Annotated in this window: 55 protein-coding genes, 1 pseudogene and 1 other annotated feature (1 of these 57 only partly in view); of the genes and pseudogenes, 29 read left to right on the top strand and 27 right to left on the bottom strand. The window is 58.6% G+C overall.

The window, feature by feature from the left end:
- The first annotated feature begins 200 nt into the window (after positions 1-200).
- A complete protein-coding gene (locus ACSJLU_RS08190) occupies positions 201-1,889 on the top strand; it encodes an aspartate:alanine antiporter (protein WP_043137785.1) in 1,689 nt (562 codons plus the stop codon).
- Between the two features lie 756 nt (positions 1,890-2,645).
- Positions 2,646-3,005 carry a hypothetical protein gene (locus ACSJLU_RS08185; RefSeq protein WP_079449456.1) on the top strand — a complete coding sequence of 120 codons (360 nt, stop codon included), beginning with the start codon at positions 2,646-2,648 and terminating at the stop codon, positions 3,003-3,005.
- A 57-nt stretch (positions 3,006-3,062) separates the two neighbouring features.
- Here ACSJLU_RS08185 and ACSJLU_RS08180 read toward each other — a convergent pair whose 3' ends face one another.
- The 3 genes from ACSJLU_RS08180 to eco all read right to left on the bottom strand — a co-directional run bounded on the left by ACSJLU_RS08180 (position 3,063) and on the right by eco (position 5,770).
- On the bottom strand, positions 3,063-3,671 hold the full coding sequence (locus tag ACSJLU_RS08180) for a HEPN domain-containing protein (RefSeq protein ID WP_139375461.1): 609 nt from the start codon (positions 3,669-3,671) through the stop codon (positions 3,063-3,065).
- Positions 3,664-4,698, bottom strand: a complete 1,035-nt coding sequence (locus ACSJLU_RS08175; RefSeq protein WP_079449457.1) for a ParA family protein — start codon at positions 4,696-4,698, stop codon at positions 3,664-3,666. Before ACSJLU_RS08175 ends, ACSJLU_RS08180 begins: the two co-directional genes overlap by 8 nt.
- A gap of 559 nt (positions 4,699-5,257) precedes the next feature.
- Positions 5,258-5,770, bottom strand: coding sequence for a serine protease inhibitor ecotin (eco, locus tag ACSJLU_RS08170; protein WP_148875687.1), 513 nt, complete (start codon positions 5,768-5,770; stop codon positions 5,258-5,260).
- Positions 5,771-6,061: 291 nt separating this feature from the next.
- Here eco and ACSJLU_RS08165 point away from each other — a divergent pair, with 291 nt between their 5' ends.
- Positions 6,062-6,796 carry a phosphatase PAP2 family protein gene (locus ACSJLU_RS08165; protein WP_141997675.1) on the top strand — a complete coding sequence of 245 codons (735 nt, stop codon included), beginning with the start codon at positions 6,062-6,064 and terminating at the stop codon, positions 6,794-6,796.
- Between the two features lie 5 nt (positions 6,797-6,801).
- Positions 6,802-7,407 carry an undecaprenyl-diphosphate phosphatase gene (gene ybjG / locus ACSJLU_RS08160; protein ID WP_025302225.1) on the top strand — a complete coding sequence of 202 codons (606 nt, stop codon included), beginning with the start codon at positions 6,802-6,804 and terminating at the stop codon, positions 7,405-7,407.
- A gap of 36 nt (positions 7,408-7,443) precedes the next feature.
- On the opposite strand, the gene ACSJLU_RS08155 is transcribed toward ybjG, so the two are convergent.
- The gene (locus tag ACSJLU_RS08155; protein WP_089180724.1) at positions 7,444-8,277 is read right to left on the bottom strand and encodes a hypothetical protein; all 834 of its coding nucleotides are present in this window, start codon (positions 8,275-8,277) and stop codon (positions 7,444-7,446) included.
- A 213-nt stretch (positions 8,278-8,490) separates the two neighbouring features.
- On the opposite strand from ACSJLU_RS08155, the gene deoC reads away from it, so the two are divergent.
- The 4 genes from deoC to ACSJLU_RS08135 all read left to right on the top strand — a co-directional run bounded on the left by deoC (position 8,491) and on the right by ACSJLU_RS08135 (position 13,826).
- Positions 8,491-9,171 carry a deoxyribose-phosphate aldolase gene (deoC, locus tag ACSJLU_RS08150; protein ID WP_380825588.1) on the top strand — a complete coding sequence of 227 codons (681 nt, stop codon included), beginning with the start codon at positions 8,491-8,493 and terminating at the stop codon, positions 9,169-9,171.
- Positions 9,172-9,323: 152 nt separating this feature from the next.
- Positions 9,324-10,088 (top strand): DNA-binding transcriptional repressor DeoR, encoded by a 765-nt coding sequence (deoR, locus tag ACSJLU_RS08145; RefSeq protein WP_380825591.1) that lies wholly within the window; start codon positions 9,324-9,326, stop codon positions 10,086-10,088.
- Positions 10,089-11,066: 978 nt separating this feature from the next.
- On the top strand, positions 11,067-12,365 hold the full coding sequence (locus ACSJLU_RS08140) for an HAAAP family serine/threonine permease (protein ID WP_004938697.1): 1,299 nt from the start codon (positions 11,067-11,069) through the stop codon (positions 12,363-12,365).
- Between the two features lie 93 nt (positions 12,366-12,458).
- Complete coding sequence (locus ACSJLU_RS08135; protein ID WP_025302221.1) at positions 12,459-13,826, top strand: L-serine ammonia-lyase; 1,368 nt, start codon at positions 12,459-12,461, stop codon at positions 13,824-13,826.
- Between the two features lie 54 nt (positions 13,827-13,880).
- Here ACSJLU_RS08135 and ACSJLU_RS08130 read toward each other — a convergent pair whose 3' ends face one another.
- From ACSJLU_RS08130 to ACSJLU_RS08090, 9 genes are all read right to left on the bottom strand, one after another.
- Complete coding sequence (locus ACSJLU_RS08130) at positions 13,881-14,546, bottom strand: response regulator transcription factor (protein WP_049295312.1); 666 nt, start codon at positions 14,544-14,546, stop codon at positions 13,881-13,883.
- Positions 14,543-15,931 (bottom strand): FKBP-type peptidyl-prolyl cis-trans isomerase N-terminal domain-containing protein, encoded by a 1,389-nt coding sequence (locus tag ACSJLU_RS08125; RefSeq protein ID WP_164100085.1) that lies wholly within the window; start codon positions 15,929-15,931, stop codon positions 14,543-14,545. The genes ACSJLU_RS08130 and ACSJLU_RS08125 overlap by 4 nt, the downstream gene beginning before the upstream one ends.
- Positions 15,928-16,350: a hypothetical protein gene (locus ACSJLU_RS08120; protein ID WP_025302218.1), complete on the bottom strand. Its 423-nt coding sequence runs from the start codon at positions 16,348-16,350 to the stop codon at positions 15,928-15,930. Before ACSJLU_RS08120 ends, ACSJLU_RS08125 begins: the two co-directional genes overlap by 4 nt.
- Before the next feature lie 24 nt (positions 16,351-16,374).
- Positions 16,375-16,929: a fimbrial protein gene (locus ACSJLU_RS08115; RefSeq protein WP_049205924.1), complete on the bottom strand. Its 555-nt coding sequence runs from the start codon at positions 16,927-16,929 to the stop codon at positions 16,375-16,377.
- Between the two features lie 50 nt (positions 16,930-16,979).
- A complete protein-coding gene (locus ACSJLU_RS08110) occupies positions 16,980-17,618 on the bottom strand; it encodes a fimbrial protein (RefSeq protein ID WP_038629099.1) in 639 nt (212 codons plus the stop codon).
- 71 nt (positions 17,619-17,689) lie between these two features.
- Positions 17,690-18,454 (bottom strand): fimbria/pilus periplasmic chaperone, encoded by a 765-nt coding sequence (locus ACSJLU_RS08105; RefSeq protein WP_380825595.1) that lies wholly within the window; start codon positions 18,452-18,454, stop codon positions 17,690-17,692.
- A gap of 81 nt (positions 18,455-18,535) precedes the next feature.
- Positions 18,536-21,070, bottom strand: a complete 2,535-nt coding sequence (locus ACSJLU_RS08100; protein ID WP_075201352.1) for an outer membrane usher protein — start codon at positions 21,068-21,070, stop codon at positions 18,536-18,538.
- A 47-nt stretch (positions 21,071-21,117) separates the two neighbouring features.
- Entirely contained in the window at positions 21,118-21,654 is a 537-nt protein-coding gene (locus ACSJLU_RS08095; RefSeq protein WP_033642500.1) for a fimbrial protein, read from the bottom strand.
- 78 nt (positions 21,655-21,732) lie between these two features.
- The gene (locus ACSJLU_RS08090) at positions 21,733-22,254 is read right to left on the bottom strand and encodes a fimbrial protein (protein WP_025302212.1); all 522 of its coding nucleotides are present in this window, start codon (positions 22,252-22,254) and stop codon (positions 21,733-21,735) included.
- A gap of 664 nt (positions 22,255-22,918) precedes the next feature.
- Here ACSJLU_RS08090 and ACSJLU_RS08085 point away from each other — a divergent pair.
- The 3 genes from ACSJLU_RS08085 (at position 22,919) to ACSJLU_RS08075 (ending at position 24,813) form a co-directional block, all read left to right on the top strand.
- Entirely contained in the window at positions 22,919-23,251 is a 333-nt protein-coding gene (locus tag ACSJLU_RS08085) for a hypothetical protein (protein ID WP_025302211.1), read from the top strand.
- A 232-nt stretch (positions 23,252-23,483) separates the two neighbouring features.
- A complete protein-coding gene (locus ACSJLU_RS08080) occupies positions 23,484-24,302 on the top strand; it encodes a fimbrial protein (protein WP_380825644.1) in 819 nt (272 codons plus the stop codon).
- A 19-nt stretch (positions 24,303-24,321) separates the two neighbouring features.
- Complete coding sequence (locus ACSJLU_RS08075; RefSeq protein WP_225735588.1) at positions 24,322-24,813, top strand: fimbrial protein; 492 nt, start codon at positions 24,322-24,324, stop codon at positions 24,811-24,813.
- A 97-nt stretch (positions 24,814-24,910) separates the two neighbouring features.
- On the opposite strand, the gene ACSJLU_RS08070 is transcribed toward ACSJLU_RS08075, so the two are convergent.
- Positions 24,911-26,116 carry a serine hydrolase gene (locus tag ACSJLU_RS08070; protein WP_043137823.1) on the bottom strand — a complete coding sequence of 402 codons (1,206 nt, stop codon included), beginning with the start codon at positions 26,114-26,116 and terminating at the stop codon, positions 24,911-24,913.
- A gap of 466 nt (positions 26,117-26,582) precedes the next feature.
- Here ACSJLU_RS08070 and ACSJLU_RS08065 point away from each other — a divergent pair, with 466 nt between their 5' ends.
- Together ACSJLU_RS08065 and ACSJLU_RS08060 are read left to right on the top strand one after the other, a co-directional pair.
- Positions 26,583-27,950: a cystathionine beta-synthase gene (locus tag ACSJLU_RS08065; RefSeq protein WP_346421756.1), complete on the top strand. Its 1,368-nt coding sequence runs from the start codon at positions 26,583-26,585 to the stop codon at positions 27,948-27,950.
- 12 nt (positions 27,951-27,962) lie between these two features.
- Positions 27,963-29,108 (top strand): trans-sulfuration enzyme family protein, encoded by a 1,146-nt coding sequence (locus ACSJLU_RS08060; protein ID WP_025302206.1) that lies wholly within the window; start codon positions 27,963-27,965, stop codon positions 29,106-29,108.
- A gap of 58 nt (positions 29,109-29,166) precedes the next feature.
- Here ACSJLU_RS08060 and ACSJLU_RS08055 read toward each other — a convergent pair whose 3' ends face one another.
- Complete coding sequence (locus ACSJLU_RS08055; protein ID WP_164100086.1) at positions 29,167-30,189, bottom strand: isopenicillin N synthase family dioxygenase; 1,023 nt, start codon at positions 30,187-30,189, stop codon at positions 29,167-29,169.
- A complete protein-coding gene (locus ACSJLU_RS08050; protein ID WP_072008235.1) occupies positions 30,134-30,370 on the bottom strand; it encodes a hypothetical protein in 237 nt (78 codons plus the stop codon). The genes ACSJLU_RS08055 and ACSJLU_RS08050 overlap by 56 nt, the downstream gene beginning before the upstream one ends.
- A gap of 107 nt (positions 30,371-30,477) precedes the next feature.
- Here ACSJLU_RS08050 and ACSJLU_RS08045 point away from each other — a divergent pair, with 107 nt between their 5' ends.
- Positions 30,478-31,134 (top strand): HAD family hydrolase, encoded by a 657-nt coding sequence (locus ACSJLU_RS08045; protein ID WP_025302204.1) that lies wholly within the window; start codon positions 30,478-30,480, stop codon positions 31,132-31,134.
- A gap of 89 nt (positions 31,135-31,223) precedes the next feature.
- Positions 31,224-31,844, top strand: a complete 621-nt coding sequence (locus ACSJLU_RS08040; protein WP_043137833.1) for a glutathione S-transferase family protein — start codon at positions 31,224-31,226, stop codon at positions 31,842-31,844.
- 13 nt (positions 31,845-31,857) lie between these two features.
- Here the strand turns inward: ACSJLU_RS08040 and ACSJLU_RS08035 are convergent, their stop codons facing one another.
- Positions 31,858-32,958, bottom strand: coding sequence for a PQQ-dependent sugar dehydrogenase (locus ACSJLU_RS08035; RefSeq protein ID WP_089195701.1), 1,101 nt, complete (start codon positions 32,956-32,958; stop codon positions 31,858-31,860).
- Positions 32,959-33,088: 130 nt separating this feature from the next.
- Between ACSJLU_RS08035 and ACSJLU_RS08030 the strand changes: the two genes are divergently transcribed.
- Positions 33,089-33,508, top strand: coding sequence for a GNAT family N-acetyltransferase (locus tag ACSJLU_RS08030; RefSeq protein WP_025302201.1), 420 nt, complete (start codon positions 33,089-33,091; stop codon positions 33,506-33,508).
- Between the two features lie 11 nt (positions 33,509-33,519).
- Entirely contained in the window at positions 33,520-34,503 is a 984-nt protein-coding gene (locus ACSJLU_RS08025) for a magnesium and cobalt transport protein CorA (RefSeq protein WP_025302200.1), read from the top strand.
- 74 nt (positions 34,504-34,577) lie between these two features.
- On the opposite strand, the gene ACSJLU_RS08020 is transcribed toward ACSJLU_RS08025, so the two are convergent.
- The 4 genes from ACSJLU_RS08020 to speB form a co-directional block, all read right to left on the bottom strand.
- Complete coding sequence (locus tag ACSJLU_RS08020) at positions 34,578-35,390, bottom strand: nitrilase-related carbon-nitrogen hydrolase (RefSeq protein ID WP_149570447.1); 813 nt, start codon at positions 35,388-35,390, stop codon at positions 34,578-34,580.
- Positions 35,387-36,814, bottom strand: coding sequence for a purine-cytosine permease family protein (locus tag ACSJLU_RS08015; protein ID WP_099817577.1), 1,428 nt, complete (start codon positions 36,812-36,814; stop codon positions 35,387-35,389). The genes ACSJLU_RS08020 and ACSJLU_RS08015 overlap by 4 nt, the downstream gene beginning before the upstream one ends.
- A 16-nt stretch (positions 36,815-36,830) precedes the next feature.
- Entirely contained in the window at positions 36,831-38,216 is a 1,386-nt protein-coding gene (locus tag ACSJLU_RS08010; protein ID WP_025302197.1) for a sodium:solute symporter, read from the bottom strand.
- 77 nt (positions 38,217-38,293) lie between these two features.
- Positions 38,294-39,226, bottom strand: a complete 933-nt coding sequence (gene speB, locus ACSJLU_RS08005; protein ID WP_049207921.1) for an agmatinase — start codon at positions 39,224-39,226, stop codon at positions 38,294-38,296.
- A 249-nt stretch (positions 39,227-39,475) separates the two neighbouring features.
- On the opposite strand from speB, the gene ACSJLU_RS08000 reads away from it, so the two are divergent.
- Positions 39,476-40,381: a LysR family transcriptional regulator gene (locus ACSJLU_RS08000; RefSeq protein WP_025302195.1), complete on the top strand. Its 906-nt coding sequence runs from the start codon at positions 39,476-39,478 to the stop codon at positions 40,379-40,381.
- On the opposite strand, the gene ACSJLU_RS07995 is transcribed toward ACSJLU_RS08000, so the two are convergent.
- On the bottom strand, positions 40,372-41,562 hold the full coding sequence (locus ACSJLU_RS07995) for an MFS transporter (RefSeq protein ID WP_025302194.1): 1,191 nt from the start codon (positions 41,560-41,562) through the stop codon (positions 40,372-40,374). The genes ACSJLU_RS08000 and ACSJLU_RS07995 overlap by 10 nt on opposite strands.
- Positions 41,563-41,699: 137 nt before the next feature.
- On the opposite strand from ACSJLU_RS07995, the gene ACSJLU_RS07990 reads away from it, so the two are divergent.
- Positions 41,700-42,584: a LysR family transcriptional regulator gene (locus tag ACSJLU_RS07990; RefSeq protein ID WP_043137856.1), complete on the top strand. Its 885-nt coding sequence runs from the start codon at positions 41,700-41,702 to the stop codon at positions 42,582-42,584.
- A 15-nt stretch (positions 42,585-42,599) separates the two neighbouring features.
- Here the strand turns inward: ACSJLU_RS07990 and ACSJLU_RS07985 are convergent, their stop codons facing one another.
- Positions 42,600-43,424 (bottom strand): SDR family oxidoreductase, encoded by an 825-nt coding sequence (locus ACSJLU_RS07985; RefSeq protein WP_043137858.1) that lies wholly within the window; start codon positions 43,422-43,424, stop codon positions 42,600-42,602.
- A 229-nt stretch (positions 43,425-43,653) separates the two neighbouring features.
- On the opposite strand from ACSJLU_RS07985, the gene hisL reads away from it, so the two are divergent.
- From hisL to hisIE, 9 genes are all read left to right on the top strand, one after another.
- Positions 43,654-43,701, top strand: a complete 48-nt coding sequence (gene hisL, locus ACSJLU_RS07980) for a his operon leader peptide (protein ID WP_100396937.1) — start codon at positions 43,654-43,656, stop codon at positions 43,699-43,701.
- Positions 43,677-43,803: a sequence feature (His leader region), on the top strand. Its footprint overlaps the gene before it by 25 nt.
- Positions 43,804-43,874: 71 nt before the next feature.
- Positions 43,875-44,774 (top strand): ATP phosphoribosyltransferase, encoded by a 900-nt coding sequence (gene hisG, locus ACSJLU_RS07975; RefSeq protein ID WP_380825611.1) that lies wholly within the window; start codon positions 43,875-43,877, stop codon positions 44,772-44,774.
- 4 nt (positions 44,775-44,778) lie between these two features.
- On the top strand, positions 44,779-46,086 hold the full coding sequence (gene hisD / locus ACSJLU_RS07970; protein ID WP_164068637.1) for a histidinol dehydrogenase: 1,308 nt from the start codon (positions 44,779-44,781) through the stop codon (positions 46,084-46,086).
- Entirely contained in the window at positions 46,083-47,171 is a 1,089-nt protein-coding gene (hisC, locus tag ACSJLU_RS07965; RefSeq protein WP_380825615.1) for a histidinol-phosphate transaminase, read from the top strand. Before hisD ends, hisC begins: the two co-directional genes overlap by 4 nt.
- Positions 47,168-48,235: a bifunctional histidinol-phosphatase/imidazoleglycerol-phosphate dehydratase HisB gene (hisB, locus tag ACSJLU_RS07960; RefSeq protein WP_015377254.1), complete on the top strand. Its 1,068-nt coding sequence runs from the start codon at positions 47,168-47,170 to the stop codon at positions 48,233-48,235. Before hisC ends, hisB begins: the two co-directional genes overlap by 4 nt.
- The gene (hisH, locus tag ACSJLU_RS07955; RefSeq protein ID WP_049205880.1) at positions 48,235-48,825 is read left to right on the top strand and encodes an imidazole glycerol phosphate synthase subunit HisH; all 591 of its coding nucleotides are present in this window, start codon (positions 48,235-48,237) and stop codon (positions 48,823-48,825) included. Before hisB ends, hisH begins: the two co-directional genes overlap by 1 nt.
- 5 nt (positions 48,826-48,830) lie before the next feature.
- Positions 48,831-49,568 carry a 1-(5-phosphoribosyl)-5-[(5-phosphoribosylamino)methylideneamino]imidazole-4-carboxamide isomerase gene (gene hisA, locus ACSJLU_RS07950; protein ID WP_380825618.1) on the top strand — a complete coding sequence of 246 codons (738 nt, stop codon included), beginning with the start codon at positions 48,831-48,833 and terminating at the stop codon, positions 49,566-49,568.
- Positions 49,550-50,326: an imidazole glycerol phosphate synthase subunit HisF gene (gene hisF / locus ACSJLU_RS07945; protein WP_025302187.1), complete on the top strand. Its 777-nt coding sequence runs from the start codon at positions 49,550-49,552 to the stop codon at positions 50,324-50,326. Before hisA ends, hisF begins: the two co-directional genes overlap by 19 nt.
- A complete protein-coding gene (gene hisIE / locus ACSJLU_RS07940) occupies positions 50,320-50,934 on the top strand; it encodes a bifunctional phosphoribosyl-AMP cyclohydrolase/phosphoribosyl-ATP diphosphatase HisIE (RefSeq protein ID WP_072627992.1) in 615 nt (204 codons plus the stop codon). The genes hisF and hisIE overlap by 7 nt, the downstream gene beginning before the upstream one ends.
- Before the next feature lie 31 nt (positions 50,935-50,965).
- Here the strand turns inward: hisIE and ACSJLU_RS07935 are convergent, their stop codons facing one another.
- From ACSJLU_RS07935 to ACSJLU_RS07925, 3 genes are all read right to left on the bottom strand, one after another.
- Positions 50,966-52,339 carry a phosphomannomutase/phosphoglucomutase gene (locus tag ACSJLU_RS07935; protein WP_049207911.1) on the bottom strand — a complete coding sequence of 458 codons (1,374 nt, stop codon included), beginning with the start codon at positions 52,337-52,339 and terminating at the stop codon, positions 50,966-50,968.
- Between the two features lie 160 nt (positions 52,340-52,499).
- Positions 52,500-53,576, bottom strand: a complete 1,077-nt coding sequence (locus tag ACSJLU_RS07930; RefSeq protein WP_141997657.1) for a mannose-1-phosphate guanylyltransferase/mannose-6-phosphate isomerase — start codon at positions 53,574-53,576, stop codon at positions 52,500-52,502.
- A 413-nt stretch (positions 53,577-53,989) separates the two neighbouring features.
- Entirely contained in the window at positions 53,990-54,295 is a 306-nt protein-coding gene (locus tag ACSJLU_RS07925; protein WP_197835339.1) for a hypothetical protein, read from the bottom strand.
- On the opposite strand from ACSJLU_RS07925, the pseudogene ACSJLU_RS07920 reads away from it, so the two are divergent.
- Positions 54,210-55,392: pseudogene (locus tag ACSJLU_RS07920) on the top strand (ISL3 family transposase). The gene ACSJLU_RS07925 and the pseudogene ACSJLU_RS07920 sit on opposite strands and share 86 nt — an antisense overlap.
- 46 nt (positions 55,393-55,438) lie before the next feature.
- Here ACSJLU_RS07920 and gndA read toward each other — a convergent pair.
- Positions 55,439-55,646, bottom strand: the end of a protein-coding gene (gene gndA / locus ACSJLU_RS07915) for an NADP-dependent phosphogluconate dehydrogenase (RefSeq protein WP_025302186.1). 1,199 nt of this gene lie beyond the right edge of the window; the window shows 208 of its 1,407 coding nt (coding positions 1,200-1,407); its start codon lies off the right edge, out of view; the stop codon is at positions 55,439-55,441.

The following is a 55,646-nucleotide window of genomic DNA, read 5'->3' as shown; positions in this document are numbered from 1 at the left end:
GAGTTAAATGCGCACGGCGGCGCAGGAAATCAGCTTTCTGTGCTGGCTGTCATCGGTCATAGCGTCTAGAATGAACGCCGCCGAACGATGGTTCGCTTCGCTTTCTGCTGGTGGTGATTTATGACGTCGTTTTAAGGCTGAATTTATCTCTTATAGTTATCTATATCAAGCACTTACTGGTAAACAATAAGTTATCCTCCGTGAACATAAACGTCGCTAGTTTGTTAAACGGTAACTACATTCTGTTACTGTTCGTGGTACTCGCACTGGGGCTGTGCCTCGGTAAACTCCGTCTGGGCTCCGTCCAACTCGGTAATTCCATTGGCGTTTTGGTGGTTTCCCTGCTGCTCGGCCAGCAACACTTCGCCATTAACACCGAGGCGCTGAATCTCGGCTTCATGCTGTTTATTTTCTGCGTCGGCGTAGAAGCCGGGCCCAACTTTTTCTCGATTTTCTTCCGCGACGGCAAAAACTACCTGATGCTGGCGTTGGTGATGGTCGGCTCGGCGATGGTGCTCGCCGTCGGTCTCGGCAAGCTGTTCCACTGGGACATCGGCCTGACCGCCGGCATGCTGGCCGGCTCGATGACCTCCACGCCGGTGCTGGTGGGCGCCGGCGACACGCTACGCAACACCATCGTCAACGGCCCGGCGCTGCTGGCGGCGCAGGATCATCTGAGCCTGGGCTACGCCCTCACCTACCTGATCGGTCTGGTCAGCCTGATCTTCGGCGCGCGCTACCTGCCGAAGCTGCAACACCAGGACCTGTCCACCTCTGCCCAGCAGATCGCCCGCGAACGCGGCCTGGACACCGACAGCCAGCGCAAGGTCTACCTACCGGTGATCCGCGCCTACCGCGTCGGCCCCGAGCTGGTGGCCTGGGCCGACGGCAAGAACCTGCGTGAACTGGGCATCTACCGCCAGACCGGCTGTTACATCGAACGCATCCGCCGCAACGGCATTCTGGCCAACCCGGACGGTGACGCGGTGCTGCAGGTGGGCGACGAGATTTCGCTGGTCGGCTACCCGGACGCCCACGCGCGGCTGGACCCGAGCTTCCGCAACGGCAAGGAAGTGTTCGATCGCGATCTGCTCGACATGCGCATCGTCACCGAAGAGATCGTGGTGAAGAACAGCAACGCGGTGAACAAACGCCTGAGCCAGCTAAAGCTGACCGACCACGGCTGCTTCCTCAACCGCGTGATCCGCAGCCAGATCGAAATGCCGATCGACGACAGCATCGTGCTCAACAAAGGCGACGTGTTGCAGGTGAGCGGCGACGCGCGCCGGGTGAAGAGCGTGGCGGAGAAAATTGGCTTTATCTCGATTCACAGCCAGGTGACCGATCTGCTGGCGTTCTGCGCCTTCTTCATCATCGGCCTTTTGATCGGCCAGATCACCATACAGTTCAGCAACTTCTCGTTCGGCATCGGCAACGCCGCCGGCCTGCTGATGTCCGGCATCATGCTCGGCTTCCTGCGCGCCAACCACCCGACCTTCGGCTACATTCCGCAGGGCGCGCTGAACATGGTGAAAGAATTCGGCCTGATGGTGTTTATGGCGGGCGTAGGCCTGAGCGCCGGCGCCGGCATCGGCCACAGCCTGGGTGCGGTCGGCGGCCAGATGCTGATCGCCGGGCTGATCGTCAGTCTGGTGCCGGTGGTTATCTGCTTCCTGTTCGGCGCCTATGTGCTGCGCATGAACCGCGCCCTGCTGTTCGGCGCCATCATGGGCGCCCGCACCTGCGCGCCGGCGATGGAGATCATCAGCGATACCGCGCGCAGCAACATCCCGGCGCTGGGTTACGCCGGCACCTACGCCATCGCTAACGTGCTGTTAACGCTGGCGGGTTCACTCATCGTGGTGCTATGGCCGGGCATACTCGGCTGATCGATTAGCGGGAGAGATGGATCGGCGATAAAAATATTTTGATTTTTTTGTCGCCGGCCAGAACTTTCGTTGGGGGCCGCAGTCTGAATTAGTGCCACTGCTTTTCTTTGATGTCCCCATTTTGTGGAGCCCGATAATCCCGCCTTTTAGGTTCAAGATTATCGGGTTTTTTGTTGCCTTTAAAAAATATCATTACTAAACAAGTAGCTACAAGTTGGGCTGTTATCCTATGGCGATAAAGTGGCGACACAACTTCAACAACCTGCTTTATGATCAATCTGTTGCCTCCCCCCTTACCTCTCTAGTAACATGTACTCGTCCTTAACAAAAATGCAAAAGGAGGATTTCTTGACCCAATTTTTGCACACTGCTTTAGATTTTTAGTTCGGCCTAAAATTATACGGTAGTTGGCTTTTAGCTGTAAAAAGCGGTAATGGACAGATGCATGAGTGAGGAAAATTGAACCGGGCGCTAGATCAGTGACGATACTTTAGTCCTACTGACGAATGAAGGCTGCCGACTTTGTGTTCCCGCTAACCCCAAGTAGAGAGAGTCATCTACCACTGATATTCTATGACTCGCACCGAACTTTTGCATCACCCCAAATTATTTGTATGAGACATTCCGAACTTGTAGTAATTTCGGACGGGGGTTCCCCCCCAGCTCCACCAAATAAAACAAGGGGTTACGTGAAAACGAAGCCCCTTTTTCTTACAAGTGGCGGCAAAATGGCGACAGCCATTCAATGAGGAAACAATGATATCAATTGACTTGATTAGATACTTTCTAGGAGTTGGAGGGGCCGCGGCTCTCGGTATGCTGACTTTAGCCTACAAAGATCCGGCCTTCTACCTGAGTTATATAGAGAAAGTGATTACAATAATCGTTGGTATAATTTTTTTCTCCGCATGTGGAGCTTATGCAGCGGCATCATTACTTAATGACTATATAAGTTCAACTCCGAATTTAACTGAAGAACTATTAAAAAACATCAGTGCCCGTTTTGAAAATGGAAAAAACATCGCTTTAATTATAGGTGTAGTAGCTATGTTCTACTTCCTTTTTAATATATTTTGTATGGATGTTGCATATAGGAAAAAACCAGGGCATGAATAACCCCCCCCATATAGGATGGAGGGTTATTAAATAAAATAACATTCGCGAATAAATTTATTATTTAACTAAATCATAAATAGCTTCGCCGCATCTTTCTAAGAACCCAGTCACTTCATTTGAAGTGACGGCATCAATAGAGTTTTTAGTATGTGTTACTGGGTGAACATCAGCTTCATGCACAATTGAATTTCTTCTATCGGCAATCAATCGTAATTGAGTTTTCACATCTCTATCACTCATATTCATTTTATCGGCAACTTTAACCCATTTATGGCTCTCTTTCCATATATATGCTAAGCCATCAGAAATCTTGCCAGGATCTTGATAAGACACTATTCTTAATTTAGAAAGCATTGCCTCCTTAAAATGAAACTCTGCTGGGGGTAATGTCGCTGCTGTCATTTTATTTACAGTATTAATTGTTAATGCCTCCCCCAAATATTTATCAGTAGGTTGTCGTCTCCCCATATAAATATCAACCAACCCAATCAATATTAAATCATGCAATAACTTATCAAAAGCGCTAACACTATAAACGACTTGAGCTCTAAGTAAATCCTCATAAGAGACAGGCCCTTTGACAGCCTCATCCAAATAATTATATAAAACTGCTAAGGCTTTTGATTCTTCCAAGTTTTTCTTGAAGTTCAAAAAAGCATTATACATTTCTCAACAGCCCTTCTAATTCCTGAGTAATTTCACTGAAAGTTTTTTGGAATAGGTCCCGTTTAGTAGACATTTGTTCTAGCACCGGCCCCGTTTCCTGAATATCCTCATCTCTCAGAGCAAAGACAGGAACCTCCGCATTAAACGATTTTGGAAGTAGACCTTGGAAATCCGGAATTTCAGATAAACAATAGCCACTTTCAATTAAATGTTGCGGGTATTCATCAGCAGCAAGTGTCATACCAACCATATCGAACGCGGGTATTAAATCCTCACTTACCTTTCTTTTTATTTCATCAATATTGTCTCTGTAAGGCCTCGCAGCACGTCCCTTTCTGATATTGAATCTCTGAATTAAAGTACCTAAGAACTTAGGCTCAGAATTACTTAATGGATATGCGCTGTCAGAAAAAATATTTAAATTTTCTCTTTTCCACTTCATCCATCTTGGTAGGGTCTCTCTTAAAGTTTCCAAAGCCATAATGGAGAATGGATCTGGATTCGTCGGGACGATAAATGCATCTGAATTTAAAAACAGGTTCTGGTTAATTGCACTTAAACTTGGGTTCAAATCAATTATGGTATAATCTATATTATACTTTTCTTCAGTAAGTTTAATTAGATTATGAAATGCACCTGGTAAGTTTTGTAGTGTAGATATTGCATTCCCTGCTGTCTGAGCAAAAGTTAATGGTGCGTCATTTGCAGATAGGTCAGCATGTCCAGCTAGCAAGAATAAATTCGGTGCTCTTGGTGGAGACATACAAGTAACCGGTTCTATCAACTTAGGTTTTGCTTTGAATGCTGATTCAACACCATCTTTGATATTTTGTAGTTTAGTACCCTCATTTAAATAATATTCTTCAAAAGCATCTCCGAGTATTAAACTCGATAGATTGCATTGAGGATCACCATCTACCAACAAGACTCGTTTATTTCCTGCTAACATCCAACCAATATTATAAACTGATGTGGTTTTACTGACACCACCTTTATGATTGAAAACGACTATTCTTTTCGAGGCCATAAAAACTCCTTTTATTATATAAATTTAATAATTCTAAAATCATTACGTGTGTAGAACTGCGTTACTAACCATACCATTAGATTACTGAGCTTTCACTACTGAACATGCCCACTGCCAAAGTATGACCAAGCCACAGACTAACGCTAGTTTAGCTTTACCTCATAACTCTCATCATCTGGATTTCAGTTTTACCAAAGCAACATCATGCCCTCAAACCCCTTGCCACACCTGGCCCGCCGCGTTCTGGCGGCTTTTCCGCGCGATCCATTCCAAACGATCCGCGATCCACGTAATTCATATTTATTCCATATTTTTCAATACATTGTGATTTATACCCATAACACGGCGCGATCCGAAAACTGAAAAACACTGAAATTCTTTTCAATCTTTTCAGTTTGGGGAAGAGGTATTGGCTTGCGTATTTCGTTGCCATGTTGCGGCTAAAAGCCACGTCCGAAAGCAATCAGTCGAGTGTCAAAGATGCGGGAATGATAAGGAGACAGGAAGGATAAAGGCTCCGCCAACCGGGAATGGCCAGCGGAGCGGCGTCAGGCGGCGGTTATTTCTGCTCAGCCTGACTTACGGTATCTTCGGCTTTCCAGATGCGGTATTTCACTTCCGCGTCTTTCGGCGCATACACCACGATCGGCAGGCGGCTGTTGTAACGCTGCATCGCGGCGTCGCCCAGGTTAGCGGCGATGAATTTCTTGGTCTTGGTGTTGTCCGGGCAGGCCATCATGGTCGAGGCCGGTTCAGACAGCTTCTCCAGCACCAGGTAGTCGTAACCCCAGCCGGACAGGGTTTTGGTCTCCAACGTGCCACCAATCATATGGCGGTTGCAGTCCACTTCCAGCGTCTTGCCGATCAGCAGCTCTACCTTGTAGTTCTCTTCGTGCTCTTGCTTCGGCAGGTAGATCACCTGGCGATTCATACCCTTATCGGCTTTCGGGTAAGGCGCGACTTTTTCCAGCGGCTGTTTGCTCATGTCCGCGTCATCGCCAGAGGTCGCCGCCATAGCGCCGGCGGAAACGGCCATCAGCAGGCCGGAAAATACAACGGATGCCTTGTTCATGTTTTATCCCTACACTTTGTCAAATAATCCGTCTATAAACTAATACACTACCGCTAAGCTCGCCACAGGTTTAATCTTCTTTACAATAGGCAATCAATAGTGACAATCGCCTAATATAAACCGTTAACTGGAGCAATTAGCCAGCGCACCCTCGGGTTAAGACGAGAAAAACCAGCGATTACCTCCGTACAAGCAAGTGTATCAGATAGGGTTTTCTTACCGGCGGACTAAGGTTTTCTTAAGACAGAATTATTACAGTAACGTCATTCAATCCTGTCACTGAGCCTGCGCGTGAATCCAGAATCGTCATTAAATCAATCCTCAACGACACCGCAAATTAAGACAACCGCCCTTTACTCCCTGTCGGCATCCTTTTACCGTTGGCAAGTTTTTGGCCTGCTGATCAGCGGTTTGGTGTTTCTATGGCTCTCCCGTAACGAACAGCTGGACTGGGCGATCAGCAATTATTGGTTCGATGCCGCCAGCGGGCATTTCCCGTGGCAAAACAATTATTGGCTGGATCTGATCAATCACCGCCTGTTGAAGCAGATAGTGATCGTAGGGGCGGTGCTGACACTGTTTTGGGGCCTCTATCGCCGCAGCGCGCGCCTGATCGTAACCATGCTGCTGATTGGTATCGGCCCGCTGGTGGTGGGCATTCTCAAAGCCACCAGCGCGCACTCCTGTCCGTGGGATCTGATTGAGTACGGCGGCAAGGCGATGTCCTTCCCGCTGTTCGGCACGGTACCGGCGCTGCCGGGCCCCGGTCGCTGTTTCCCCGGCGGGCACGCCTCGAGCGGTTTCGCGGTGATGGCGTTGTTTTTCCTGTTTTATCCGCAGCGTCCGCGCCTGGCCTGGTGGTGCTGGTGCGGCGGCATTGCGCTCGGCATGTTGATGGGCTTTGGTCAGATCATGCGTGGCGCACATTTTCTTACCCATAACCTGTGGGCGGGTTGGTGGGTTTGGTTAAGCCAGTTGGCTATTTATTGGATGATTAGCGGCTATTGGCGCCGCAAGATGAGGTAACGGTTATGGAGCAGCTAAACCATGTTCTTTTCGCCTGGATCAATGCGACCCCGGCGTCTCCCGAATGGATGATCGATTTCGCCACCTTTTTGGCGCGCGATCTTATCATTATCGTGCCGCTGCTGATCGTCGGCCTGTGGCTGTGGGGGCCGCAAAGCCAGCTGGTTTCACAGCGCGAAGTGGTGGCGAAAACCACGATCGCGCTGTTGTTCGCCATGCTTGCCGCCTCCGCTATCGGCGCGCTGCTGCCGCATGAGCGTCCGTTCGTCGCCGGCGTGGGTTATACCTTCCTGGCGCACGCGCCGGACAGCTCGTTCCCCAGCGATCACGGCACCGCCATCTTTACCTTTGCGCTGGCATTCCTGTTCTGGCACCGGGTCTGGTCCGGCGCGCTGCTGATGATTGTCGCCGCCGGCATCGCCTGGTCACGCGTTTACCTCGGCGTGCACTGGCCGCTGGATATGGTTGGCGGTTTCCTGCTCGGCCTGGTCGGCTGCCTGTTCGCGCAGCTGGTATGGAATCTGTTCGGCGATGTCCTCGCCGACAAGCTGTCGCGCCTGTATCGCTTCCTGTTTGCCTTCGCCATTCGACGCGGCTGGGTGAAAGAGTAACCGCACAACATGACAGGGGCGTTACCGCCCCTGCTTTCACACCACGCCAGTAGTCACACAGAACGTCCGCGTTTTTCCCGCTCCCAGCATCACTCCCTCACCCTCTGGCGCATTCGGGCGGCAGTTTGCCGGCTGGATAAAGGAAAGCAACTGCCTGTTGCCCTGGACAGCGATGCGCCGGAAACCATAGTTGAATTGTTCGGTGGCAAAACGCGTCACATAACGCCGGCCCTGCGGCGCCAGCATAAAGAATTCGGCCTGATCCACGTAGCGCGTCAGATCGTCGGAGCACAACAGTTCCTGCCCGATCGTATCCCCTAACAAAGCCGGCGTCGGCAGGTTCTGGCGGAATACCGCATCAGGAATGCAGTCATAGTTGAGGCCGCAAACATAGCGCAGCGGCTGCGGCCGCTCGGCCTGATTGGTGACCTTCATCTCTATGGCGAATTGCGCGCTCTGGGCCGCCAGACGCAGCGCCGGGCCGATGCGCCAACGCCCGCCCGCCCGCTCCCCCTCGCCGTGCAACGTCAGCTCATCGCCCGCCAGCTGGATCCACACGCGTTGCATCTGCAGCGGCTCACCGTCCTGATGCGGCCAGGCGGGATAGAACGCAGCGTCGTCAGCGCGCTTTCTGCCGGCGCCCCGCACGCTGCGGCGGCCCGACTTCAGCGAGTAACCGTCAAACTCAGCGTCCCAGATCGCGAGGCCCTGATACGGTAAAACCGTCAGCGCGCCACGGCAGTTCGCCAGCGTTAACATCGGCCCACGTTCTGCGCAGCGATGCGCGCTCACCGCAAAATCCGCATTGCGGAACAGTTCCTGCCGATGCGCCCCGAAAGCTTCAGGAGCCAGATCGATGTTGATCTTCATCTTTTTTCCCTCGACGTTTCGCCCGCGCAGGCCGCGAGCCACAAAATGTTATTTAAATAACAAATGAAACGCCTTTAAGCTATACCTATAACAGCATTATAGCGACGATCGGATCGACATTTTTTAAACAGCACTAGGTTTATCGGCATCGGAATGTTATTATTTTCACATTCCTCACTCCGTTTACTGTCTTAACCTCACTAAGGAACCGCGATGACCACCGAAAACATCGATTACGCCAGCTATGTCGACCACACCCTGCTGGCCATGGACGCCACCGAAATGCAGATCGCCAAACTGTGCGAAGAAGCACAGCAGCACAACTTCTATGCGGTATGCGTCAACTCCGGCTACGTGCCACTGGCGGCCCAGCTGCTGCAAGAAAGCACCGTGAAAGTCTGCTCGGTGATCGGTTTCCCGCTGGGTGCCGGCCTGACCGTCGCCAAGGCCTTTGAAGCCAAAGCGGCGATCGCCGCCGGGGCGCAAGAGATCGATATGGTGATCAACGTCGGCTGGTTGAAAAGCGGCCTGCTGGACGAAGTGAAAGCCGATATCGCCGCCGTGCGCGAGGTTTGCGCGGCGATCCCGTTGAAGGTAATATTGGAAACCTGCCTGCTCAGCGATGCGCAGATCGTCCAGGTTTGTGAAATGTGTCGCGAACTCGATGTCGCCTTCGTGAAAACCTCCACCGGCTTCAGCACCGGCGGCGCTCGGGAAGAGCACGTCAAACTGATGCGTGAGACTGTGGGCAGCGAAATGGGCGTGAAAGCTTCCGGCGCCGTGCGCGATCGCACCACCGCCGAGAAGATGATTAAAGCCGGCGCCACGCGCATCGGCACCAGCTCCGGCGTCGCCATCGTATCCGGCGCCCAGCCGGCGGCGGGCAGCTACTGATCGTCGGCTTGCCCTGACGGGCATGGCCATACACTCCGATGCGGGACAATACGGGCGGCTGATGCGGCCCGATATTGCCCCGCATTGTTGTGTTTAGCGCCGGAAATGCCGGCACGCCCCTTTACCTCTACTACCTGTGGGAAGACGGATCTATGGAAACGCGGCGCGAAGAACGTATCAACCGGTTAGTTCAGGCGTTAAAACGCGCTGACAAGATCCACCTGAAAGAAGCCGCCGCGCTGCTGGGGGTCTCGGAGATGACCATTCGCCGCGATCTGAGCGCCGAACCGGCGGCCGTGGTGTTGCTCGGCGGCTACGTGGTGACCGATCCGCGCAGCAACGGCGTGACCAACTACTTCGTTTCCGATCAAAAAGCCAAACAGGTCACGGAGAAACGGCGCATCGGCCTGCTGGCAGCGCCGCTGATCAATGAAAACGACACGGTGTTTTTTGACTGTGGCACCACCACCCCGGCGATCATCGACGCCATCGCCGACGAACTGACCTTCACCGCCGTGTGCCATTCGCTGAACACCTTCCTGGCGCTGCAGGACAAACCGAACTGCAAAGTGGTCCTGTGCGGCGGTGAGTTCAAGCCGAACAACTACATCTTTTCCAGCGTCAGCGGCCGTAACGAGCTCGATCATATCTGCCCGAATATCGCCTTTATCTCCGCCGCCGGCCTCAGTCTGCAGCACGGCGCCACCTGCTTCAACTTCGACGAACTGGAGATGAAGCATCGCGCGATGGCGATGGCGCAGCAAAAGATCCTGGTGGCAGACCACAGCAAATTCGGCAAAACCAAACCGGCCTGCATCGGCCCCCTGACACAATTCGATCGGGTGATCACCGACCGCCAACCGGCCGCCGACTTCCTGGCGTTCTTCAACGACAACGCCATCGCTACCCGCTATTAATCCGCCTTCGGCGCCGTCATAACCGACGGCGCACCGCTTCGATATCCCTCTTTACCCGCCCAAAAATGAACAAATAATGCGCAATCAATTCGCGTTTTTCGCTTATCCGCACGCAACATCAGGTTAATAAAATGCAACAGCTCACCCGAGTGATTATTTTTTCGCAGGCTAAACACGCGGTCGGCTGGGTGAATTAACGGCTATTTATGGCTTTTATATGATAAATCGCGCCAAAGGCCAGGATGTTTAAATAAACGGCGGTTTACGCGATTGCAGCAAATCTCACCAATACCTGTTAGCTATCTGTTATTTATATGATGAATGGTTACGCATTTTTATCCGCTAACCACGTAAGTAATTTCCCTTCGTTACTAGCGGTGAATTTTAAATAAAAATCATTAAAAACAAAAAGATAAATTCAATTTACCTTAAAACATAATGTGATCCACATCACTAAAACTGCTTAATCCGGGTTTTTCGCTAGATCCAAAACCACGCATAAAATATATTGCTCGGCTTGCTGCTGAGCACAGCGCTTTATCCGGCTAATTATTGTACAAGCCGCATAATCGTAGAAAATTTTATGAGAGCGTTCTCAGCACAAAATCTTACACAAATGTGCAACAAATGCGCGAAAAATCGATAAAAAAGCAGATAACTGCACATATTACGCATTTGAGAGCAGGATCACGGTTGTTTCTACTGTAAATCGTTATCTTGCCGCCAACAAAAATCGACAGGCAATGACCTGTCGGCAGCGGTAACGACTTTTATCACCCGTGACGGTGGAAAGTCTTTAGTGAATTACCCGGCGCTGTGCCTTGGTAATGAACACAATAAACAACCAGGGGGACGCCAAAACATCCCCGCAAGCAACACCTGATTCTTACCGCAAGCGTTGCCTGAATAGGACGTTTGACGGTTTAACCTTAAGTTTTGCCTTTTAATTTTAAATTCGTGTTCACTTCGGAGATATTTATGGACACTACACAGACCGGCACAATTGCCTCTGCGGCCTCGGGCTCCAGCAGTACCTGGCGTAAAACGGATACCATGTGGATGTTGGGCCTGTACGGCACCGCCATCGGCGCAGGCGTCCTGTTCTTGCCCATCAACGCCGGCATCGGCGGTTTGATTCCTCTGATCATCATGGCCATCATCGCTTTCCCGATGACCTTCTTTGCCCACCGCGGCCTGTGCCGTTTCGTGCTGTCCGGCAAAAATCCCGGTGAAGACATCACCGCTGTAGTGGAAGAGCATTTCGGCATCACCGCCGGTAAACTGATTACCCTGCTGTACTTCTTCGCCATCTACCCGATTCTGTTGGTTTACAGCGTGGCGATCACCAACACCGTCGACAGCTTCATTACCCACCAGTTGGGCATGACGTCGCCGCCGCGCGCCATTCTGTCACTGATCCTGATCGTCGGCCTAATGACCATCGTGCGTTTCGGTGAGCAGGCCATCGTGAAAACCATGAGCATTCTGGTCTTCCCGTTCGTGGCGGTGCTGATGCTGCTGGCGGTATACCTGATCCCTAACTGGACCGGCGCCATCTTCGAAAACGTGTCGCTGTCCGGCAGCGGTACCGGCATGGGCCACGGCCTGATCATGACCCTGTGGCTGGCAATCCCGGTAATGGTGTTCTCCTTTAACCACTCGCCGATCATCTCCGCTTTCGCCGTCGCCAAACGCGAAGAGTACGGCGCAGACGCCGAGAAGAAATGCTCCCGCATTCTGGCTTATGCACACATCATGATGGTGCTGACCGTGATGTTCTTCGTGTTCAGCTGCGTGCTGAGCCTGACGCCGGAAAACCTGGCGGAAGCCAAGGCGCAGAACATCTCGATTCTGTCTTACCTGGCTAACCACTTTAACAACCCGATGATCGAGTACATCGCGCCGGTTATCGCCTTCGTCGCCATTACCAAATCGTTCCTGGGCCACTACCTCGGCGCTCGTGAAGGTTTCAACGGTCTGGTTGCCAAATCGATGAAGAGCCGTGGCAAAACCGTCAGCACCGCCAAGTTGAACCGCATGACCGCTATCTTCATGCTGGTGACCACCTGGATCGTCGCCACCCTGAACCCAAGCATCCTGGGCATGATCGAAACCCTGGGTGGCCCAATCATCGCCATGCTGCTGTTCCTGATGCCGATGTACGCCATTCGTAAAGTGCCTGCCATGCGCAAGTACAGCGGCCACATCAGCAACGTGTTCGTGGTTGTGATGGGTCTGATCGCCATCTCTGCTATCGTGTTCAGCCTGCTCGGCTAATCACGCCCGGCCGGCGCCGCTTGCGCGCCGGCCCTCCCGCACTCCCCCATTTCCCGTATTCACCGCCTGAAACCTGAAGAAGGAGGCGAGACCATGGTCAGCGTTTTCGATATTTTCAAAATTGGCATCGGCCCATCCAGTTCCCACACCGTTGGCCCGATGAAGGCCGGCAAACAGTTCGTCGACGATCTGATCGCCCACCAGCAGTTGCAGGACACCACCCGCGTGGTGGTCGACGTCTACGGTTCGCTGTCGTTGACCGGTAAAGGTCACCACACCGACATCGCCATCATCATGGGCCTGGCCGGCAACCTGCCGCACGACGTGGACATCGACAGCATCCCGGGCTTTATCCGCGACGTGGAACAGCGCGGCCGCCTGCCGCTGGCCAACGGCCACCACGAGGTGGATTTTCCGCTGCACGGCGGCATGAATTTCCACAGCGACAACCTGCCGCTGCACGAAAACGGCATGCGCATCCGTGCCTTCGCCGGTGAACGCCTGCTGCACAGCAAAACCTATTACTCGATCGGCGGCGGTTTCATCGTCGACGAAGAACACTTCGGCCAGTCCGCCGAGGGCGCCACGCCGGTGCCCTACCCGTTCAAATCGGCGCACGATCTGCAGCAGCATTGCAAAGACACCGGGCTGTCGTTGTCCGGCCTGGTGATGCAGAACGAGCTGGCGCTGCGCAGCAAAGCGGACATCGACGCGCATTTCGCCGACGTCTGGCAGGTGATGAGCGCCGGTATCGAGCGCGGCATCAACACCGAAGGCCTGCTGCCTGGCCCGATGAAAGTGCCGCGCCGCGCCGCCGCGCTGCGACGCATTCTGGTGACCGGCGACAAGAACAATATCGATCCGATGAACGTGGTCGATTGGATCAACATGTTCGCGCTGGCGGTCAACGAAGAGAACGCCGCCGGTGGCCGCGTGGTCACCGCGCCGACCAACGGCGCGTGTGGCATTATCCCTGCGGTACTGGCCTACTACGACAAGTTCATCCGCCCGGTGAACGCCAACTCCTACACACGCTACTTCCTGGCGTCCGGCGTGATTGGCGCGTTGTACAAGATGAACGCCTCGATCTCCGGCGCCGAAGTGGGTTGCCAGGGGGAAGTGGGCGTGGCCTGTTCGATGGCGGCGGCCGGGTTGACCGAGCTGCTCGGCGGCAGCCCGGCGCAGGTGTGCATCGCGGCGGAGATCGCCATGGAGCACCATTTGGGACTGACCTGCGATCCGCTCGCCGGCCAGGTTCAGGTGCCCTGCATCGAACGCAACGCCATTTCCGCCGTTAAGGCGGTCAACGCCGCACGCATGGCGATGCGCCGGACCAGCGAACCGCGGGTTTGTCTGGATAAGGTGATCGAAACCATGTACGAGACCGGCAAAGACATGAACGCCAAATACCGCGAAACCTCACAGGGCGGGCTGGCGATCAAGGTCGTGGCCTGCAACTGATCGCCACGGCGAGGTACTTAAGGCGCCAGCCGGTGTGACTTGGCCGGCGCCGTTTCAATAGCGATCCTTTCCTGCCGCAACGCCGGGCTGAATACCCGCGCGAAGCCCCACAGCCCCGGGACGAGCGCTGTGCCGCAGCCAGCCGTAAAGTTCGGCATTACGCCGGAATCCCATTTTGCGCATGACGCTCATCTTGTGATTGCTGACCGTCTTCACGCTAATGTCCAGCATCCGGGCGATTTGCGTGACTCCCATCTCCCGCGTCATGCAGCGCATGATCTCTTGTTCGCGCAGCGTCAGGCCCCGGTGTTGGCATACGCAGCTCCTGCCACAGCGCAGTCTGCCCGGCCATTTGCTGCGCCGCTCCAGCTCGGCGCTCACCTGATACAGCGCCGAAACCAACGGCATATCGTGGTAGATGACGCCAGCCTCCAGCGAGCAGCGGTTACCGACGGTGCGTTTATGCCGTCCCTCCGGCGTTCGCAACGAGAAATACAGCGTTTTACGCCCCGCGGGCTGCGCCTCAGAGAGGTGACAAAAACAGCTTTGCACGCCGGGAGGAAAATAGCAGAACACCAAATCGGCTTCGTGAACCTGCCGCGCATCCACTAACAGCGTGCGCTTGCCGTAAGTGCTGAAATGCAGCGCCAGGGCCTCTTGCCAACCGGCGCTGAAGTATCGATTCTCATCAAATAGCGCGATTTTTATCATCGTGTTCATCCCTGTTCTCCCGCCGTGTCGGCTTCCCGTTTAACCGCCTGGACGCCCTTCGCCGGCGCCTGGCTGTTGTCGATGCGCAATTCATAAACCATGGTGGCGTTGGGCGGCACCTTCGGCGGGTAGCCGGTTTCACCGTAGGCCAGCGCCGGCGGCACGACCATCGTCAACGAGCCGTGGTTGTGCAGATGACCTATCGCCTCCCGGAACAGCGGCGGGTATTCGGACAGCGGTTGCGACAGCACCTTGCCGCTCAGATCCATATCCTGGATCACCGTGCCGTCGGTCAGCTTCTCTTTCACCACGACATCGACCACCGCCGTTGGCGCCAGCGCGCCCTCCCCGGCGTAATCCACCCGATACCAGAAGCCCATCGCCGACTGCTTTACGCCCTTTTGTTGACTGAACTGCGTCAGGTAATCGTCATCGCGCCGCCGCTGCTGGTTAACGCGTTTCTCACGCGCGGCCACGGCGGCGGCATCCGCCTGCGCCGTCAGCGTATTCAGTTCATCCGGCGGCAGCTGCAAACGCCCCGCCACGCTGTCGATAACGCCCGCCAACAGGCTGTCGCGGTCCACCGGTACCCCCCAGCTTTGACGCTCCGTCATCAACCCCTGAATATCCCGCCCCAGCGCACTGCCCGCCGCATAGGACAACCGCTTGCGTTCATCCTTCAACTGCTCCGGCGTCATCTCCCATTGCAGCCGCTTACGCAACGCCAGCAGGTCTTCGCGCGCCTGCTGAGTCGCCTTCTGCTCACCGGCCCGCTTCTGCTCGCTTTCTTCCAACGCGGCGCGCAGAGCGTGCAACGCCTCCTGGTGCTCGCGTTGGCGTTGTGCAAGCGTCTGTGCCGATGCCTGCGCGGCAGACTCAAGTTCGGTGACGCGCCGTTCGGCCTGCGCCGCCGTCGTTCTGCTTTTGGCGGTTTCCTGCGTCGCCTGACGCAACAGCGCCTCGGCGCGCTGCGCGTCGGGCGAACCTCGCCAGGCAGCGCCCAGCCCGGCAATCCACTGTTGAAGCGTCGACGAGTCCGGCAACGCTGCGACGGGTGGCGCCGCTTTCTCCGCCCGCAGCGCAGTAAGTTCCTGGCGCAACATCGTCAGTTCCATTCGCTGGCGCGCCAGCTGTTGGTCACGCGTCAATAATTCCTGGCTCAGCGTAAAAGCTTTGGCCGATGAAGCAGGCTGGTGGGTGTCCGGCGGACGCTTTGCCGGCTCACGCTTTTTTTGCCCCGCCTCGCGGTCGGCGGGCGCCGCGTTTTCGCTCTTCGGCGCGGTGTTCTGCCGTTGATACTGCTCGGCAAACTGCAGCAGCGCCGGCACGCCGTCGTCCGCCTGCGCGACGCCGGTGAACAGCAGAGCCGCACAGCCCAGCAGGCGCAGCCTCATTTAACCTGCTCCCCGCGATCCGCCAGCCCGGTTAGCACCGCCTGATTCACCCCGGCGCACAGATAGTTGACCTTGTAGCGATACAGCGCATCCACCGTCTCCTGCGTGTCGCCGTTTACCCTGGCGCGCAGGTTGGCGTACTGCGAAGCGCCGCTCATCAGGCTGTCGAAGGCCTGTTTGTAGCGCTGATACTGTTTCTCGTCGATCGTGCGCAATGCACCCAGTTGCTGCTGGCACTGCTGCAGCTGCTCGGCCTCACGCTGCTTGCGCAAAGCCTCTTCTGACGGAGCTTGCACAGCCTGATTTTTGGTGTTCACGGCGGGCTTGCCCGACTTTTGGTTTTGACAGGCGGCGGCGCTCAACGCCAACAGGCACAGCAGGCCCATGCGCAGGGCGCGATTGAGGGGCTTTATCATCATTGCGTTTTTTGTCCTTGTAGACGCTTATTCGTATTCCAACGTAAAGGTGGCCACCGCGCTGAAGGTGCCGCGGCCGATGGACTTCGTTTGGATGGCCTCCGGCTCCCCCTGCACATAGGCCTGCAGCGTGAGCGTGGTGTTGCCGGCATTCAGGCGGAATTTATCGCTGGCGCGATTGAGCGGCAGCGCCTTGCCGGTGCTGTCCTCCAGCCCGATGCCGATCCCCGAGGCCAGGCTGCCGGTATCCAGCGCCAACAGGCCGGGCAGTTTGGCGTTCTCGGTGCCGGTAAACGTAATGGCCACCGTATTGCCCAGGCTGAGATCGCATTCAGTCAGGTGCAACGCGAAGGTTTGGCTGTGGGTGCGGGTGTTCAGGTACAGGTATTTGTCGACGATGGTGCCGAAATCCAGTTGGATGTCCTCATCCCCCGGTTGTATGACACACGGCTCGGCCACCAGCGTACCGTGAAAGCGCATGTTTTCCGCCGCAGCCGCCGGCTGCGCCATCATGCCGGCCAGCATGACCATGCCGGCTCCCAGCAGCGCGCTTCGGCGCCGGTTCGTCTCTGTCGCGCGCATGACGCCACTCCCTTTGGTTGTGCTTGCGCCTACCAGGCGCAAGCGGCGTATTAGTCGTAATAAAGACGGAAATCGATCGCCGCGCGGTAAGCGCCGGCGCTCAGCGTCGCCGGGGTGCGCACCGGCGTCACCGTATACGTCAGGGTGTTTTGCCCCGGCGTCAGCAAGATCGGTTTGTTGCGCGCGCCGAGGCGGACCGGCAGGCCGCGGGCATCCGCCAACTGCAACCCCAATCCGGTGACGCCAGCCACCCTGACCAGACCCGGCGCGTCGTCATCCGTCGGCGCGGAAAACGCGACGGACACCGCAGGCTGGCTGCCGCTCCAGGCCAGAACCCCAGTCCAGGCGTCGCGGTTGCTCGCCGGCGCCCGCAGACAGTCTTTCAGCGTCAGCTCGAAGGCGACCGGCGTGCCGCGATCGCCCGGACGCTGGAAGTGCGCCGTTCCGGTCTCCCCCAGCCAAACCTCCTGACGAGCGGTGGTCATTTCCAGGCTGCAGGCGCTTTCCGTTAACGCGCCGTAGACGTGGAGCGTGCCATTCGCGCCCTCCACGTCCCAGTTGTCCACCGCGCGGGCCGGCGGCATCAGCATCAGCATCGTGCCTGCCGTCAGCGGTACCATCAGCGCGGCCAACACCGTCAGGCCGATAGTGCGTCGCTGATGACGTTCATAGGCCTTTCCCAACAGCATGGGGATCTTTCGTTGCATGATTCGTTCACTCCGCTGTGTTCACTCTGTCTTCCCTGCTTGCGCGCGGATCGTCATTTGGCGACCGGTACGACCTGGCAGGCATTGCCGGCGCAGCGGAAGTTCAACTGCGGCCGACCACCGTAATCGTTGATGTACGCCAGCGACGGGCCGCTACCGAGGCTCGCGGCGGAGACGTTCAGCGGGGCGCTGGCCTTCGGCGCCACCATCAACGGTTCAAAGCCGGTGGCCCCTTTCCCGCCCTTGCCGGCGCTCGCCTCAACGATCGTCACGTAATAAGGGGTCGGGTTGTTCACCACGTACTTGTCGCCCTGCCGGGTCAGCGTCAGCTGCTCCTGCCACGGTGCGGCGTTCTTTTTCGGGGCGAGCGCCGCCGGGCGATAAAACATTTTGATGCGCGTCTGCAGCGCTATCTGCAGTGTGTTCGGCTTATTGCTGCGCGGCGGGATCTCGCGCAGGTTGAAGTAATACAGCGTCTCCCTGTCCTGCGGCAGCTGACGTGCTGCCGGCAGCGACTGGATCTTCACCTGGCTCGGTTTGCCCGGCTCCACCCGCTGCACCGGCGGCAGCACGGTAAAAGGGTTTTGGATTTTGTTGCCGCGATCGTCTTCGATCCATCCCTGCGCCAGATAAGGTAACTGTTTGTTCTGGTTACTGATGTTGAGACTGACCGTTTTCAGGTCGCCGTCGAAAATCACACGCGTGCGATCCAGCGCGATAGCCGCATGAGCGGGCAGGCTGACCGCGCCGATCGCCAACGCGGCGACGAGCGGGCTCACAAGGAAAACGGTCTTTCTGGTCATAGTCAGATTCATCATGTCTTCACGGTTCCAGTCGGCCGGAAGCGGGCGAGCCCGCCCCGGCGGTTTAGCGGCGGAGCGCACTCCGCCGGGTGTATGTCAGTTGGCGTTCTCCGCCGGCTTGTTACCGGTGAGAGGACGGCAAGGCAGCAGCAGCGTATTCATCAACATTTCGGCCGGCAGCGGCGCCGGCAGCTGGATTTCACACTGCGCCGCGCCGTTCCAGTGCACGCTCATGCGCTCGCCGGGGTTGAGGCCGGACAGGTAAACGCTGCCGCCGTCATTGATGATGCCGGTCTCCTGCTTACGGGCGTTCAGCACCGTGGCGCCGAACGGCGGCTCGCTGCCGTCCGCCAGCTTGACGATCGCCATCGCCTTCTCGCCGGCAATCACCTCGAACTTGCGGTAGCCGATGGCCCCCTCGGTCAACGTGGCCTGCACCACCGAACGCGTCGCCTCGACGTTGTCGCTCAGGCTGTTGAGATCGATGCTGGCCTTATTGCGGTAGTAGCTGTTCACATCCGCCACCACCGCCTTGCCGTAACGGTTGGTCAGCACCGTACTGCCATAGCCACGTACCGGTACACCGGCGACGCCTTCGGTATCGAGCAGCAAGCGCGTGCCGCCCGGCGTATTGACGCGGTGCAGCACCGCTCCTTCCGCCGCCATCGTCAGGCCGCCCTGCGCGCCGATGCCGACGGCGCTGTACCGGCCGGCCTGGTAGCTGGCGTTGGCATTGATCTGCGCCATATCGCCCTGATGGCTGTAATACCCGCTGGCCGTCGCCCCACTGCGCGCGGCGCCTGCGCTGATCTGATAGTTGTTGTGTTCATCAACCCGGTTGTAGTACCCGACCCGATGGGCGTTCTCTTCGCGATCGAGCGTCATGTTGTAACTGAGCGTCCCGGCGCTGCCCCAGGGCAGCGACAGCGACAGGTACATCCCGTCGTCGTTGCGCTCGTTGTAACGGTTGCGATAGGCCGACAGCGAAACGCTGACGTTCTTGAAATCGCCGATATCGAAGTAGCGCGATACCATCAGGTTGTAACGATCGTTCGGCGCCCGATCCCAGTAGGTTTGGTGGCTGTAGTTGAGATAGGTGCTGAGCCCCAGATCGCGGAACTGTTTGTTGAAGGTGATGGTGTACATCTCCTTGCTCTTGCCGCTGCGTCCCCCTTCGTAACGCGCATCGAGGTAGTCCCCCATGCTCATAAAATCTTCCTGGGAGAAGCGGTAACCGGCAAAGGTGACCTGGCTGTCGTATTCATCGAAGTTCTTCGAATAGCTCAGCCGGTACGAACCGCCGGTCAGCGTGCCATCCTGCGGCAAACGCGCACGCGACTGCGTGGCATCGAACGACAGCGCCCCCAGCGCCATCAGATCGCGCCCGATCCCCAGCGACAGCGCGTTATAATCGCCGCCGGCGATGCCCCCACCGTACAACGACCAGCCGTTGCTGATCCCCCAGGAGAACTCGCCGGTGCCAAACATCGGCCCGCGCAGATGGTGCCCCCACTCCGACGGTTTGCCCGTCGCCAGCTTGTAACGCACCGTACCCGGGCGCGTCAGATAAGGGATGTTGGCGGTGTTCATCTTGAACTCCTGCACGCTGCCGTCTTGCTCTTCGACGCGCACGTCCAGCTCGCCGGAAACGGCGTCATTGATGTCCTGAATGCGGAACGGCCCCGCCGCCACCTGCGTTTCATACAGCACACGCCCCTGCTGGCTGACCACCACCTTAGCGTTGGTTTTCGCCACGCCGGTCACTTCCGGCGCATAGCCGCGCAGGTTGGGCGGCAACATGCTGTCGTCGGATCGCAGACTGACACCGGTAAAGCGCAGACTGTCGAAAATGTCGGAGTTCAGGTAATCCTCACCCATCGTCAACCGCGAACGCAGCGCCGGGATCGCCCGGTAGGCGTAATAGCGGCTCCAGTCGAACTGTTTATCGGTAGGCTGAGAAGAACCGGTCTGATGGTTGAGGTTAGCCTGCCAGTCGGCGCGCAGACGCCAGGCGCCCAGGTTGGCGCCGCCGGTGCCGTTGCCGCTCAGGCTGTAACTGCTGCCGCCTTTCTGGTGTTTTTGCGTTTGGGCGTTAACGTTATAGTCAAACAGCAGCCCAGGAATACCGTCATCCCAGCGCGAAGGCGGGTCCCAGTTTTCCGAGCTGTATTCCAGATAGGCCTGAGGAATGTTGAGATACAACGAGGAGCTGGCAAGATCGCCGCGGGCTTCCATCCCCGCCAGACTCGAGGCGTCAAGGCAACGGCCGCCGTGCGTCCAGTTCAGCGTGCTTAACAGTTTTTCTTTCAGCCCCAGTTGGTTGACCAATTCCGGCGAAAGACAGGCTTCGCTGCCTTTAGGATCGTTCTCAGGTGCCAAAAACGTCACCGGCTGTTCCGGCAGGTCGTTCTTATTGACGTGCACCACCATGGTATAAACGCCCGGCATGATGTAGCCGCTGCGCGTAAATTGGCTCAGATCGATATTTTTACGATCGTTGATGTCTAATACGTCAGTATTGAATTGAATAACGTCGGCGGCATAGACCAACGCGATCGGATTTCCCAGAGAAAGGGCAACACAGAGCCCCAAAGCTTGAAGACGAAATAACTTCCCTGCCGGTGAAAGCATAATAAAAGTCCTTTCAATAACGAATTAACCGTCAGTACGAGAAAAAATCAAAAATAATCCAGCTTAAAACGCACTGTGGAAAAATACGCTCCCGCCTTCAACGGCTGATGATTCGGCATCAACGTCATGGAATAATTCAGCACTCTATTTCCCGGTATTATTCCTTCCATCGGTAAGGGTTTCCCTGGAATAACCGGCGTGCCGTTGCTGTCTTTTATCTTCAATGCGACGCCGCGCGCCTCGCCCTGTACGCCAAACAGAGCGCCTTCCGCATAACCATCAAACGTGACCTGAAAGAATTTCCAATCAGGTTTGTTTTCCGGCCGTTCCAAAATGCAGTTGACCAATTCAATACTGAAAGGTTTGGTCATCCCCTGGCCGTCACGAATGATCTGCCCGAGAGGAAGAGTGTCCATATCGATCGTCTGATCGCGGCTGCCGGCGGCAATGGCGCAGGCGGTGTCGATAATGGCGCCGTGCATGCTGACCTTGCCCCACCCCTGCGCGGCGGAAGTTGCATAGCCGGGCGCAAACGCCAACGACGCCAAAAGAACGGCACCCGCTCGATTCCTTGGTAAAAACATCGCGACATTCCTTTGACAGGGAGATTCACCAGGCATGCGGCGAACCCCATGCCTGGTTGATTAAGCCTTCGGACTCACTTACTGATAAGCCAGGGTGAAATCGGCTACGGCGGTGAAGTCACCCGGAACGATGGCGGCGGAAGCGCCTTCGCCCTGCAGGTAGGCGGCGAAATGCAGGGTGTTGTTACCGGTGTTCAGGGTCTGCGCGGTAGTCGCTTCACCCAATTTGATCGGCTGGCCGTTGTAAGAGATGGCTACGCCGGCGCCGCTGGCGGTGCCCGCGATGCCCAGCAGATCCTTATCGGTAGACGATGCTACGCCGCTGAAGGTGGTTTTAACGGTTTTCAGGGTGGTGATGTCGCACTGCTCCAGCTTGATTTCAAACGGACGCGGGTTGGATTTGCCGCCGTTTTTCAACGCCACGTTGGACACCTGGCCCAGATCTACGGTCTGATCGATCGACTCAGGCGCAATAGAGCATGGCGCATCAATAATAGAGCCCGTGAAAGTGACCTTACCGTGTCCCTGATCGGCTGCCTGTGCAAAAGAACTTGCGCCAAATGCAATCACTGCAGCCATCATGATTTTGTTAAGTTTCATAGAACCTATATTCCTTATAAGAAAAAATGCATATTCCAATCAAGAAAAAGAGCAACAGGAAACCTGCTCGCGCTTATATGTGCGCAGCCCTGATTCTTTAGCATCTTGCTAGTTGGTTAACTGCCAAAACCCAAAGGCACCGACAATAAAAAGTCGATAACGGTAAGTCTGCAGCGGCCCACCCATTAATGAATTCGTCCTATAAAAATAAACGAAACCACAACGAGCAGGGGCCAATACTTTCTAATCCGCCCTTCTTGTCCGGCGATGAATATTCTGGCAAATGCCTCTCAGCAAAAAAAGGCTTTTTTTGATCAAGGCGAACATTCGCAATTTATTTCCTAATTAAAGTTAATTTACTGTTATTTTTAGGCTCATAGATCGTAAAAAATACTTTTATAGAGCAATATCCTGTTTTTGCGAGATTCACAAGTAATCAGATCGCAAAGTGGCACTTTGTGAATATAATAAACCAAAATTTTAGGTTTCTGCGTGACGCCACCCCTGCCTGAACATAGGTAAAAACGGGGCGGGCAACGCCTTTTTTTTCAATCCTGATAAATAGATAGGAATTTTCTTTGTTCGCGTTTTACCTCGTTGTTGGTAGGCGGCGAATGTTTGTTTTTTCTTAGGAATACGGCAATCGGAATACAGAGGAAGTGCTATGGAAGCGTTATCTCCGAAACAAAAGGAAATACGGCAATTGCAGCACGATCTGCTGCAAACATTATTCGCGCAATCGCCCCGTCAATGTCCCGTCGCCGGGCCGCCGCCACAGCAGCAGTGGCTCTCGACGCGGCAACTGGCCAATGCCGTCAACGTCGGTGTTTACCGGGCTCGACGGCTGTTATTGGATCTTGTCGCCCGACAAGAAGTGATTGTGACGGACGGCTCCATCAACAACTCGTTGAGGTGGTATCCCACCGCGTTGCTGGACGGTGGTGATAACAACGGCATACCCAACAAAGATGCATCTCACTCTCCTTTAACGGAATAAATAGGGCCAGCTGGCCTGATTGGCAATATTTCATTGCGGAGTAACGCCGCACACCATTTATATATATCGGGATATTATCGTGAGAAAAACAGCCCTGCTATTTTTACGTTGCTGCCTGGCACTCTCTTTCTTCCTGCTGCTTGGCAACGCCAACGCATTTACCTGCCGCACGTCCGATGGCGGACTGATTCCACCCGGGGGCTCGACCACGCCGGTTGACGTCCGGGTACGCATCGGGCCACAGCTTTCTTATGGCAAAAACGAAATCGTCAACGTCAGCCAGGTCACCTGTAAAAACGACGTCGCGAGCTGGTACGACTATCTCAAAACCGATAGCCCGGCGCTGTCGATGAACGGCGCGATTTTTGGCTCGATCGGCAGCGGCACCACCATCAACGGCAGCGACTATAACTCCCCGGTGCCTGCCGGCATCAGCGTACTCAGCCTCACCGGCTTGCAGACCCAGTCTGTCGCCATCCGGGTCTATATCGTGTTGAACCGTTTCCCAACGCCGGACATCAAGGTGAACAAGGGCGACGTCATCGGCCAAATCAACTTTATTCAGACCAACGATCAGCCGGGTTGTCCGCAGTGCGGCGTTTATCGCTGGCGCCTGATCGCCGACAACGACGCCTACTTCGTCACCACCAGTTGCACCATTAACAACGGCCAGCAGATTAATGTCGATTTTGGTCAGATCCGCCAGGACTTTCTGACTCAAAGCGCCAGCGATGCCCAGATCAAACAGGACAAAGCGCTCAGCTACCAGTGCGACGATCAGAGTGCGACGCAGGATATTCTGATCCGCATGGTCAGCGATGCCAGCGGCTTCTCCAGCGATTTTATCAAGACCACCAATCCTAACGTCGGCGTGGCGATGGTGTATAACGGCGCGGTGGTGAAACCCAACAATGCCTTCAGAACACGCATCGTCAACGGCCTAGGTAACGATACCGTGACCTTTGTGCCGGTGAAGAACAATGTCCCTTACACCAGTATCGCCACCGGTCCGCTGTCGGGCTCGGCCACGCTGATCTTCAGCGCACCTTGAGACGGGAGCCAGAATGAACATGACGATAAAAACGGGCTGCGCCCTGCTGTTGGCGCTGGAATTGATTAGCTCGGCCGCTCAGGCCGCCGATCAGGGCACCAAAGTCAACATCACCGCCACCGTAGTGGCGCCTCCGCCTTGCGTGATCAACGACGGGCGCACCATCGATATCGACTTCGGCAAGGTCGGCATCAAGCGCATCGACGGCAACCGCTATATGCAACGCATCGATTACAGCATCAAATGCGAGTTTCTGGATAACAGCCGCCAGCTGAAAATGAAGATCATGGGCGGCGCGGCGGCCTTCGACGGCAGCGTGTTAACCAGCAGCGTCAATGGATTGGGCATCAAGCTGTTGGCCAACGGTAAGGCCTTCGCCATCAATACGCCGCTGGACATCGACTACGCCAATCCGCCGACGCTTGATGCGGTGCCGGTAAAAAACAGCGCCGTCACCCTGGCGGAAGGCGATTTCACCAGCGGCGCCACCATGCTGGTGGACTACTTTTAATCACCGCGCCGCAGAAACTCGCGAAAAAAAGCCGCAACGTCTCCGTTGCGGCTTGGTCGAGGATGGTGCGCCCGGGGCGCTCCTTACATCAGGCTATTCAGCCGAAGATCCCGCCGAACCACTGGCTCAGCTTCATCATCACCATATCCCAGATGCGGCTGAAGAAGTTGCCCTCTTTCACCTCTTGCATCACCACCAGCGGGTGCTGTTCGATGGTTTTGCCGTCCAGCTGGAAATCGATGGTGCCGACCACCTGGTTTTTCGCCAGCGGCGCTTCCAGCGTCGGTTGGGTCAGCTTGTAGCTGGCCTTCAGGTTTTTCATCTGCCCTTTCGGAATGGTGACCGAGGCGTCTTTCGCCACGCCAAGCGGCACTTCGCTGACGTCGCCGAACCACACTTTCTGGGTGACGAACGGTTTATCGGCCTTGATCGGCGTCGCGGTTTCATAGAAGCGGAAGCCCCAGGTCAGCAGCTTTTCGCTTTCGCTAAAGCGCACGCGATCGCTCGGCGCGCCTAAAACCACCGAGATCAGACGCATCGGTCCGTCGGTAGCGGACGCCACCAGGTTGTGGCCGGCGCCGCTGGTGTAACCGGTCTTGATACCGTCGACGTTCAGGTTGCTGCTCCACAGCAGACGGTTGCGGTTAATCTGGCGGATCTTGTTGAAGGTGAACTCTTTCTCTTTATGCAGCGCGTATTCGTCCGGCACGTCGCGGATCAGCGCCTGACTCAACAGCGCCATGTCACGCGCGGTGCTGTACTGCCCTTCCGCATCCAGGCCGTGCACCGTCAGGAAGTGGGTATTCTGCAGGCCCAGGGATTTGGCATAGTTGTTCATCAGGCCAACGAACGAATCCTGGCTGCCCGCCACGTAGTCTGCCAGCGCGATGCTGGCATCGTTACCCGACTGGATCACGATACCCTTATTCAGTTCCAGCACCGGCACCTGATCGCCAGGCTTGATGAACATCAGCGAAGAGCCGCGCAGCGCCGGGTTACCGGGCGCCCAGGCGTCTTTGCCGACGGTGACCATGTCTTCCGGCTTGATCTTGCCGGCCTTGATCGCCTGGCCGATCACGTAGCTGGACATGATCTTGGTCAGGCTGGCGGGATCGAGACGGGTGTCGGCATTGCCTTCGGTCAGCACCTTGCCGCTGTTGTAATCCATCAGAATGTAGGCCTTGGCGTCTACCTGCGGCGGCGCCGGCGGCTCGGCGGCGCGCACGGCCGGGGCAGCCAGCAACAGGATGCCTACGCTGAAGGTCAGTTTTTTCAGGGAAGTGGATAAGTTTTTTTTCATCATGACGTCGCCAGAGTGTCCATTCAAACCATTGAAATAGCGTTAACTTTCAAACATGTTCACGTTTTAAGCCAACCAGCGAGAGTGGCCCGGTGCGCGCATGCCGGCCGCAACCCCCTGCGGCGCCCATAGCGGGTAACACAACGCACCGAAAATGCCCTTGCTGTGAGTTTATGTGATTTATCTTATTTTTGCAGGGTTTAGCGTGAATTTTCAGCATTTTTACATAACTGTACGCAGGCCCCTGCTGATCGTTTAAAAAAACATCGTGACGCGCATTTTTGCACCCACCCACGGCTAAACGGCCAAGCATCTGCACCGCTAAACATCTGCGCTTCCATACGTCCAAAAAAGATTAATATATTCCATAATGGCATATAGAACCGTTATTTGTTCTTTTTAAAGCGCTTATCCTCAGCGCTATCATCCGCACAACGACTTTTATACCGAATAATCCTGGAGATGAGTCATGGCGATCCCCCATTCCGTCATCGAGATGATTGGCAATACCCCGATGCTGGAACTGACCCAGTTCGATACCGGCCCATGCCGGCTGTTCGTCAAGCTGGAGAACCAAAACCCCGGCGGTTCGATCAAAGACCGCGTCGCGCTGTCGATGATCGAACAGGCCGAGCGCGACGGCAAACTGCAGCCGGGCGGCACCATCATCGAAGCCACCGCCGGCAATACCGGCCTGGGGTTGGCGCTGGTAGCGGCGCTGAAAGGCTATAAGCTGCTGCTGGTGGTGCCGGACAAGATGAGCCGCGAAAAGATCTTCCACCTGCGCGCACTGGGCGTGGAAGTGCTGCTGACCCGTTCGGACGTCGGCAAAGGGCACCCGGCTTACTATCAGGATTACGCCAAACGCCTCGCTGGAGAGATCCCCGGCGCCTTTTATATCGATCAGTTCAACAACCCGGCCAATCCGGCGGCCCATACGACCACTACCGCGCCCGAACTGTGGCAGCAGATGGAGCATGACGTGGACGCTATCGTCGTCGGTGTCGGCTCCGGCGGCACGCTGGGCGGGCTGAGCCGCTATTTCGCCGACGTTTCGCCGCAGACGGAATTTGTGCTCGCCGACCCTGCCGGCTCTATCCTGGCGGACTATCTCGACAACGGCCACATCGGCGAAGCGGGCAGTTGGTTAGTTGAGGGCATCGGCGAAGACTTCGTCCCACCGCTCAGCGACTTTGACCAGGTCCGCCACGCGTACCGCATCGGCGACGCGGAGGCCTTTACCACCGCGCGCGATCTGCTGCGCAAGGAAGGCGTGCTGGCGGGATCGTCCACCGGCACCCTGCTGGCCGCCGCTCTGCGTTACTGCCGCGCGCAAACCGAACCCAAGCGGGTCGTGACCTTCGTTTGCGACAGCGGCAACAAATACCTGTCTAAAATGTATAACGACCACTGGATGCTGGAGCAGGGCCTGCTGAGCAAACCGCAGCACGGCGATCTGCGCGATCTGATCGCCTATCGCCACGACGAAGGCGCCGCCGTTTCCGCCGCGCCGGACGACACGCTGGCGATCGTGCACGCCCGCATGCGGCTGTACGACATCTCGCAGCTACCGGTGCTGGAAGGCGATCGGGTCGTCGGATTGATCGATGAGTGGGATCTGCTGAACGCCGTCCAGGCCGACGCCGCCCACTTCAGCCTGCCGGCCGGCAGCGCGATGACCAAGCAGGTCCAGACGCTGCAAAAGGAAGCCGGCTACGAGGAATTACAGGCCACCTTCAACCATGGCCACGTCGCGGTGGTGCTCGACGGCGAGCGCTTCCTCGGCCTGATTACCCGCACAGACGTGCTTAACGCCTGGCGCCAAAAATTACGTTAATAAGGACCCATTATGGCCAAGTTTGATACGTTGACCGTTCACGCCGGTTACACCCCGGACGCGACCGGCGCAGTGATGCCGGCGATTTACGCCACCTCCACCTACGCCCAACCGGCACCGGGCGAGCATACCGGCTACGAATACTCCCGCAGCGCCAACCCGACGCGCACCGCGCTGGAAAGCGCCATCGCCGAACTGGAAGGCGGCAGCCGCGGCTACGCCTTCGCCTCCGGTCTGGCGGCCTGCTCCACGGTGCTGGAGCTGCTCGATAAAGACAGCCACCTGATCGCGGTAGACGACCTGTACGGCGGCACCTATCGCCTGCTGGAAAAAGTGCGCAGCCGCACCGCCGGCCTGCGCGTGACTTACGTGTCGCCGGCGGATCTCGCCGGGCTGGAACAGGCGATCGAACCGGATACCAAAATGATCTGGGTCGAAACGCCGACCAACCCGCTGCTCAAGCTGGCGGATCTGAGCGCCATCGCCGCGATCGCCAAAAAGCATCAGCTCATCAGCGTGGCGGACAACACCTTCGCCTCGCCGTATCTGCAACGTCCGCTGGATCTGGGCTTTGACGTGGTGGTGCACTCCGCCACCAAATACCTCAACGGCCACTCCGACGTGGTGGCGGGCGTCGCGGCGGTGGGGGATAACCCGGCGCTGGCGGAGCAGCTCGGCTTCCTGCAAAACGCGGTCGGCGGCATTCTCGATCCGTTTAGCAGCTTCCTGACGCTGCGCGGCATTCGCACCCTGGCCCTGCGCATGCAGCGCCACAGCGACAGCGCGCTGCGCATCGCCCAGTGGCTGGAGAGCCAGCCGCAGGTGGAAAACGTCTATTACCCTGGCCTGCCGAGCCATCCGCAGCATGAGCTGGCGGCACGCCAGATGACGCGCTTCGGCGGCATGATCTCGGTACGGCTGAAAGGCGACGACGCCTATGCGCGTCGGGTCATCCAGCGTTCGCGCCTGTTCACCCTGGCGGAAAGCCTGGGCGGCGTGGAAAGCCTGATTAGCCAGCCGTTCAGCATGACGCACGCCTCCATTCCGCTGGAACAGCGCCTGGCAACCGGCATCACGCCGCAGCTGGTGCGCCTGTCGGTGGGGATTGAGGATGTGGAAGATCTGATCGCCGATCTGCAGCAGGCGCTGGCGGAATAATCGCCGAATCAATCGCCATCAGCCCGGCCGGTGTGCCGGGCTTTTTTGTGCCTGATGTTCAGACGCCGATGACGTCCCGATAAAAGCGCTGTGCCACATCGGGGTGGGAACGGATGCGGCCTTTCAGGTAGTTATACCCCACGTCGCGCAGCAGCGGGTTGAGCGGATCGCTGGCCGGGCCGCGCGCCTGCGCCGCCAGCGGCGGCGGCAGTTGATACAGCGGCACCACCGCGTCCAGCCGTGCGCCGAGGAAGAACGCGATCGACAACCTGTCGCGCCCCGCCGGCGGCGTCTCCACCCGGTGCACCGTGGCGCGCAGATAGCCGTTGGTCGCCAGCTCCAGCAGCTCGCCGATGTTCACCACGAAAGTGTCTTCACGCGGCTGCGCGTCTATCCACCGCCCTTCGCTCACCTCCACCTGCAGCCCTTTTTGCGCGTCCTGCAGCAGGAAGCTGAGAAACCCGGAGTCCTTGTGCGCGCCAACGCCCTGTGCGCTGGTGGTAGTATCCCGCCCCGGATAGCGGATCAGTTTGATGTGCTCATTGGGCTTCTCGCCGTACAAGCGATCGAACGCCTGCTCCGGCAGCGACAGCGCCAAAGCGAAAGCGCGCAGCAGCCGCAGCGACATGGCGGTCATCGCCTGTTGCCACTGCAGCAGCAGCGGTTTCAGCGTCGGTAGCGCTGCCGGCCACTGGTTTGGCCCCTGCAGGCGCGCCCAGCGTGGCGTGTCGTCAGACAACGTCAGCGCCGGGCGTTCGGCGCCGATATCGAACTGCTCGCGCCAGTCAGGCTGCCCGCGCGTGAGCTCCGCCGCCGCCCGGTTGTAACCGCGAAAGTGCGGCGAATGCACCATCTGCACCGCCAGCTTGTCGGCTTCCGGCAGGGCGAAAAATTGCCGCGCGGCGTGCTGCAGTCGCGCATTCAACGCGCCGTCTACGCCGTGCCCACGCAGATAGAAAAAACCGACGTCGCGGGCCGCCGCGCGCAAATCGTCGAGAAAGGCGCGCCGCTGGCGCGCATCACCGTCAAGCTGCGAAAGATCCAGCAGCGGCAGCGTCTTCAGCGTCGTCAGATGCGTCATCATGCGGTTCCTCTTCTTCCCCGATCACGATCGGGCTGCCATACAGACGAATAATCAACATTGTCACTCCCCAGCGGGTAGCTGCGTTTGCCCCATAGTTATCACCGCGCTCGCCGGAGCGGCCAATATTGTTGCGTTCTAAGTTATGCAAACGTTCAACAAACTGTCGCAAAACCGTCATCAATGTTTCTTATGCTCTGCGCAATTTCGCCGACGCCGCTGGCTGGCGATGGGCGCTATCCGCTATCCTGTAAACGACCTCATACCCTGCCTGCCGGAGAAATACTGATGGATTTAGCCTTATTCGACCTGGATGAAACCCTGATTGACGATGACAGCGCCAGCCTGTGGATCCGCTGGCTGGTCGGCCAGGGCTTCGCGCCGGCGGAGCTGGAACTGCAGGAGCAGCAGCTGATGCAGCTCTATTATCAGGGCAAGCTGTCGATGGAGGACTACATGCAGGCCACGCTGGCGCCGCTGACCGGCCTGAGCGTGCAAACCGTGGCCGGCTGGGTGCAACGCTACATTCGCCGCGATATCCTGCCGCGCGTCTATCCCGCCGCCCGTGAGCGCCTGCAGTGGCACCGCGAACGCGGCGACTGCATCCTGGTGATCTCCGCCACCGGCGAGCACCTGGTGGCGCCGATCGCCGAACAGCTCGGCGCCGACGATGCGCTGGCGATCGGCGTGGAAATCAGCGACGGTCGCTTCACCGGCCACACCTACGGCACCATGACCTACCAACAGGGCAAGGTGATCCGCCTGCAGCACTGGCTTGCGCAGCATCCGCACCTGAAGTTCGAGCACAGCCACGGCTACAGTGACTCCCTCAACGACAAGGCGATGCTGCAATTCGTCGACAGCGCCACGGTGATCAACCCCGACAGCGAGTTGAGCGCGCTAGCGGCGGAGCACGGCTGGGAAGTGTGCCGCTGGGAGCGTTGATCGGCAGACAAAAAATGCCCTGCGGTGTGACAAAAAGCGCATTGTGGCGTAGGTATTAAGGGTCTTTAATCCGCTAACGGAGTTATCCCATGCTGACCATTTGGGGTCGTGAGAATTCGAACAACGTCAGGAAGGTGCTGTGGTGCGCCGCCGAACTGGGGCTGAGCTATACCCACATCAACGCCGGCGGCGCGTTCGGCAAGGTCAACGAAGAGAGTTACCGCGCGCTGAACCCGAACGGCCTGGTGCCGCTGCTGCAGGACGATGACTTCGTGCTGTGGGAGTCCAACACCATCGTGCGCTACCTGGCAGCGAAATTCGGCGACGCGACGTTCTATCCGCAAGATCTGCAGGCGCGCGCCGCCGCCGAGAAATGGATGGACTGGACCACCTCAACCATCGTTCCGGCCTTCACCATCGTCTTTTGGGGCCTGATCCGCACCGCACCGGAGCTGCGCGACATGGCGAAAATAGAAGCGGCGACCGCCACGCTGGAAAAACACTTCGATATCATTGAACAGACGTTGGCGCACCAGCCTTACCTCTCCGGCGACGCGTTCGGCTTCGGCGATATCCCGCTCGGCAGCTTCGCCTATGGCTGGTTCGAGATGCCGATCGCCCGCCGCCCACGGCCGAACATGGAGCGCTGGTATCAGCAACTGCGCGCTCGCCCGGCCTATCAGCGCGGCGTGATGAGCGAGCTCACCTGATGCGTGCGGGGCGTTACGACGCCCCGACCTTCAGCAGCTTGCCGTCCCGTTCGTCCGTCAGCAAATACAGATAGCCATCCGGTCCGCTGCGCACCTCGCGGATGCGTTCGCCGCGATCGCCCAGCAGCCGCTCTTCCGCCACCACTTTGTCACCCTCCAGCGTCAGGCGAATCAGTTCCTTTTGCGCCAACGCGCCGATGAACAGCGAGTGACGCCAGGCAGGGAAGCGCTGCCCGTCATAGAACGCCATGCCGCTGAGGCCGGGCGAGACTCGCCAATAGTGCAGCGGTTGTTCGGTGCCGGGCACCCGCTCTCCTTTCGCCTCCGGGATCGGCTGGCCGGAATAGTTGATGCCGTAGGTGGCCAGCGGCCAGCCGTAGTTTTTACCCGGCAGCGGGATGTTGAGCTCATCGCCGCCGCGCGGGCCGTGCTCGTGTTCCCAGATCGCGCCGCTCCACGGGTTCAATGCCAGCCCTTGCGGATTGCGGTGGCCGTAAGACCAGACCTCCGGGCGTTTACCTGCCTGGCCGACCCAGGGATTATCTGGTGGTATCGCGCCCTCGGCGGTCAGCCGCACCAGCTTGCCCTGCAGTTTGTCGGTTTCCTGCGCCGTCGGCCGCTGGTTGTTTTCACCCAGCGCGATAAACAGGTAGCCTTGCCTGTCGAACGCCAGCTTGCCGCCGAAGTGATTGCCGACCGACAGCTTGGGCTGCTGACGGAAGATCACCTTAAAGTTCTCCAGCCGCGCGCCATCGTCGCTCAGGCGGCCATAGCCGACCGCCGTGCCGGCTTTGCCGCCCTCGCCCGGTTCGGCGAAGCTGAGGTATACCCGGCGGCTGGCGGCGAAGTCGGGGGCCGGCAACACCTCCAGCAGGCCGCCCTGCCCCTCGGCGTAGACCTGCGGCACGCCGGCGATCGGTGCCGACAGGCCTTTGCCCGGCTGCCATAGCCGCAGCCGGCCGGGCCGTTCGGTGATAAGCAGGCCTTGATCCGCCGGCAAGAAGGCCAGCGACCAGGGGTGTTCCAGGCCGTCCTGCAGTTGGCTGACCGTCGGCGCGGCGTGCAGCAGGCCGCTGCACAGCAGCAAACCGGCCAGCAGAGTCAATCGGGGCATGGTGTCCTCCTGGGGTGAAATGACCCGTTTAGTGTAGCCCACTCAGCGGATGTGGTCGTTTGCATTACATTTCAATAGGTTGCCTTTTGGCCGTAGTGTGCTTAAGTTAACGCATCACCCAGGAGGAAAAATGGACATTACCGTTACCGACGCGATTGACGAACAAACCCTCGATGCGATCAGGCAAGGGCTGCGCGCTTACAACCTGCCGCATATCGACGCCAGCCACCGCAAGCCGCTCAGCGTCTATGCGCGCGACGAAGCCGGTACGGTGATCGGCGGCCTGACCGCCGAAACCTGGGGCAACTGGCTGAGCGTCGAGTGGCTGTGGGTGGCGGATACCCAGCGCGGCAGCGGCCTCGGTGGCCGGTTGATGCGCGCCGCCGAACGCGAGGCGCAGGCGCGCGGCTGCCGCTATGCTCGCCTGGATACCTTCAGCTTCCAGGCGCGGCCGTTCTACGAAAAACTCGGCTATCAGTTGCAAATGACGCTGAAAGATTATCCGGTGGAACATGAGTGTTATTTTCTCACCAAAACCCTGACTGATTAATGGATGGACGGATGGACAGCAAAAGCATGGTGGTGAACTGTGTGGCGTACAAAGCCGGCCAACGGCTGGGCGAAGTGACCATCGACGATATCAGCGAGGTGGTCAAACAGCCGGACACCTTCGTCTGGCTGGGGCTGCGGCAGCCGGAGCCGGCGTTTATGCGCAAGGTGCAGGAGGAGTTTGGCCTGCACGATCTGGCGATCGAAGACGCGCTGTGCGCGCATCAGCGGCCGAAGCTGGAAACCTACGGCGACTCGCTGTTCATCGTGGTGAAAACCGCGCAGTGGGGCGAACACGACGAAATCGAATACGGCGAAACCCACTTCTTCGTCGGCAAAAACTTTCTGGTGACGGTGCGCCACGGCGCCTCGCCCAGCTACGCGCCGATCCGCGCCAAGGCGGAAGAGAACCACAAGCAGATGTGCCGCGGGCCGGGCTTTGCCCTCTATTCGGTGTTGGACTTCGTGGTGGATAACTACCGCAGCGTGGTGACGCGCTTCGAGAGCACCATCGAGAACATCGAAGCCAACATGTTCCAGTCGGAGTTCGATCAGGCGGCGATCGAGAACGTCTATACCCTGCGCCGCCACCTGCTGGCGCTGCGCAACGCCGCGCTGCCGATGGATGAAATCTGCAACCAGCTGATCCGCCTGCACGAAGAGGTGATCCCGAAAGAGCTGCGCGCCTACGTGCGCGACGTGCAGGATCACGCGCATCAAGTGGTCAGCAACATCGACGACATGCGCGAAATGCTGACCAACGCCATGCACGTCAACCTGGCGCTGGTGACGGTCAAACAGAACGAAGTGGTGAAACGGCTGGCGGGCTGGGGGGCGATTTTGGCCATCCCGACGGTGGTCTTCAGCCTGTACGGCATGAACTTCGCCGATATGCCGGAGCTGAAGTTCCCGTGGGCCTACCACGCCACGCTGGGAGTGACCGCCGTCGGCTGCATTTTCCTGTATCAGAAGCTGAAGAAATCGGGCTGGCTGTAGCGCCCAAACGGCGGCTTTTCCCGCCGGCAAAGACGCTCTGCGGGGCAGCCGGGTCCACCGACCGCCCCGCCGCTTCAATACAGCATCGGCCGCCGATCGCGATGCACGTGATTGTGGCGGCCAATGTGCTTGTCATCGGCTGTGCCGAGATCCATCGATGCCAGCACCATGCCTTCGCCCTCCAGGCTCTGCGTCAACGGATAACCATCGGCGTCGACGATCACCGATCCGCCGATCCACGCAACGCCGCGCTCCGTTTCGCAGCGATCGCACACCGCGATGAACAGCCGATTGACGGCGGCGTTGGCCTGCGCCTTCACCATCTCCGCCGGCCGTTCACCCTGCGGGCGCGGCGCCAGCGGCCAGTTGACCGGCGCGCACAGCAGTTGAGCGCCGGCCAACGCCGGCAGCCGCACCCACTCAGGGAATTCGAGATCGTAACAGATCATCACCGCCAATCGGCCAAAACGGGTCTCGACGACCGGCGGTGGCCGATCGCCGGCGGTAAAGATCGTGCTCTCTTCATGCCACAGGTGGGCCTTGCGATAAATCGCCCTCACCCCCTGCGCATCGATCAATGCCGCGCTGTTGGCCACCTCACCCTCGGGCAGGCGCTCGCAGAAACCGGCGACGATCGCCACATCCAGCTCACGCGCCAGTCCCCCCCACAGGCTGAGGCTAGGCCCGTCTTCGGCCTCGGCCAACGCCAGCGCCTCCGCCTTATCGCGCAGCACGTAGCCGCTGTTCACCAACTCCGGTAACACGATGACGTTGGCGCCGTGCTGCGCCGCCCGGCGGATAGCCTGGGCGGACAGCGCCCGATTGTGCTCCGCTTCCCCTACCCGCAACGCTAACTGGCAGCATGCGACGCTGATTTTTTCCTTCACTCCGGTTCTCCTTCCAATAACCCCTCGCAGCGCAACGCCACCCGCCGTTCGGCTTCAAGATCGAGCTTACGGCACATTACGACATAAACGCTCCCGGCCACCAGCAGGCCGATCAGAAAAGCGATATCCGCGCCGCCCAGTAAAACAGCAAAGGGACCGGTGTAAAAGCCCAACGTCATGAACGGCACCATCGCCAGCAGACCGACCGCGTAAGCCGTCAGACCGGAGCCGCCCCAGCGGCCGTAGATCCCCGACGGGTTGAAGATTTCACCTATCGCGTAATGCCCGCCGCGCACCACGTAAAAGTCCATCAGGTTCACCGCCGTCCAGGGCACCAGAAAATACAGCATCAGCAGTACGAAGGTATTGAAGCTGGCGAGATAGCTCGCCGGGATGGCCAACGCCACCGCAAACACCGTCATAGCGACGACGCCAATGCCGGCCATGCGTAATTTCAACGTTGGCGTCACTTTACGGAACGCGTCAATCGCGCTGAGGCTGGTCAGCATTGCGCCATAACAGTTGACCGCCATGATACCGACCAGCGAGGGCACGGCGATCAGCACGGCCAACGTGCCAAACCCAGGATAGACGGCATTACCCACCGCCTGTACGCTGCCGATCGCATCGGGGGCCGGTAAGGCTGAAGCCAGAAACGCGCCCAGCGACATCAGCCAAAGCGCCGATCCGGCCGCCCCCAGGTAAGTCCAAAAGATCACGTTGGCCGACGGCGTTTCATGCGGTAAATAACGCGAGTAGTCGGAAACGTACACTGCGTAGCTGATTTGATAGCCGGCGGCGGCCGACAGCTGAATCAAAAAGGCCGCCCACGAAAAATGCCCAGCGCCGACGACGGCGTCCATCCGCAGCGACAACACGGCGCCGACCGTCAGCACGCCGAACACTGCCATCATCACATAGGTCAGCCAGCGCTGCACCGCATGCAGCATGTCGTGGCCGACGATCGCCAACAGCACGGCCACCGCGATCAGCAACGCATACCAAGGCAGACGGTGGCCCGGCAACACCGTGTTGATCGCATCGGTCGCGAGAATAACGTTGAACACATTGAAACCGATGTAAACAAACACCACGGCGGCAAAGGGAACGATGGCGCCACGCAGGCCGAATTGGGCCCGTGACTGGATCATCTGCGGCAGCCCCATGCGCGGCCCCTGATTGGCATGACACGCCATGAAGAACGTGCCGACCCCCACGCCGACGGCAATGGCCAGCATCGAATAAAGCGCGCCTAACCCCAACGCCGGGCCGCTGAAACCGACCACCATCGTCGTCAAAACGAAATTACCGGTAAACCAAAACGGCGCCTGATGCCAAACCTTGCCATGCCGCTCGTGACGGGGCACATAGTCTATCGAGCGCACTTCAATTTTTGGGCGTGACGCCACATTGCGATTGTTCATGTCCCACCTCGTCGTTTCAACGCTCGGTTTGCGGCTGCAGCTGCGCTGCCGGGCGGCTCAACAGGCTGCCCAACACGAAGGCGACGCCGCCGCCCAGCAGACCGCCGTAGATCGGGCTGTTGGCATCGATGCCGTGCCAGATCATCAGCCCTACCACACACAGGCTGCCGGTCAGCATGCTGGCAATCGCGCCGGCGCTGGTAGCGCGCGGCCAGAAGATCGCCCCCACCAACGGGATCAACATGCCCCCCACCAACAGGTTGTAAGCCAGCGTCAGCGCCGCCAGCACGTCGCGCACCACAAACGCCAGCCCCAGCATGACCACGCCCATGAAAAGCGTGGTGAAGCGCCCGGCGGCCAGCCCGCCGGAAGGTTTGCGGCGGATGGCCGGCAATACGTCCTCCAGCGCGATAGTGGAAGACGCCAGCAGGCAGGCGCTGGCGGTAGACATCAGCGCCGCCAACGCCGCGGCGGCCACCAGCCCGCTGACGCCGACCGGCAACACCGCCTGCGCGATAGCGGCGAAGGCGCCGTCGGTGTTGCTGAGCGACGGCAGCACGATCTTGCCGGCCATGCCGATCAGTGCGCCGGTCACGCCGTACAGCACGCAATAGACGCCCGCGCCCAGCCCGGCGAAGCGCGCCACGTTGGCGCTGCGGGCGGTGAACACCCGCTGCCAGATGTCCTGGCCGATCAGAATGCCGAAGAAGTAGATCAGGAAGAACACCAGAATGGTGTCCAGCCCGATCGACGACAGCTGGTAGTAACCGGCGGGCAGCAGGCTGGTGAACGCCTCCCAGCCGCCGGCCTTGACGATGCTCATCGGCATCAGCACCAGCATCATGCCGACGGTCATGATGATGAACTGAATGATGTCGGTCAGCGTCAGCGACCACATGCCCCCCAGCGTTGAATACAGCACCACCAGCCCGCCGCCAAGCAGGATAGACGCGCTGAACGACAGGCCGAACATCACCTGCATCACGCTGCCGATGGCGATGATCGAGGTCACCGCCACCATCAGGTCATACGCCAGCATGATCGCGCCGCTGGTGACCCGCGCGGCCGGGTGATAACGCCGCGACAGCACCTGGCTGACGGTATACAGCTTCAGTTTGAGCAGCGGCTTGGCCAGCACCAGGCTCAACACCACGATGCCCAGCCCGAGCGCGCCGCACAGCCAGACGCCGGAGATGCCGTAGGTGTAGCCGAGCTTGACGCTGCCGATGGTCGACGCGCCGCCGAGCACCACCGCCGACAGCGTGCCCAGATACAGCCCCGGCCCCAGGTTGCGCCCGGCCACCAGATACGCCTCTTTGGAATTGGCGCGGTGAATGCCCATCCATCCCACCGCGCCTATCACCAGAAAGTAAATCACCACAACCAGCAGATCGAGATTCATGGGTACCTCCACTCCGTTGTTATTGTTATCAGGGGGCCCGACGCAACCGCTCCGCCGGTAGGGTCAGTACGCCGGCCTCAGCGGGCCGGCAGCACGCACAACATTTCAAACAGCAGGTTGGCGGCCAGCAGCGCCGTGTTACCGGAGCGATCGTAAGGCGGCGACACTTCCACCACATCGCCGCCCACCAGGTTCAGCCCGCGGCAACCGCGCACGATCTCCAGCCCCTGCCAAACCGACAGCCCGCCGACCTCCGGCGTGCCGGTGCCCGGCGCAAAGGCCGGATCCAACCCGTCAATATCGAAGCTGAGGTAAACCGGTGCATCGCCTATCTGTTCGCGGATCTCCGCCATCAGCGGCGTCAGCGACCGATGCCAGCAGGCTTCGGCCGGCACCACGCGGAAGCCCTGGCGCCGTGACCAATCGAAGTCATCCGCCGCATAGCCGCTGCCGCGCAGGCCAATCTGCACCACCTTTTCGGGCGCCAGCAGCCCCTCCTCAAACGCGCGGCGGAAGGTGGTGCCGTGCGCCAGCTGTTCGCCGAACATCTCCTCATTGGTATCGGAATGCGCATCGACGTGGATCAGCCCGACCGGGCCATGTCGGCGGGCGACGGCGCGCAGCACCGGCAGCGTCAGGGTGTGGTCGCCGCCGAGCGTCAACGGCATGCAGCCGTGTGCCAGGATCTCGTGATAAGCCGCCTCGATGCGCTGCACGCTGTCCGCCAGGCTGTAAGGGTTGATGGCGACATCCCCCAGATCGGCCACCTGCAGCCGTTCGAACGGGGCGGAACCGGTGCCCATGTTGTAGGGACGGATCATCACCGATTCCTGGCGGATCTGGCGCGGGCCATAGCGGGTGCCACTGCGGTTGGAGGTGCCGATATCCAGCGGAATGCCGACAAAGGCGGCGTCCAGACCGTGCGCCTGTTCGGCGGCGGGCAGGCGCATCATGGTGGGAATACCGGCAAAGCGCGGCATGTCGTTACCGCTTTGGGGTTGGTTCAGCATGGCGTATCCTTGTCTTGATCTGCGATGAATTGAAACATTTGAGCAACATTCGCAGACTACCCCGTTGGCCGCCTCGGCTACCATTCCCGCTTTTGCATGTAAACATCGGAAAACGCGATGCAACTAACCTATTGAAGTATTGATTTTTATTTCAAATTCATGCCATAAGGAAGACCATATCTTCAGCGCCGCACCTATTTCTTCGATGTTAAAAATGGGTTAACCGGCCGACGTTCTGCGGAGGGGGCGATGCTCACCAACCTAAGCGATATCGATCTGAAACTGCTGCGGGTGTTCGTCGCGGTGGCGGAAGCCCAGGGCGTCAGCGCCGCACAGGAAGCGCTGTTGATGAACCAATCCACCATCAGCACCCACCTGGCCTCGCTGGAAACCCGGCTGGGTTTTCGCCTGTGTCAACGCGGCCGCTCCGGCTTCCGGCTGACGCCCAAGGGCGAACGCATGCTGATCGCCTGCCGCTCGCTGTTCAACGCCGCCCGCGACTTCACCCGGGTCAGCCAGTCGCTGAACGGCCTGCTGACCGGCGATCTGCAGATCGGTCTGGTGGATAATCTGGTTTCGCTGCCGGGCAATCCGTTCAGTCAGGCCATCCAACACTTCCAACGCCGACATCAGGACGTGCAATTGCAGTGCCGCATCTGTTCGCCGAACGAGATTGAACAAGGGTTGCTGCACCGGCAGCTCGATCTGGGCATCGGCTACTTCGGCCAGCAGCTGGAGGCGTTGCGTTATCAGCCGTGGCTGGAGGAGACGCAGGCGATCTACTGCAGTAGGGATCACCCGCTGTTCGCGGTAGAAGAACCGGGGCGCGAGCAGATTGAAAACGCGCGCTGGGTCAAGCGCGGCTACCTGCTGGCACAGCAGCTGTGCCCGATCGCGCCGCCGCATCTGGCCGCGGTGGCCCACCATATGGAAAGCGTCGCCCATCTGGTGCTGAGCGGCACCTGTCTCGGCTATTTGCCCACCCACTACGCGGCGCGTTGGGTGGAACAGGGGCTGCTTCGGCAGTTGGGCGGTACGGCGCTCTCATACCGCGCCACGCTCAGCCTGGTCAGCCGCCCCGTCCAGCCCGACGAGGCGCTGAACGCGCTGCTGGAGGATTTGGCGCGCGCCGCACGCCCATCACCTCATCGCTGAGAGGCCAGCGCCCGATTCATGGCAAACAGCGTGCCGGTTAAAGACAGGACGAGTAATCCGATGATGGCCCAGGCGAAAGAGGGCGCCCCGCCCTTGTCGAGCAACATGCCGCCGACCGCGCCACCGGCTGCCACGGCGGTATTCCAGCCCGTCGTATACATGGACTGCGCCACGTCGGCCGCGCGACCGGAAAGGCGTGACAATGCCGTCTGCGTGAGGGTGGCGAAACCGCCGAAAGCCAAGCCCCAACAAGCCACGGAGAGATAGACCATCGGGATCATCCGTCCCCCACTCCCCAGCAGCACGGCAGCGAGAGCAAAGATGACGATACTCATCACCGTAAGAGATTGGACTCGCCGATCGACCAGCATCCCGGCGACGCCCAATCCGGCAATCGCGCCCAGCCCGAAGATAAACAGAACGATATCGACCCGCTCGGACAACCCCGACGGCTTGAGAAAAGGCTCCAGGTAGATATACAGAATGTTATGGGCAACGATAAAGGTGAACACCACGAACAGCACGGCGCGGATCCCCCGTTGCAAGAATACGCCGCTCAGAGACGGCCGATGCGCCTTAGCCTGGCCGGGGAAATCCGGCACGATGGCGATGATCCACACCACGAGCACCAGCGCCATCAACGTCATCAGACCAAAGGCGCCCTGCCAGCCGATGGCTCGGCCAAGCAACGTGCCGAGCGGTACGCCAAGCACCAACGCCAGAGTGGCGCCGGCGCCGGAGATCGCAATAGCGCGGCCGCCAAGGTGGGCCGGTGACATGCGCACCGCATAACCGGCCAGCAAGGACCAAACGATGCCGCCGAAAACGCCGGCGAAGAAACGCGTCGCCAAGGAGACGTGATAATCGTTCGACAGCGCCGTGACGAGGTTAACGATGGCAAAACCGCCGATCGCACTCAAGAGCAAGGGGCGGCGCCGCATGCCCTGCGTCAATGCGGTGAGCGGAATAGCGGCGACCAACGCGCCCACCGCATAGGCGGTGATGAACTGCCCCGCCAGGCTTTCAGATACGTTCAAATCGCCCGCGATCGAAGACAGCACGCCCGCCGGCATGATCTCGGTCAGCAGCGTGATAAAAGCGGCCATCGCCAACGCCAGCAGGCCGCCCAGCGGCAACCGATCGATGCCCTCGGCAGGCGCAGATATCGTCGTTTGATTCATTAATCACTCCCCATTCAAAGATGTTTCCGCCCATCGCGGATGACGTTTGCATCATGCTGCCCACTCGCTGATAAAAGAAAAACAGGCTAAAGTGAACAACACTCATGACATAAAGTTCATCAATAGAATGGAAGCCTATGGAAAGTCTGGGTTCTCTCGACGTTTTCGTGCGGGTCAGTGAAAGCCGAAGTTTCACGGCGGCCGGGCAACAGCTGGGGATCTCCGCCTCGGCGGTCAGCAAGACCATCGCCCGGCTGGAGGAACGACTCAGCGTGCGCCTGTTTCACCGCTCTACCCGCACGGTCAACCTGACACCGGAAGGGGCCTTGTTTCTGGAAAGGTGCCGACGCATTTTGAGTGAGGTGAAAGAGGCGGAAGCCGAACTGTTGCAAACGCGGGGAACACCTCAGGGCAAGCTGCGCATCAGTCTCCCGTCGCTGGGCACGCTTTTCATGCCAAAACTGGGGGACTTCAAGCGCCGCTATCCTGAGATCGAGCTGGATATTGATTATTCGGATCGGCTGGTTGACGTGATTGAGGAAGGTTTCGATGCCGTTATCCGCAGCGGAACCCCGAGCGATTCACGGCTGGTTGCCCGCCGGCTGGGTACCTGCCGCAAGGTTTTCGTTGGCGCCCCGGGTTATTTCAGCAAAGTGGGTATGCCGCGCAAGCCCGAGGATCTGACAAGCCATGCCCGTTTGCATTATCGCTTTCCCAGCACCGGCAAACTGGATGTCTGGCCGCTGGGAGACAAGACGGAGATGATCCCCGAACGGCCGGCCAGCATGGTGACAAATACCCTCGATCCGCAGGTATGCTTCGCCGAACAAGGGCTGGGCATCGCTTATTTGCCGGAGATCGCCGTGCGCAGACAGCTGGAACAGGGCAGCCTGGTGACGGTTTTGGATGACTACGACCGCGAGAACATGGTTTTTCATGTCCTCTGGCCGTCGGGCCGCCACCTGTCAGTCAAAATCAGGCTGTTCGTCGACTTTGTGACGAGCCACCTTTTCCCGCTTTAAACAACGTATGCCGCCTTAACTGACCGGCATACGCGCCGGATCGGGATACTGGTACTCAAAACCCAGCTCGTTGCAGATGCGGTTGCCGTCCACCAGCCGCTCATCCTGATCCGCTTCGTCGGCGAACTGCGGCGGCGCCAGGTGCAGCTGTTCGGCCAGCGCAGGATAAAATTCGCGTTTGGCCGGATGATGCGGCGCGCACAGGTTGTACACGTGACCGCCCCTCGGCAGCTTCAGCAGCAGTTGGATGGCGGCGATGACGTCGTCCTGGTGCACCAAATTCACCCCCTGCGACCCGCCCTTCACGTCGAGTTTGCCCGCCAGGAAGCGGCCGGGGTGACGATCGGCGCCCACCAGCCCCGCCAGCCGCAGAATGTCCACCGAGGTGTTCGGCAATTCATGCAGCCAGCGCTCCAGCTCGGCCAACACCCGGCCCGACGGCGAGACCGGCCGCAGCGGCGACTCTTCGCGCAGCGTGCCGGCGGTTTCGCCGTACACCGAGGTGGAACTGGTAAAGATCACCCGCGGCACGCCAAAGGCCATCGCGCTGTCCACCAGCATGCGCACCGCATTGAAATAATTCTCGCTGCCTTCGACGGTACGGCGAGCGGGCAGCGTCACCACCAGCGCATCCACACGCAGCAGCGATTCCAGATCGTCCGGATCGCACACCAGCTCCGGCGTCAGCTCCAGTTGATAGCATTCAATGCCGCTCATGCGCGCGGCCTCGACGCCGTCCGGCGTGGTTTTGCTGCCGACCACATCATACCCGCGGCCCATCAGCGATAACGCCAACGGCATGCCCAGCCAACCTAAACCAATAATGGCTACCTTTTTCATCCTCTTCCTCTCCTGAAGATCGCAGCGCCCTGCCCCTAAGGCTACGCCACTGTACACGGCGATACAATCTGCCCGGCTTAAGGTTAGGTAAAGCCGTGTGTGGCTAATAACTCAACCTGTTTCAATAAATTAAATTTATGACGTTAAAAAAGGGTTGCACGGTGGACAGCGGATAGTTTAGCTTAATTGGCATACGGTTTTTACCGGCTTTTGATTAGAGAAAAACACCATGACACGCGTTCAGTTCAACCACCATCATCACCATCACCCTGACTAGTCTTTCAGGCGATGTGTGCTGGAAGACAGTTTGTTAATCTTCCAGTGGCGCGCAGAACGCAAGAGAGAGCCCTCGGAAGATTTCTTCCGAGGGTTTTTTTTTGGCTCCGGACAGACAGAAAAGAAAGTTTTTTACAATAAATTCATAAAATTACAAATTAAACAGAGGTTACCATGCTGGACAAGACACGTTTACGGATCGCAATGCAGAAGTCGGGCCGCCTGAGCGATGAATCCCAGGTACTGCTGGCACGCTGCGGCATCAAGATCAACCTGCAGCAGCAGCGTCTGATCGCCTTCGCCGAAAACATGCCGATCGATATCCTGCGCGTGCGCGACGACGACATCCCGGGCCTGGTGATGGACGGCGTGGTCGATCTCGGCATCATCGGCGAGAACGTGCTGGAAGAAGAGCTGCTCAGCCGCCGCGCCCAGGGTGAAGACCCGCGTTACTTCACCCTGCGCCGCCTCGATTTCGGCGGCTGCCGCCTGTCGCTGGCCACCCCACTCGACGCCGAATACGCCGGCCCGCAAAGCCTGCAGGACGCCCGCATCGCCACCTCTTATCCGCACCTGCTGAAGCAATACCTCGACAAACAAGGCGTGCGCTTCAAATCTTGCCTGCTGAACGGCTCGGTGGAAGTCGCGCCGCGCGCCGGCCTGGCCGACGCCATCTGCGATCTGGTCTCTACCGGCGCCACGCTGGAGGCCAACGGCCTGCGCGAAGTGGAGGTGATCTACCGCTCCAAAGCTTGCTTGATCCAGCGCGACGGCGAAATGCCTGAAGCCAAACAGCAGCTGATTGACCGCCTGATGACCCGCATTCAGGGCGTGATCCAGGCGCGCGAATCCAAATACATCATGCTGCACGCGCCGAGCGAGAAGCTGGACGAGATCGTCGCGCTGCTGCCGGGCGCCGAACGCCCGACCATTCTGCCGCTGGCCGGCGCGCAGAATCGCGTGGCGATGCACATGGTCAGCAGCGAAACCCTGTTCTGGGAAACCATGGAAAAACTCAAAGCGCTCGGCGCCAGCTCGATTCTGGTGCTGCCGATTGAAAAGATGATGGAGTAACGCCATGTCGACCTTCAACACGCCGATCGATTGGGCAACGTGCAGCGCCGAACGCCAGGCCGAGCTGCTGATGCGCCCGGCGATTGCCGCCTCCGACAGCATCACCCGCACGGTGAGTGAGATCCTCGACAACGTGAAGGCCAATGGCGATCGGGCGCTGCGCGACTACAGCGCCCGTTTCGACAAGGCGGAAGTCTCGGCGCTGCGCGTCAGCGTCGAGCAGATCGCCGCCGCCGCCGCGCGGTTGGGTGATGACATCAAACAGGCGATGGCGGTGGCCGTCGCCAACGTGGAAACCTTCCACAACGCGCAGCGACTGCCGCCGGTGGACGTCGAAACGCAGCCAGGCGTGCGCTGCCAGCAGGTGACCCGCCCAATCGACTCGGTGGGCCTGTATATTCCCGGCGGATCGGCGCCGCTGTTCTCCACCGTGCTGATGCTGGCGACGCCGGCGCGCATCGCCGGTTGCCGCCGGGTGGTGCTGTGCTCGCCGCCGCCGATCGCCGATGAGATCCTGTATGCGGCGCAGCTGTGCGGCGTGCAGGAAGTGTTTCAGGTCGGGGGCGCGCAGGCGATCGCCGCCCTGGCGTTCGGCACCGAAAGCGTGCCGCGCGTGGCGAAGATCTTCGGGCCGGGCAACGCCTTCGTGACCGAAGCCAAGCGGCAGGTCAGCCAGCGCCTCGACGGCGCGGCCATCGACATGCCGGCCGGCCCTTCGGAAGTGCTGGTGATCGCCGACGCCGGCGCCACCCCGGCGTTCGTCGCTTCCGATCTGCTGTCGCAGGCCGAACACGGCCCGGATTCGCAGGTGATCCTGCTGACGCCGGACGCGGCGATGGCGCAGGCGGTGGCCGAAGCGGTGGAAAGCCAGCTGGCCGAGCTGCCGCGCGCCGACACCGCACGCCAGGCGCTGGCGAGCAGCCGCCTGATCGTAGCGCGCGATCTGACTGAGTGCGTGGCGATCAGCAACCGCTACGGCCCGGAGCACCTGATTATTCAGACCCGTAATGCGCGCGAACTGGTGGACAGCATCACCAGCGCCGGTTCGGTGTTCCTCGGCGACTGGTCGCCGGAGTCCGCCGGCGATTACGCCTCCGGCACCAACCACGTGCTGCCGACCTACGGCTACACCGCCACCTGCTCCAGCCTCGGGCTGGCCGATTTTCAAAAACGCATGACGGTGCAGGAGCTGACGCCGCAGGGCTTCAGCAACCTGGCCGCCACCATCGAGACGCTGGCTGCCGCCGAGCAGCTGATCGCCCACAAGAACGCCGTGACCCTGCGCGTCGCCGCCCTGAAGGAGCAAGCATGAGCATCGAAAAACTGGCGCGCGCCAACGTTCGCGAGCTGACCCCTTATCAATCGGCGCGCCGCCTCGGCGGTAAGGGCGACGTGTGGCTGAACGCCAACGAATACCCGATCGCACCGGAATTCCAGCTGACCGCGCAAACCTTCAACCGCTATCCGGAGTGCCAGCCGGCGCAGGTGATCGAACGCTACGCCGCCTATGCCGGGGTCAAGAAAGAGCAGGTGCTGGTCAGCCGCGGCGCCGATGAAGGTATCGAGCTGCTGATCCGCGCCTTCTGCGAGCCGGGCAAAGACGCCATTCTGTTCTGCCCGCCGACCTACGGCATGTACGCCGTCAGCGCCGAAACCTTCGGCGTGGAGCGCCGCACCGTGGCCGCCAAAGAAGACTGGCAGCTGGATCTGCCGGCCATCGCAGACAGCATGGACAACGTGAAGCTGATCTACGTCTGCAGCCCGAACAACCCAACCGGCAACCTGATCGACCCAGACTCTCTGCGCAGCCTGCTAGAGCTAGCCAAGGGCAAGGCGATCGTCGCGGTGGACGAAGCCTATATCGAGTTTTGCCCGCAGGCCACGGTGGCCGGCTGGCTGAGCGACTATCCGCACCTGGCTATCCTGCGCACGCTGTCGAAGGCCTTTGCGCTGGCCGGCCTGCGCTGCGGCTTTACGCTCGCCAATGAAGATCTGATTGCCCTGCTGCTGAAGGTGATCGCGCCTTACCCGCTTTCGACGCCGGTGGCGGATATCGCCGCGCAGGCGCTGAGCGAAGAAGGTATCCGCACCATGCGCCAGCGCGTCACCGATATCGCCGCCACCCGCAGCTGGCTGCAGCAACAGCTGGAGAAATGCGCCTGCGTCGAGCAGGTTTTCGCCAGCGACAGCAATTACCTGCTGGCCCGCTTCACCGCCTCAAGTAATGTGTTTAAAAGCTTGTGGGATAAGGGCATTATCTTACGAGACCAAAACAAACAGCCCGGGTTGTCCGGCTGCCTGCGCATCACCATAGGCACCCGCGACGAATGTCAACGCGTGGTGGACGCCTTGTCCGCCCTACCCGGCGCCAACCCGACTCGCCAGGAGCCAATGTGAGCCAAAAAATCCTCTTTATCGATCGTGACGGCACGCTGATCGCCGAGCCACCGGAAGATTTCCAGGTTGACCGCCTGGACAAGCTGGCGCTCGAGCCAGACGTGATCCCTTCCCTGCTGGCGCTGCAACAGGCGGGGTATCAGCTGGTGATGATCACCAATCAGGATGGGCTCGGCACCGCCAGTTTCCCTCAGGAAACCTTCGATCCGCCGCACAACCTGATGATGCAGATCCTCAGCTCGCAGGGCATTCAGTTCGCCGATGTGCTGATCTGCCCGCACCTGCCGGCGGACAACTGCGACTGCCGCAAGCCGAAAACCGCGCTGGTGAAGGGCTACCTGGAACCCGGCGTGCTCGATACCGCGCACAGCTACGTGATCGGCGATCGGCCGACCGACGTGCAGCTGGCAGAAAACATGGGCATCCAGGGGCTGCGTTACCAGCGCGGCGTGCTGGGCTGGAAAGAGATCGTGCGCCAGCTGACCCTGCGTGACCGTCACGCGCGGGTTAACCGCGTGACCAAAGAGACGCAGATCGATGTCAACGTCTGGCTGGATCGCGAAGGCGGCAGCAAAATCAAAACCGGCGTCGGCTTCTTCGACCACATGCTGGATCAGATCGCCACCCACGGCGGCTTCCGCATGGAGATCGACGTCAAAGGCGACCTGTATATCGACGATCACCACACCGTAGAGGACACCGGCCTGGCGCTGGGCGAAGCGTTGAACAAGGCGCTGGGCGACAAGCGCGGCATTGCCCGCTTCGGCTTCGTGCTGCCGATGGACGAGTGTCTGGCGCGCTGCGCGCTGGATATCTCCGGCCGCCCGCACCTGGAGTACAAGGCCGAGTTCAACTATCAGCGCGTCGGCGATCTCAGCACCGAAATGGTCGAGCACTTCTTCCGTTCGCTCTCTTACACCATGGGCTGCACGCTGCACCTGAAGACCAAGGGCAAAAACGACCACCACCGGGTCGAAAGCCTGTTCAAAGTGTTTGGCCGCACGCTGCGCCAGGCGATCCGCGTCGAAGGCAATACCCTGCCGAGCTCGAAAGGAGTGCTGTGATGAACGTGGTGATTTTGGATACCGGCTGCGCCAACCTGGCCTCCGTCACCTACGCGGTGCGGCGCCTGGGTTACCAGCCGGCGGTGAGCCGCGATCCAGAGATCGTGCTGCGCGCCGACAAGCTGTTCCTGCCGGGCGTCGGCACCGCGCAGGCGGCGATGGATCAGCTGCGCGAACGCGATCTGATCGAACTGATCAGGGCCTGCACTCAGCCGGTGCTGGGCATCTGCCTCGGCATGCAGCTGCTGGCGGCCAGCAGCGAAGAGAACGGCGGTATAACGACGCTCGGCCTCATCGATACGCCGGTAAAGCAGATGACCGACTTCGGCCTGCCGCTGCCGCACATGGGTTGGAACCAGGTGTCCGCGCAAGCGGGCCACCATCTGTTCCGCGGCATCGATGACGGCGCCTACTTCTATTTCGTACACAGCTATGCGATGCCGATATGCCCCAGCACCATCGCCCAGGCGAACTACGGCGAGCCCTTCACCGCCGCCGTGCAAAAAGACAACTTCTTCGGCGTGCAGTTTCATCCAGAACGATCTGGAGCGGCCGGCGCGCAACTGTTGAAAAACTTTCTGGAGATGTAGGCAGCATGATTATTCCGGCTTTGGATTTGATCGACGGCAACGTGGTGCGCTTGCATCAGGGCGATTACGGCCAGCAGCGCGACTACGGCAACGATCCGCTGCTGCGTCTGCAGGACTATCAACAACAGGGCGCGCAGGTACTGCACCTGGTCGATTTGACCGGCGCCAAGGATCCGGCCGCACGCCAGATCCCGCTGCTGCGCAAGCTGTTGGCGGGGGTTAACGTGCCGGTGCAGGTCGGCGGCGGCATCCGCAACGAGCAAGACGTCAGCGCCCTGCTGGAGGCCGGCGCCACACGCGTGGTGATCGGCTCTACCGCGGTGAAACAACCGCAGTTGGTGCAGAGCTGGTTCGAGCGCTACGGCGCCGACGCGCTGGTGCTGGCGCTGGACGTGCGTATCGACCCGCAGGGCGTGAAACGCGTGGCCATCAGCGGCTGGCAGGAAGATTCCGACGCCACGCTGGAACAGGTGGTGGAGCAGTTCCTGCCCTACGGGCTCAAGCACGTGCTGTGCACCGATATTTCGCGCGACGGTACGCTGGCCGGTTCCAACGTGGCGCTGTATCAGGCGATCAGCCGCCGCTATCCGCAGGTGGCCTTCCAGGCCTCGGGCGGCATCGGCAATCTGGACGACATCGCCCGGCTGCGTGGCAGCGGCGTTGCCGGCGTGATCGTAGGGCGCGCCCTGCTGGAAGGTAAATTTAGCGTTGAGGAGGCGATCGCATGCTGGCAAAACGGATAATCCCGTGCCTGGATGTTAAAGACGGGCAAGTGGTAAAAGGCGTGCAGTTCCGCAACCACGAAATCATCGGCGACATCGTGCCGCTGGCGCAGCGCTATGCGCAAGAAGGTGCGGACGAGCTGGTGTTTTACGATATCACCGCCTCGAGCGACGGCCGGGTGGTGGACAAAAGCTGGGTATCGCGCGTGGCGGAGGTGATTGATATTCCGTTCTGCGTCGCCGGCGGCATTAAAAGCGCCGAGGATGCCAGCCAGATCCTGTCTTTCGGCGCCGACAAGATTTCGGTCAACTCGCCGGCGCTGGCCGATCCTGAGTTGATTAGCCGCCTGGCGGAACGCTTCGGCGTGCAGTGCATCGTGGTAGGCATCGACACCTGGTTCGACAGTGAAACCGGCAAGTATCACGTCAACCAATATACCGGCGACGAGAGCCGCACCCGCATCACCCAGTGGGAAACCCTCGACTGGGTACAGGAAGTGCAGCGCCGCGGCGCCGGTGAGATCGTGCTGAACATGATGAACCAGGACGGCGTGCGCAACGGTTACGATCTGCAGCAGCTGCGCCGGGTGCGCGAGGCCTGCAAGGTGCCGCTGATCGCCTCCGGCGGCGCGGGCACCATGGAGCATTTCCTGGAAGCGTTCCGCGATGCGGACGTCGACGGCGCGCTGGCGGCGTCGGTGTTCCACAAACAAATCATCAATATCGGCGAACTGAAAAGGTTCCTGGTCGAACAAGGCGTGGAGATTCGCGTGTGCTGACAGAACAACAGAGAAACCAGCTGGACTGGGAAAAAACCGACGGCCTGATGCCGGCCATCGTGCAGCACGCCGTATCCGGCGAAGTGCTGATGCTGGGTTACATGACGCCGGAAGCGCTGGCGACCACCGAGCAGAGCGGTAACGTCACCTTCTTCTCGCGCACCAAGCAACGCCTGTGGACCAAAGGCGAAAGTTCCGGCCACTTCCTCAAGGTGGTCAGCATCACGCCGGACTGCGATAACGACACGCTGCTGGTATTGGCCAACCCGATCGGCCCGACCTGCCACCTCGGCAACAGCAGCTGCTTCCACCCGGCCGCCAGCGACTGGACGTTCCTCTATCAGCTGGAGCAGCTGTTGGCGGAGCGCAAGCACGCCAGCCCGGACAGCTCGTACACCGCCAGCCTGTACGCCAGCGGCACCAAGCGCATCGCGCAGAAGGTCGGGGAAGAAGGTGTGGAAACCGCGCTGGCCGCCACGGTCAACGATCGCGAAGAGCTGACCAACGAAGCCTCGGACCTGATCTATCACCTGCTGGTGCTGCTGCAGGACCAGGATCTGGATCTGAGCGCGGTGATCGGCCGGCTGCGCGAAAGGCATCAGAAATAATGCACACAGGCTTCCCTGATAATGGGAAGCCTTATAGTCGGCTGTTTACCAGCACAAGAATTTCCTCTGTTTTCCGCTCCATTAAGTCGCGGTTACCTCGCGATTCAACGTTAAGGCGGAGCAAAGGTTCCGTGTTTGACGCTCGCAAATTGAACCGCCAGTCGGCAAAGGTCATGCTGACACCATCCGTCTTATCAACCTCTAAGGCCTGATCTCGATAATGGCGCTCGATCATATCGAGCGCGGATATTGCAGGAACGCGGACAATGTTAATTTCACCCGAAGAAGGATAGGCGCGGATGCGTTCCTCAACCAGTTGTTCCAACGAGCGATCTTTCAGAGACATGATCTCGGCGACCATTAGCCAGGGGATCATGCCGCTATCGCAGTAATAGAAGTCGCGGAAATAGTGGTGGGCACTCATCTCGCCACCATAGACTGCATCTTCAGCCCGCATTCGTTCTTTGATGAAAGCGTGTCCGGTTTTCGACATCACGGGAATACCGCCGGCTTTTTCAACGATATCCACGGTATTCCAACTCAATCGCGGATCGTGGACGACCTTCTCTCCTGTCCCCTTAGCCAGGAACGCCTCAGCCAACAAACCGACGATATAGTAGCCCTCGATAAAATGGCCTTGACTATCAAACAGGAAACAGCGATCCGCATCGCCATCGAAGGCGATCCCCATATCCGCGCCATAATGCCGCACCGCGTCCGCTGTGTCCTGACGACGCTCGGGCAACAGCGGATTCGGTACGCCATGAGGAAAGGTGCCGTCGGGCTCATGCTGAATCTTGATGAATTCCAGCGGTACCCGATGCTGCTGAAAGCGCCGCTCGATGGCGTCAATAACCCGCCCGGCAGTGCCGTGTCCGGAATTCACCAACAGTTTCAGCGGTTTGAAATGCGTGAAGTCAACGAAGGACAGGATATGATCGACATACTCGTTCAAGGTATCGGCCTGAAGGTAGCCGCCGCGTGAACATGCAGCGCGCTCGATGTGCTTTTTCTCCGCGAGCGCTTTGATTTCCTTCAATCCAGAGTCGCTACTGATCGGCCTCGCATCCCTGCACACCAGTTTCATGCCGTTATAATTTTCAGGATTGTGACTGCCCGTGACTTCGATTCCGCCGTCCGCAGCCAGAAAAGCCGTGGCAAAGTAGAGCTCCTCCGCCCCACACAACCCGATGTCAATCACACTGGCACCGGCATCCTGAAGCCCTTTGGCCAGTGAGTGTTTCAGGCTTTCACTACTCAAACGGGCGTCATTGCCCAAAACTACGGCTTTAGGGAGCAAATATTCACCGAAAGCCCTGCCGATCCGATAAGCGATTTCATCATTCAGCTCACTCCCCAATCGGCCACGAATGTCGTAAGCCTTAAAACAAGTCAACTCAGTCATGTCACATTCTTCTGTTATTTGTACCTTTGCGCTCTGTCGCTATCCTGGGGAATTCATGCGATGGAGTCGCAATCACCGGTACGGTCTTCCTTACATTTATCACTATCTCGCTGCTCTGGAAATCTTTAGCATGATTCTGACGCAAATTTTTCCATGCGCCTCAACACGGCAGCTTGCGCGCCTTCAGTTCGCCTACTAATTGTTTCACATCCTGCACCGCGTCTCGCGCGGCAATCAGTAGCGCATCGCCAGTCTGTACGATCACCAGATCGTTGATGCCAAGCGTGGCCACCAGCTTGTCGCCAGCGTAAACATAGTTGTTCAATGAGTCGATAGCGATAACATTGCCGCGGAGCACATTCCCTTGGGCGTCCTTTTCGGCCACCTCCCACACGGCGGCCCACGACCCGACATCGCTCCAGCCAATATCGATCGGCATCACTACTGTATCCGCGGTGTTTTCCATCACAGCGTAATCGATGGACTCACAGGGGCAACGGAGAAAGGTTTCTTCATCAATGTAAATGAAGTTGAGCTCGCGCCGACTGGTTTCCATCGCCAACAGCGTTTTGTGATAGATATCGGGGCGAAAGCGCGCCAGTTCATGCAGATACTTTTTCGCCGTGAACATGAACATGCCGCTGTTCCAGCTGTAGTCACCGCTTTCCAGATAGGCTTGCGCCTTTTGATAACAGGGTTTTTCGACGAAACGCTCGACGTCAAAACAATGAGGTGACAGCTGCGCTCCGCGTTTGATGTAGCCATAGCCTGTTTCAGGATGCTGGGGAATGATGCCGAAGGTCACCAAACGGTCGCGCAAAGAAAATTCGATAGCCTTGCGCAACGCATCATGAAACGCGTCTATCTGCGTGATCAAATGATCAGCGGCCAGAACCAACAGCACGCCATCAGGATCGTCTTTGAGAACGTGGTGTGCAGCCAGCGCGACTGCCGGTGCCGTATTGCGCCCTGCGGGCTCCAGAATAATGTGAGGATTCGAACAGTCGATTTCTCGTAGCTGTTCCGTCACCAAAAAACGGTGCTCTTCGTTGCAAATGACGATCGGCGCCGCGATTTCTCCCCCACGCAGACCTTCCAGACGCAACAGCGTCTGTTGCAGCAAACTGCGCCCGCTACCATCGACCGTCAGAAATTGTTTAGGAAATGCTTCTCTTGATAAGGGCCACAAACGGCTACCGTTGCCCCCGGCCAAAATGACTGGAATTAATCTCACCATAAACCCCGCATTACCCCAAAACAGATGCATTGCTCAGGGCAATTAGGCTAATCACCCAATACCTATCGCTTGCTGATTGCTAAAGAGACTTTTCTTGCTTTTTAATATGTGAAATGAAATAAAGATTTCCCACTACTTCAGTAATTTCGCATAAAAATAAAAAAATAATAACCGGGCACCTTCCTAAAATCTCCGCCGACGCCGTCAAACAGCCTCACTGAAACCGGAAAAGAAAAAACAAAAAAATCCATTTTCACCTCGTACAGGGAAGCCGCACCAACGGAAGGTAAGAGCGGTGACAGCGAAAACCATTCGCTGGATTAGGAATTATATTAGCAAATGTGCATTGTTAGGCAAGAAGACGAAAAGGAAATACGGGTAACATGCTGAATAATAAGATGTAGATCTTATTATTAAAAAAAAATAAAAATTAAGAATAATGCCAGATTGGCATGTAGAAAAGACATGGGAATCGCCGGTTCAGACGTGTTCCATGCTTTCCCCAGGCGCTTAAAACGTTGCAAAAAAGGTTCATCGCGTCTTAGCGTGAACCAATAGAAAACGGCAGTAAGAACGTTTAGGTTTGTATTCGTCAAAACACACCCTAAACTTTCAAAACTGCCGTCACTATGAATGCTAACCTTTGCTCCCTGTTCTGGGAAGGCTTTGTCGTCAATTCCTTCTCGCATCCTTCTGCCAACACCCTGCTTTGCCGTCATGCCCTGTTGTCGTCGTTGTGGGCGACGGGTGCCTGTTGTGCATGATGTCTCCTTCCGTCGGGTGCGTGAACGCCAGCTACTCGACTGGGTGGTCTGGCTCAGCGTCCCCGTCCGGCGTCTGTGTTGCCCTCATTGTGGGGTCACCACCGAGAAAATCAGCTGGTTACCTGAACGCCAGAGATATACCACGACGCTATCCGTATGGGTTGAGGCACTGGCCCGTTTACTGCCAATTAAACATGTTGCTCAACTCACCGGATTACACTGGCATACGGTCAAGAATATCGACTACCGGCGTCTGCTGCGGGAACGAACAGAGCCGCAGCGCCATACCCTCCGCCGTCTGGTGATGGATGAGTTCGCGCTGTTCAAAGGACATCGCTATGCCACCGTGGTGATGGATGCGGATACGCAGCAGGTGCTGTGGGTGGGAGAAGGCCTCAGCAGAGCGGCTCTACGCCCCTTTTTTACCTGGCTGGGGCCTGAAGGCTGTGCCGCTATCCAGTCTGTCGCCATGGATATGAATACGGCGTTAGACCTGGAAGTCAGGCATCACTGCCCGCAGGCAGAAGTGGTCTATGACTTGTTCCATCGTGGTGGCGAAGTATGGCCGGGAGGTTATCGACCGGGTGCGGGTGGACCAGGCTAATCAGCTACGCGCTAACCCAAAATCACGTCAGGTCATCAAGCGTAGCCGCTGGCTGCTGCTGCGCAACCCGGAAAATCTACCCGCAGGGCATGACCTAAAACTCACGGAGTTGCTGGAAGCAAATCAGCCGTTGAATGTGGTATGGCTGATGAAGACAGCGCTGAAAGAACTGTGGTACGCCCCGAGCGAGCAAGAGGCGCAAAGACGCTGGGCAAGCTGGTACAGGCAGTCTCAGGAAAGCGGAATAAAGGCGTTGCAACACTTTGCCGAGAAGCTGAAAGGGTATGCCGGGGGCATCATCGCGAGCGCCAGGCACAGGTTGAATACCAGCGTACTGGAAGGGATGAACAATAAGATAAAGGTGATGAAGCGGATGGCGTATGGATACCGGGATAACGCTTACTTCTTCCTGAAAATCAAAGCAGCGTTCCCCGGTAAAGCGCGATGAACCAAAAAAAGCCGCCTTTGCGGCGGCTTGATGACAGGTAAAGCGCTTATTCCATCCATTCGGTATGGAACACGCCTTCCTTGTCGATACGTTTGTAGGTGTGCGCACCGAAGTAGTCGCGCTGCGCCTGGATCAGGTTCGCCGGCAGTACCGCAGAACGGTAGCTGTCGTAGTAGGCGATCGCGGCGGAGAAGGTTGGCGTAGGGATACCGTTCTGCACGGCGTAAGCCACCACGTCACGCAGCGCCTGCTGG

The organism is Serratia bockelmannii (assembly GCF_051803255.1).
Classification (GTDB): Bacteria; Pseudomonadota; Gammaproteobacteria; order Enterobacterales; family Enterobacteriaceae; genus Serratia; species Serratia bockelmannii.
The sequence above is the reverse complement of the archived record's forward strand: the minus strand, read 5'-3'. Positions and strand labels throughout refer to the sequence as shown.

Excerpts from the sequence above, each read along its gene's own strand:
- speB (WP_049207921.1), bottom strand. The coding sequence starts at position 39,226 with ATGCTGAACCAACCCCAAAGCGGTAACGACATGCCGCGCTTTGCCGGT.
- ACSJLU_RS08090 (WP_025302212.1), bottom strand. The coding sequence starts at position 22,254 with ATGAAACTTAACAAAATCATGATGGCTGCAGTGATTGCATTTGGCGCA.
- ACSJLU_RS07995 (WP_025302194.1), bottom strand. The coding sequence starts at position 41,562 with ATGAATCAAACGACGATATCTGCGCCTGCCGAGGGCATCGATCGGTTG.
- ACSJLU_RS08040 (WP_043137833.1), top strand. The coding sequence starts at position 31,224 with ATGCTGACCATTTGGGGTCGTGAGAATTCGAACAACGTCAGGAAGGTG.
- ACSJLU_RS08055 (WP_164100086.1), bottom strand. The coding sequence starts at position 30,189 with ATGACGCATCTGACGACGCTGAAGACGCTGCCGCTGCTGGATCTTTCG.
- hisG (WP_380825611.1), top strand. The coding sequence starts at position 43,875 with ATGCTGGACAAGACACGTTTACGGATCGCAATGCAGAAGTCGGGCCGC.
- ACSJLU_RS08115 (WP_049205924.1), bottom strand. The coding sequence starts at position 16,929 with ATGCGCGCGACAGAGACGAACCGGCGCCGAAGCGCGCTGCTGGGAGCC.
- ACSJLU_RS08130 (WP_049295312.1), bottom strand. The coding sequence starts at position 14,546 with ATGAACACGATGATAAAAATCGCGCTATTTGATGAGAATCGATACTTC.
- ACSJLU_RS07990 (WP_043137856.1), top strand. The coding sequence starts at position 41,700 with ATGGAAAGTCTGGGTTCTCTCGACGTTTTCGTGCGGGTCAGTGAAAGC.
- ACSJLU_RS08030 (WP_025302201.1), top strand. The coding sequence starts at position 33,089 with ATGGACATTACCGTTACCGACGCGATTGACGAACAAACCCTCGATGCG.
- ACSJLU_RS08015 (WP_099817577.1), bottom strand. The coding sequence starts at position 36,814 with ATGAACAATCGCAATGTGGCGTCACGCCCAAAAATTGAAGTGCGCTCG.
- hisA (WP_380825618.1), top strand. The coding sequence starts at position 48,831 with ATGATTATTCCGGCTTTGGATTTGATCGACGGCAACGTGGTGCGCTTG.
- deoC (WP_380825588.1), top strand. The coding sequence starts at position 8,491 with ATGACCACCGAAAACATCGATTACGCCAGCTATGTCGACCACACCCTG.
- ACSJLU_RS08085 (WP_025302211.1), top strand. The coding sequence starts at position 22,919 with ATGGAAGCGTTATCTCCGAAACAAAAGGAAATACGGCAATTGCAGCAC.
- ACSJLU_RS07935 (WP_049207911.1), bottom strand. The coding sequence starts at position 52,339 with ATGACTGAGTTGACTTGTTTTAAGGCTTACGACATTCGTGGCCGATTG.
- ACSJLU_RS08105 (WP_380825595.1), bottom strand. The coding sequence starts at position 18,454 with ATGATGAATCTGACTATGACCAGAAAGACCGTTTTCCTTGTGAGCCCG.
- ACSJLU_RS08185 (WP_079449456.1), top strand. The coding sequence starts at position 2,646 with ATGATATCAATTGACTTGATTAGATACTTTCTAGGAGTTGGAGGGGCC.
- ACSJLU_RS08000 (WP_025302195.1), top strand. The coding sequence starts at position 39,476 with ATGCTCACCAACCTAAGCGATATCGATCTGAAACTGCTGCGGGTGTTC.
- ACSJLU_RS08135 (WP_025302221.1), top strand. The coding sequence starts at position 12,459 with ATGGTCAGCGTTTTCGATATTTTCAAAATTGGCATCGGCCCATCCAGT.
- ACSJLU_RS08035 (WP_089195701.1), bottom strand. The coding sequence starts at position 32,958 with ATGCCCCGATTGACTCTGCTGGCCGGTTTGCTGCTGTGCAGCGGCCTG.
- ACSJLU_RS08095 (WP_033642500.1), bottom strand. The coding sequence starts at position 21,654 with ATGTTTTTACCAAGGAATCGAGCGGGTGCCGTTCTTTTGGCGTCGTTG.
- eco (WP_148875687.1), bottom strand. The coding sequence starts at position 5,770 with ATGAACAAGGCATCCGTTGTATTTTCCGGCCTGCTGATGGCCGTTTCC.
- ACSJLU_RS08140 (WP_004938697.1), top strand. The coding sequence starts at position 11,067 with ATGGACACTACACAGACCGGCACAATTGCCTCTGCGGCCTCGGGCTCC.
- hisH (WP_049205880.1), top strand. The coding sequence starts at position 48,235 with ATGAACGTGGTGATTTTGGATACCGGCTGCGCCAACCTGGCCTCCGTC.
- ACSJLU_RS08065 (WP_346421756.1), top strand. The coding sequence starts at position 26,583 with ATGGCGATCCCCCATTCCGTCATCGAGATGATTGGCAATACCCCGATG.
- ACSJLU_RS08075 (WP_225735588.1), top strand. The coding sequence starts at position 24,322 with ATGACGATAAAAACGGGCTGCGCCCTGCTGTTGGCGCTGGAATTGATT.
- ACSJLU_RS08125 (WP_164100085.1), bottom strand. The coding sequence starts at position 15,931 with ATGAGGCTGCGCCTGCTGGGCTGTGCGGCTCTGCTGTTCACCGGCGTC.
- ACSJLU_RS08120 (WP_025302218.1), bottom strand. The coding sequence starts at position 16,350 with ATGATGATAAAGCCCCTCAATCGCGCCCTGCGCATGGGCCTGCTGTGC.
- ACSJLU_RS08010 (WP_025302197.1), bottom strand. The coding sequence starts at position 38,216 with ATGAATCTCGATCTGCTGGTTGTGGTGATTTACTTTCTGGTGATAGGC.
- ACSJLU_RS08110 (WP_038629099.1), bottom strand. The coding sequence starts at position 17,618 with ATGCTGTTGGGAAAGGCCTATGAACGTCATCAGCGACGCACTATCGGC.
- ACSJLU_RS07985 (WP_043137858.1), bottom strand. The coding sequence starts at position 43,424 with ATGAAAAAGGTAGCCATTATTGGTTTAGGTTGGCTGGGCATGCCGTTG.
- ACSJLU_RS08025 (WP_025302200.1), top strand. The coding sequence starts at position 33,520 with ATGGACAGCAAAAGCATGGTGGTGAACTGTGTGGCGTACAAAGCCGGC.
- hisC (WP_380825615.1), top strand. The coding sequence starts at position 46,083 with ATGAGCATCGAAAAACTGGCGCGCGCCAACGTTCGCGAGCTGACCCCT.
- ACSJLU_RS08180 (WP_139375461.1), bottom strand. The coding sequence starts at position 3,671 with ATGTATAATGCTTTTTTGAACTTCAAGAAAAACTTGGAAGAATCAAAA.
- ybjG (WP_025302225.1), top strand. The coding sequence starts at position 6,802 with ATGGAGCAGCTAAACCATGTTCTTTTCGCCTGGATCAATGCGACCCCG.
- ACSJLU_RS08100 (WP_075201352.1), bottom strand. The coding sequence starts at position 21,070 with ATGCTTTCACCGGCAGGGAAGTTATTTCGTCTTCAAGCTTTGGGGCTC.
- ACSJLU_RS08050 (WP_072008235.1), bottom strand. The coding sequence starts at position 30,370 with ATGACGGTTTTGCGACAGTTTGTTGAACGTTTGCATAACTTAGAACGC.
- ACSJLU_RS08155 (WP_089180724.1), bottom strand. The coding sequence starts at position 8,277 with ATGAAGATCAACATCGATCTGGCTCCTGAAGCTTTCGGGGCGCATCGG.
- hisF (WP_025302187.1), top strand. The coding sequence starts at position 49,550 with ATGCTGGCAAAACGGATAATCCCGTGCCTGGATGTTAAAGACGGGCAA.
- deoR (WP_380825591.1), top strand. The coding sequence starts at position 9,324 with ATGGAAACGCGGCGCGAAGAACGTATCAACCGGTTAGTTCAGGCGTTA.
- ACSJLU_RS08070 (WP_043137823.1), bottom strand. The coding sequence starts at position 26,116 with ATGATGAAAAAAAACTTATCCACTTCCCTGAAAAAACTGACCTTCAGC.
- ACSJLU_RS07930 (WP_141997657.1), bottom strand. The coding sequence starts at position 53,576 with ATGGTGAGATTAATTCCAGTCATTTTGGCCGGGGGCAACGGTAGCCGT.
- ACSJLU_RS08045 (WP_025302204.1), top strand. The coding sequence starts at position 30,478 with ATGGATTTAGCCTTATTCGACCTGGATGAAACCCTGATTGACGATGAC.
- ACSJLU_RS08175 (WP_079449457.1), bottom strand. The coding sequence starts at position 4,698 with ATGGCCTCGAAAAGAATAGTCGTTTTCAATCATAAAGGTGGTGTCAGT.
- hisD (WP_164068637.1), top strand. The coding sequence starts at position 44,779 with ATGTCGACCTTCAACACGCCGATCGATTGGGCAACGTGCAGCGCCGAA.
- ACSJLU_RS08060 (WP_025302206.1), top strand. The coding sequence starts at position 27,963 with ATGGCCAAGTTTGATACGTTGACCGTTCACGCCGGTTACACCCCGGAC.
- ACSJLU_RS07925 (WP_197835339.1), bottom strand. The coding sequence starts at position 54,295 with ATGACGGCAAAGCAGGGTGTTGGCAGAAGGATGCGAGAAGGAATTGAC.